General features: G+C 59.1%; 48 protein-coding genes and 1 other annotated feature (2 of these 49 running past the window's edge). Of the genes, 32 read left to right on the plus strand and 16 right to left on the minus strand.

What is annotated here, in order from left to right:
* The 3 genes from rlmD to AC3YUO_RS05745 all read left to right on the plus strand — a co-directional run.
* A protein-coding gene (gene rlmD / locus AC3YUO_RS05735; protein ID WP_489962075.1) for a 23S rRNA (uracil(1939)-C(5))-methyltransferase RlmD crosses the window boundary here: on the plus strand, positions 1-1,049 show its 3' portion. The gene continues 325 nt to the left of window position 1, outside the view; 1,049 of the gene's 1,374 nt are visible here — the last part of the coding sequence; its start codon lies beyond the left edge, outside the window; the stop codon is at positions 1,047-1,049.
* A 201-nt stretch (positions 1,050-1,250) separates the two neighbouring features.
* Positions 1,251-2,579 (plus strand): sodium-dependent transporter, encoded by a 1,329-nt coding sequence (locus AC3YUO_RS05740; RefSeq protein ID WP_489962076.1) that lies wholly within the window; start codon positions 1,251-1,253, stop codon positions 2,577-2,579.
* A 71-nt stretch (positions 2,580-2,650) separates the two neighbouring features.
* Complete coding sequence (locus AC3YUO_RS05745) at positions 2,651-4,069, plus strand: MATE family efflux transporter (RefSeq protein ID WP_489962077.1); 1,419 nt, start codon at positions 2,651-2,653, stop codon at positions 4,067-4,069.
* Positions 4,070-4,118: 49 nt separating this feature from the next.
* Here the strand turns inward: AC3YUO_RS05745 and AC3YUO_RS05750 are convergent, their stop codons facing one another.
* Together AC3YUO_RS05750 and AC3YUO_RS05755 are read right to left on the minus strand one after the other, a co-directional pair.
* Positions 4,119-5,054, minus strand: a complete 936-nt coding sequence (locus AC3YUO_RS05750; protein WP_489962078.1) for a C40 family peptidase — start codon at positions 5,052-5,054, stop codon at positions 4,119-4,121.
* A 76-nt stretch (positions 5,055-5,130) separates the two neighbouring features.
* Complete coding sequence (locus AC3YUO_RS05755; RefSeq protein ID WP_489962079.1) at positions 5,131-5,421, minus strand: hypothetical protein; 291 nt, start codon at positions 5,419-5,421, stop codon at positions 5,131-5,133.
* Between the two features lie 477 nt (positions 5,422-5,898).
* Here AC3YUO_RS05755 and rpoB point away from each other — a divergent pair, with 477 nt between their 5' ends.
* Together rpoB and rpoC are read left to right on the plus strand one after the other, a co-directional pair.
* Complete coding sequence (gene rpoB / locus AC3YUO_RS05760) at positions 5,899-9,747, plus strand: DNA-directed RNA polymerase subunit beta (RefSeq protein WP_489962080.1); 3,849 nt, start codon at positions 5,899-5,901, stop codon at positions 9,745-9,747.
* A gap of 21 nt (positions 9,748-9,768) precedes the next feature.
* The gene (rpoC, locus tag AC3YUO_RS05765) at positions 9,769-13,449 is read left to right on the plus strand and encodes a DNA-directed RNA polymerase subunit beta' (protein ID WP_489962081.1); all 3,681 of its coding nucleotides are present in this window, start codon (positions 9,769-9,771) and stop codon (positions 13,447-13,449) included.
* Between the two features lie 68 nt (positions 13,450-13,517).
* Here rpoC and AC3YUO_RS05770 read toward each other — a convergent pair whose 3' ends face one another.
* Positions 13,518-13,703 carry a ferredoxin gene (locus tag AC3YUO_RS05770; RefSeq protein ID WP_489962082.1) on the minus strand — a complete coding sequence of 62 codons (186 nt, stop codon included), beginning with the start codon at positions 13,701-13,703 and terminating at the stop codon, positions 13,518-13,520.
* Positions 13,704-13,798: 95 nt separating this feature from the next.
* Positions 13,799-15,043 (minus strand): serpin family protein, encoded by a 1,245-nt coding sequence (locus AC3YUO_RS05775; protein ID WP_489962083.1) that lies wholly within the window; start codon positions 15,041-15,043, stop codon positions 13,799-13,801.
* Between the two features lie 275 nt (positions 15,044-15,318).
* On the opposite strand from AC3YUO_RS05775, the gene AC3YUO_RS05780 reads away from it, so the two are divergent.
* The 16 genes from AC3YUO_RS05780 (at position 15,319) to AC3YUO_RS05855 (ending at position 32,535) form a co-directional block, all read left to right on the plus strand.
* Positions 15,319-15,561 carry a ribosomal L7Ae/L30e/S12e/Gadd45 family protein gene (locus AC3YUO_RS05780; protein ID WP_489962084.1) on the plus strand — a complete coding sequence of 81 codons (243 nt, stop codon included), beginning with the start codon at positions 15,319-15,321 and terminating at the stop codon, positions 15,559-15,561.
* 111 nt (positions 15,562-15,672) lie between these two features.
* Positions 15,673-16,095, plus strand: a complete 423-nt coding sequence (gene rpsL / locus AC3YUO_RS05785) for a 30S ribosomal protein S12 (RefSeq protein WP_118641346.1) — start codon at positions 15,673-15,675, stop codon at positions 16,093-16,095.
* 199 nt (positions 16,096-16,294) lie between these two features.
* The gene (gene rpsG / locus AC3YUO_RS05790) at positions 16,295-16,765 is read left to right on the plus strand and encodes a 30S ribosomal protein S7 (protein WP_118641347.1); all 471 of its coding nucleotides are present in this window, start codon (positions 16,295-16,297) and stop codon (positions 16,763-16,765) included.
* A gap of 18 nt (positions 16,766-16,783) precedes the next feature.
* Entirely contained in the window at positions 16,784-18,889 is a 2,106-nt protein-coding gene (gene fusA, locus AC3YUO_RS05795; protein WP_489962085.1) for an elongation factor G, read from the plus strand.
* Between the two features lie 115 nt (positions 18,890-19,004).
* Positions 19,005-20,207 carry an elongation factor Tu gene (gene tuf / locus AC3YUO_RS05800; RefSeq protein ID WP_489962086.1) on the plus strand — a complete coding sequence of 401 codons (1,203 nt, stop codon included), beginning with the start codon at positions 19,005-19,007 and terminating at the stop codon, positions 20,205-20,207.
* Between the two features lie 358 nt (positions 20,208-20,565).
* The gene (locus AC3YUO_RS05805) at positions 20,566-21,204 is read left to right on the plus strand and encodes a hypothetical protein (protein ID WP_489962087.1); all 639 of its coding nucleotides are present in this window, start codon (positions 20,566-20,568) and stop codon (positions 21,202-21,204) included.
* A 115-nt stretch (positions 21,205-21,319) separates the two neighbouring features.
* Positions 21,320-21,562: a binding site (T-box leader), on the plus strand.
* Between the two features lie 112 nt (positions 21,563-21,674).
* Positions 21,675-22,718, plus strand: coding sequence for an ABC transporter substrate-binding protein (locus AC3YUO_RS05810; protein WP_489962088.1), 1,044 nt, complete (start codon positions 21,675-21,677; stop codon positions 22,716-22,718).
* A gap of 83 nt (positions 22,719-22,801) precedes the next feature.
* Positions 22,802-23,710, plus strand: a complete 909-nt coding sequence (locus tag AC3YUO_RS05815; RefSeq protein WP_489962089.1) for an ABC transporter permease — start codon at positions 22,802-22,804, stop codon at positions 23,708-23,710.
* A gap of 7 nt (positions 23,711-23,717) precedes the next feature.
* Positions 23,718-24,518: an ABC transporter ATP-binding protein gene (locus tag AC3YUO_RS05820; protein ID WP_489962230.1), complete on the plus strand. Its 801-nt coding sequence runs from the start codon at positions 23,718-23,720 to the stop codon at positions 24,516-24,518.
* 68 nt (positions 24,519-24,586) lie between these two features.
* Positions 24,587-25,312: a pseudouridine synthase gene (locus AC3YUO_RS05825; protein WP_489962090.1), complete on the plus strand. Its 726-nt coding sequence runs from the start codon at positions 24,587-24,589 to the stop codon at positions 25,310-25,312.
* Positions 25,313-25,417: 105 nt separating this feature from the next.
* Positions 25,418-26,509: a PucR family transcriptional regulator gene (locus AC3YUO_RS05830; RefSeq protein WP_489962091.1), complete on the plus strand. Its 1,092-nt coding sequence runs from the start codon at positions 25,418-25,420 to the stop codon at positions 26,507-26,509.
* Positions 26,510-26,771: 262 nt separating this feature from the next.
* A complete protein-coding gene (gene ftsE / locus AC3YUO_RS05835) occupies positions 26,772-27,461 on the plus strand; it encodes a cell division ATP-binding protein FtsE (RefSeq protein WP_489962092.1) in 690 nt (229 codons plus the stop codon).
* Positions 27,445-28,335 carry a permease-like cell division protein FtsX gene (gene ftsX, locus AC3YUO_RS05840; RefSeq protein WP_489962093.1) on the plus strand — a complete coding sequence of 297 codons (891 nt, stop codon included), beginning with the start codon at positions 27,445-27,447 and terminating at the stop codon, positions 28,333-28,335. The genes ftsE and ftsX overlap by 17 nt, the downstream gene beginning before the upstream one ends.
* Positions 28,336-28,481: 146 nt before the next feature.
* Entirely contained in the window at positions 28,482-29,720 is a 1,239-nt protein-coding gene (locus AC3YUO_RS05845; protein ID WP_489962094.1) for a murein hydrolase activator EnvC family protein, read from the plus strand.
* 177 nt (positions 29,721-29,897) lie between these two features.
* A complete protein-coding gene (locus AC3YUO_RS05850; protein ID WP_489962095.1) occupies positions 29,898-31,136 on the plus strand; it encodes a murein hydrolase activator EnvC family protein in 1,239 nt (412 codons plus the stop codon).
* Between the two features lie 70 nt (positions 31,137-31,206).
* Positions 31,207-32,535, plus strand: coding sequence for a redoxin domain-containing protein (locus tag AC3YUO_RS05855; RefSeq protein WP_489962096.1), 1,329 nt, complete (start codon positions 31,207-31,209; stop codon positions 32,533-32,535).
* 38 nt (positions 32,536-32,573) lie between these two features.
* Here the strand turns inward: AC3YUO_RS05855 and AC3YUO_RS05860 are convergent, their stop codons facing one another.
* From AC3YUO_RS05860 to glyA, 3 genes are all read right to left on the minus strand, one after another.
* On the minus strand, positions 32,574-33,362 hold the full coding sequence (locus tag AC3YUO_RS05860) for a ZIP family metal transporter (protein WP_489962097.1): 789 nt from the start codon (positions 33,360-33,362) through the stop codon (positions 32,574-32,576).
* 8 nt (positions 33,363-33,370) lie between these two features.
* Complete coding sequence (locus AC3YUO_RS05865; protein ID WP_489962098.1) at positions 33,371-34,186, minus strand: putative RNA methyltransferase; 816 nt, start codon at positions 34,184-34,186, stop codon at positions 33,371-33,373.
* A 112-nt stretch (positions 34,187-34,298) separates the two neighbouring features.
* Positions 34,299-35,549, minus strand: a complete 1,251-nt coding sequence (glyA, locus tag AC3YUO_RS05870) for a serine hydroxymethyltransferase (RefSeq protein WP_489962099.1) — start codon at positions 35,547-35,549, stop codon at positions 34,299-34,301.
* Positions 35,550-35,762: 213 nt separating this feature from the next.
* Here glyA and nth point away from each other — a divergent pair, with 213 nt between their 5' ends.
* From nth to era, 5 genes are all read left to right on the plus strand, one after another.
* Complete coding sequence (nth, locus tag AC3YUO_RS05875; protein ID WP_489962100.1) at positions 35,763-36,419, plus strand: endonuclease III; 657 nt, start codon at positions 35,763-35,765, stop codon at positions 36,417-36,419.
* Positions 36,420-36,495: 76 nt separating this feature from the next.
* A complete protein-coding gene (locus tag AC3YUO_RS05880) occupies positions 36,496-37,134 on the plus strand; it encodes a DUF6198 family protein (RefSeq protein WP_489962101.1) in 639 nt (212 codons plus the stop codon).
* Between the two features lie 29 nt (positions 37,135-37,163).
* Positions 37,164-38,441: a replication-associated recombination protein A gene (locus tag AC3YUO_RS05885; RefSeq protein ID WP_489962102.1), complete on the plus strand. Its 1,278-nt coding sequence runs from the start codon at positions 37,164-37,166 to the stop codon at positions 38,439-38,441.
* 6 nt (positions 38,442-38,447) lie between these two features.
* Positions 38,448-38,948: an rRNA maturation RNase YbeY gene (ybeY, locus tag AC3YUO_RS05890; protein WP_489962103.1), complete on the plus strand. Its 501-nt coding sequence runs from the start codon at positions 38,448-38,450 to the stop codon at positions 38,946-38,948.
* 68 nt (positions 38,949-39,016) lie between these two features.
* Positions 39,017-39,922, plus strand: coding sequence for a GTPase Era (gene era, locus AC3YUO_RS05895; RefSeq protein WP_489962104.1), 906 nt, complete (start codon positions 39,017-39,019; stop codon positions 39,920-39,922).
* Positions 39,923-40,004: 82 nt separating this feature from the next.
* On the opposite strand, the gene bilS is transcribed toward era, so the two are convergent.
* The 3 genes from bilS to bilQ are packed head-to-tail and all read right to left on the minus strand — an operon-like array spanning position 40,005 to position 42,015.
* On the minus strand, positions 40,005-40,490 hold the full coding sequence (gene bilS / locus AC3YUO_RS05900) for a flavodoxin family protein BilS (protein WP_489962105.1): 486 nt from the start codon (positions 40,488-40,490) through the stop codon (positions 40,005-40,007).
* On the minus strand, positions 40,487-41,602 hold the full coding sequence (bilR, locus tag AC3YUO_RS05905) for a bilirubin reductase (RefSeq protein ID WP_489962106.1): 1,116 nt from the start codon (positions 41,600-41,602) through the stop codon (positions 40,487-40,489). The genes bilS and bilR overlap by 4 nt, the downstream gene beginning before the upstream one ends.
* Positions 41,560-42,015 (minus strand): bilirubin utilization transcriptional regulator BilQ, encoded by a 456-nt coding sequence (bilQ, locus tag AC3YUO_RS05910; RefSeq protein WP_489962107.1) that lies wholly within the window; start codon positions 42,013-42,015, stop codon positions 41,560-41,562. Before bilQ ends, bilR begins: the two co-directional genes overlap by 43 nt.
* A gap of 279 nt (positions 42,016-42,294) precedes the next feature.
* On the opposite strand from bilQ, the gene AC3YUO_RS05915 reads away from it, so the two are divergent.
* From AC3YUO_RS05915 to AC3YUO_RS05925, 3 genes are read left to right on the plus strand one after another with little or no spacing between them, the layout of a single operon-like run.
* Entirely contained in the window at positions 42,295-43,089 is a 795-nt protein-coding gene (locus AC3YUO_RS05915; RefSeq protein WP_489962108.1) for an FAD binding domain-containing protein, read from the plus strand.
* On the plus strand, positions 43,086-43,553 hold the full coding sequence (locus AC3YUO_RS05920; RefSeq protein WP_489962109.1) for a (2Fe-2S)-binding protein: 468 nt from the start codon (positions 43,086-43,088) through the stop codon (positions 43,551-43,553). The genes AC3YUO_RS05915 and AC3YUO_RS05920 overlap by 4 nt, the downstream gene beginning before the upstream one ends.
* Positions 43,550-45,832, plus strand: coding sequence for a xanthine dehydrogenase family protein molybdopterin-binding subunit (locus AC3YUO_RS05925; protein ID WP_489962110.1), 2,283 nt, complete (start codon positions 43,550-43,552; stop codon positions 45,830-45,832). Before AC3YUO_RS05920 ends, AC3YUO_RS05925 begins: the two co-directional genes overlap by 4 nt.
* Before the next feature lie 98 nt (positions 45,833-45,930).
* Here AC3YUO_RS05925 and AC3YUO_RS05930 read toward each other — a convergent pair whose 3' ends face one another.
* The 5 genes from AC3YUO_RS05930 to AC3YUO_RS05950 form a co-directional block, all read right to left on the minus strand.
* Positions 45,931-46,257, minus strand: coding sequence for a sporulation initiation factor Spo0A C-terminal domain-containing protein (locus AC3YUO_RS05930; RefSeq protein WP_489962111.1), 327 nt, complete (start codon positions 46,255-46,257; stop codon positions 45,931-45,933).
* A 323-nt stretch (positions 46,258-46,580) separates the two neighbouring features.
* Complete coding sequence (locus AC3YUO_RS05935; RefSeq protein ID WP_489962112.1) at positions 46,581-48,683, minus strand: sodium-translocating pyrophosphatase; 2,103 nt, start codon at positions 48,681-48,683, stop codon at positions 46,581-46,583.
* A gap of 203 nt (positions 48,684-48,886) precedes the next feature.
* Positions 48,887-50,323 carry a TrkH family potassium uptake protein gene (locus AC3YUO_RS05940; RefSeq protein WP_489962113.1) on the minus strand — a complete coding sequence of 479 codons (1,437 nt, stop codon included), beginning with the start codon at positions 50,321-50,323 and terminating at the stop codon, positions 48,887-48,889.
* Positions 50,320-51,732 (minus strand): Trk system potassium transporter TrkA, encoded by a 1,413-nt coding sequence (trkA, locus tag AC3YUO_RS05945; RefSeq protein WP_489962114.1) that lies wholly within the window; start codon positions 51,730-51,732, stop codon positions 50,320-50,322. Before trkA ends, AC3YUO_RS05940 begins: the two co-directional genes overlap by 4 nt.
* 92 nt (positions 51,733-51,824) lie before the next feature.
* Positions 51,825-52,529 (minus strand): hypothetical protein, encoded by a 705-nt coding sequence (locus AC3YUO_RS05950; protein ID WP_489962115.1) that lies wholly within the window; start codon positions 52,527-52,529, stop codon positions 51,825-51,827.
* Between the two features lie 316 nt (positions 52,530-52,845).
* Between AC3YUO_RS05950 and udp the strand changes: the two genes are divergently transcribed.
* Entirely contained in the window at positions 52,846-53,619 is a 774-nt protein-coding gene (udp, locus tag AC3YUO_RS05955) for a uridine phosphorylase (RefSeq protein WP_489962231.1), read from the plus strand.
* Between the two features lie 51 nt (positions 53,620-53,670).
* Here udp and AC3YUO_RS05960 read toward each other — a convergent pair whose 3' ends face one another.
* Positions 53,671-55,449, minus strand: a complete 1,779-nt coding sequence (locus tag AC3YUO_RS05960; RefSeq protein ID WP_489962116.1) for a Na/Pi cotransporter family protein — start codon at positions 55,447-55,449, stop codon at positions 53,671-53,673.
* Positions 55,450-55,797: 348 nt separating this feature from the next.
* Between AC3YUO_RS05960 and AC3YUO_RS05965 the strand changes: the two genes are divergently transcribed.
* Together AC3YUO_RS05965 and speD are read left to right on the plus strand one after the other, a co-directional pair.
* Entirely contained in the window at positions 55,798-56,979 is a 1,182-nt protein-coding gene (locus AC3YUO_RS05965) for a GGDEF domain-containing protein (protein ID WP_489962117.1), read from the plus strand.
* A 546-nt stretch (positions 56,980-57,525) separates the two neighbouring features.
* On the plus strand, positions 57,526-57,671 hold the 5' portion of the coding sequence (speD, locus tag AC3YUO_RS05970) for an adenosylmethionine decarboxylase (protein WP_118642594.1). Its footprint extends 613 nt past the window's final position; only the first 146 of its 759 coding nucleotides appear in the window; it begins with the start codon at positions 57,526-57,528; its stop codon lies off the right edge, out of view.

The raw sequence follows: 57,671 nt of genomic DNA on the forward strand, positions 1-57,671 counted from the left end.
GCGGCGTTCACCTGGAGCTGCCTCCGGTGCTGGGGGCAGAGGAGCCGGAGCGCTACCGCAATAAGGTGCAGTTCCCCATTGCGCCCTCCCGTGAGGGAAATGTTGCGGTGGGCTACTACCGCTCCAGAAGCCATCAGGTCTTTCCCGTGGAGGACTGCCTCCTTCAGCCCGAGACGGTGACCCGGCTGCGCCGGGCCTTTGTCCGGGCAGCAGAGGAGCTGGGGCTGACCGCCTATGACGAGGGGACGGGAAATGGCCTTCTGCGTCATTTTTATGTCCGCACCAACCACAGGGGAGGGGCCCTGTGCTGCATTGTGGCCAACGGGACGGACCTGCCCGGGGCGGAGCGGATGGTGGAGGCTCTGCGGGCCTGCGAGCCCAAGTTGATGGGCGTGGTGCTGAATGTGAACACCCGGGATACCAATGTGATCCTTGGGTCGGACTATAAGCTGCTGTGGGGGCAGGACTATTTGGAGGAGGAGCTGTGCGGACATACCTTCCGGCTGTCCATTCCTTCCTTTTTCCAGGTGAACCGGGCCCAGACGGAGCGGCTTTACGGCCTTGCTCTGGATTTTGCCGGCCTCACTGGCCGGGAGACCGTGCTGGATTTGTACTGCGGCATCGGAACCATCTCCCTGTGCCTGGCCCGACGGGCGGGACGGGTGATTGGGGCGGAAATTGTGCCCCAGGCGGTGGAGGATGCCCGGGCCAACGCTGCACGCAGCGGCGTGGAGAACGCGGAGTTTTTCTGCGGAGACGCTGGGGCGGTGGCTGCACGCCTGGCGGAGGAGGGCATCCGGCCGGACGTCATCTGTGTGGACCCGCCCCGGAAGGGATTGGGTCCGGAGGTGCCTGCTATCCTGGCCGGGATGGCGCCGGAGCGGATTGTCTATGTCTCCTGTGACCCGGCTACCCTGGCCCGGGATGTGAAGCGGCTGGAGGAGCTGGGCTATCACGCCCGGAGGGCCCAGAGCGTGGATCTCTTTCCCCGCACCGCCCATGTGGAGACGGTAGTGCTGCTGGAACGGCAGGAAAGCAGACGGGACTGATTGAGCGGATAAGGAAAATACCCTGGGGAAATCCTGGGTTTGTGCTTGTATTTAAAGGTAAGAATGTTATAATAAACTCTGCCCTTTTTGCGGTCGCTATTTCTAGGAGAGGGGGGACCGCTGAGAGAGAAAAAACTGGGCGGCATGCTTTGCGGGAGCGAAGCATAGTGTATTGTTTGTTTTGGAAAGGAGCGCGACAATATGCCGGGAGATAACGGCCACCGCAATGGAGGGTTCAGTTCTTCATTGGGTTTTGTAATTGCCTGCGTAGGATCTGCGGTAGGACTGGGAAATATTTGGCTGTTTCCATACCGTTTGGGACAGTATGGAGGAGCCGCCTTTTTGATCCCGTACCTTATTTTTGTTTTGCTGTTTGGATGGGTGGGCCTGTCCGCCGAGTTCGGCATCGGACGTCTGGCGGGGACGGGTACCATCGGTGCTTATGAGTATTGTTTCCGCACCCGGGAGAAGGGGACCCTGGGCAAGGTTCTGGGCTGGATTCCCCTGATGGGCTCTCTGGGCATCGCCATTGGCTACGCGGTCATTATGGGCTGGGTGCTCAACAGCCTGTTCGGCTCCCTCACCGGTACCCTGATGACCGCCCAGCCTGCGGAATTCTTCCAGCAGGCTGCCGTGGACTTCGGCAACCCCCTGTGGCACACCGTGGTGGTAGTCGTGGCCTGCCTGGTGCTGCTGTTCGGAGTGACTACGGGTATCGAGCGGGTGAGCCGGGTGCTCATGCCTCTCTTCTACGTTCTGTTCCTGGCTCTGGCCATTTGGGTTGCCATGCAGCCCGGCGCGGGGGAGGGCTACCGCTTCCTCTTCGTCCCTGACTGGTCCAAGCTGCTGGAGCGGGACACCTGGGTCATGGCCATGGGACAGGCATTCTTCTCACTGTCCATCACCGGTTCCGGCATGATTGTGTACGGTGCCTATCTGGACAAGAAGGCAGATATTCCCAAGGCGTCTCTGCGTACGGCCCTCTTTGATACCATGGCGGCGCTGCTGTCCGCCCTGGCCATTATGCCCGCGGTGTTTGCCTACGGCCTGGATGTGGCCAGCGGCCCCTCTCTGATGTTTATCACGGTGCCCACGGTGTTCCAGAAGATGCCCATGGGCCAGCTGTTTGCAGTATTCTTCTTTGTGTCGGTCTTCTTTGCGGGCATCACCTCCCTCATCAACATGTTCGAGGCCGTGACCGAGAGCTGGCAGCGCTACTTCAAGCTCAGCCGCAAGGCGGCGGTGCTGATCTGCTCCGCGCTGACTCTGGGCGTGGGCCTGTTTATGGAGAGCGAGGCCCGGGTGGGCAAGTGGATGGACTTTATTACCATCGACGTGGTGCCCATCGGCGCGGTGCTGGGTGCCATCTCTATTTACTATGTTCTGGGCTGGCCCAAGCTGAAGCAGGAGCTGCAGCTTGGCCGGGAGAAGCCGGTTTCGGAGATTTTCGGCGTGGTAGGCCGCTATATCTATGTGCCTCTGACCATCCTGGTGGTGGTGCTTGGCATCGCGTATGGCGGAATTGGCTGAGCGGACAGAGGTAAGCTGTACCCGGACTGTGGAGACGGGAAAAGAAAAATGGGAAGGGGCGGTGTTTTAACGTGCAGAAACGGCAGTATCAAATCGACATGTGCAACGGACCTCTGTGGAGTAAGATCCTGTTGTTTGCTCTGCCTCTGATGGCCTCCAGCATTCTGCAGCTGCTGTTCAATGCGGCAGATGTGGTGGTGGTGGGACAGTTTGTGGGCAAGGAGGCGTTGGCAGCCGTGGGCTCCAACACCTCGCTCATCAACCTGATGGTCAACCTGTTTGTAGGCTTGTCCGTAGGTACCAATGTGGTGGTGGCCCGGGATTTGGGCGCCGGACGGCATGACAACGTCAGCCGGAGCATCCACACCTCTGTAGCCCTTTCCTTGGTCAGTGGTGTGGTCATGCTGGTCTTCGGTGTGGTCATGGCCCGACAGCTGCTGATATGGATGTCATCGCCCACAGATGTCATTGACCTGGCCACCGTTTATCTGCGCATCTACTTCCTGGGCATGCCCGCGAACCTTCTCTATAACTTCAGCGCGGCCATTCTGAGAGCTCAGGGAGACACCCAGCGTCCTCTGTATTACCTCACGGCAGCCGGCGTGGTCAATGTCATTTTGAACCTGGTGCTGGTTATCGTGTTCGGCCTGGGCGTGGCCGGCGTGGCGCTGGCCACCATCACCGCGCAGTATATCTCTGCGGCGCTGGTAATACGCTGCCTCATGAAGGAGGAGGGCGCGCTGCGTCTGGAGCTGAAAAAGCTGCGGATGGAGTGGAGCGTCGTCAAGCGCATCCTGCAGGTGGGTCTGCCTGCCGGCTTCCAGGGTGTGGTGTTTGCCCTGTCCAACGTGGTGATCCAGTCCTCGCTGAATTCCTTTAACGATTCGGTGATTGTGGCCGGCTCCTCGGCCTCCGCTAATATCGAGGGCTTTGTGTACGCCGGTATGAACTCCTTCTACCAGACGGCCATGACCTTTACCGGGCAGAACTACGGTGCCGGCAAGTGTCACCGGGTGGACCGGGTAATGCTCTGGTGTGAAACCTTCTCGGTGGTGACCGGCCTGGTGCTGGGTAATCTGGCCTACTTCTTCGGCCAGCCGCTGGCCAGCATATATGCGCCGGGAGAGCCGGACGTCATAGCACAGGCTCTGGTCCGAATGCAGCTGATCTGCTGCCCCTATTTCCTGTGCGGCATCATGGATGTAACAGTGGGTATGCTCCGCGGCATTGGCTATTCGGTGATTCCCATGATTGTTTCTCTGGTGGGCGTCTGCGGCCTGCGTCTTGTATGGGTGGCCACCATATTCCCGCTCTATCGTACGCCGGCGACGCTGTACCTCTCTTATCCGGTTACCTGGACCATTACCGGTGCGGTACATATTATTTTCTTCTTCGTGGTAAGGAAACGGGCCTACGCCAGAGTGCAGGGAAGCGATTACCTGAGAAAGTCGGAAGGACGCCATCCTCCGGTGGAATCAAAAACGGCATGAAAAAATCCCGGACCGAAAGGTCCGGGATTTTTTATGTAATCAAGTTCACTTACACGATGCGGCGGCCGCCCACAAAACCGGTGGTGTAGTAGGCCTCGCTCAGGCTGCTGACGATCACGCCAACGGTGGAGGTGGAGGCATGCACGAACTGGTTGTTGCCGATGTAGATGCCCACGTGGGAAGCGGCCTTGCTGCCGGTGCCGGACTTCTTGAAGAGGACCAGGTCGCCGGGCTGCAGCTCGTTCATGGAAACGGGGGTGCCGTTGCTCAGCTGGCTGGCAGCGGAGCGGTTGAGGGAGTAGCCGAACTGGCGGTAGACATAGCTGGTGAAGCCGGAGCAGTCAAACCCGCTGGGGGAGCTGCCGCCGTACACGTAGGGATAACCCACGAACTGCAGCGCGTAGTCGGCAATCTCCTGGCCCTTGCTGGACTTCTGAGCCTCGGCGGCGTCCACCAGAACCACGTACTCGGCGCTGATGTAGCCGTTCTCAATTTGATACCAGCCGCTCTGGGTCTGACCCAGAATCTGCACGATCTTGCCGGACTTCAGGCTGCCCACCTTGGCGCTGTCGGTGTTGGGCTCGGAGCGAACGTTGAGGGAGCTGGCGGTCACCTTGCCGTAGGTGGTCTCAGCCATGGGCTGAGGGGTGGACTGCGCAGCCACGGCGTCAGCGGGGGAGCTGGCGGAGACGGCGGAGACGGCGTCCTGGGCGTCATCCAGAATCAGGTAGTCGCTGGAGACGTAGCCGGTGAGATCCTCATAGCTGATTTTGTACCAGCCATTGGTGGTGGAGATGACATCAACCTTGGTGCCGTTGGAGAGCTTATCCAGCACAGTGCTGCTGGTGTTGGCCTCGGAGCGGACACGCAACGTACTGCTGCCGGTATTGACGGTGCCGGTAACGGCCAATGCGGGAACGACGCAGGTGCTGACCAGCAGAAGGCCGGCGGTGAGTCGAACGGCAACTTGGTTTCTGAAGTGCATGGCTGATGTCCTCCTATGTTCTATTTCTGTAATTGTAAGCGGATAGGAACGGAAAAGCAAAAATCAGGCGGGCTGCTTACTTGGTGTTCAGCGCCCGCTCCAGCCATACGCTGGCCACGTCCATGGCGGCGTACAGGCTGTCCTTTTCGCTCTTTTTGACCACGCGGTCCCGGCTTTTCAGGTCGGGGTCAGTGAGCTGAAGCTGGACGGATACCCGGTCCGCCATCTCCAGACCATCCACATTTTTGGTGGAGAGAATCTGAAGCATGATGATATACTTTTCTGCCATGGTTCCGTAATAGATTAAATTGTCTTTCCGACGCAGGGGATGGCCCTTATAGGAAAGAGGAATGGAGTGCTGTTCCATGAAAATCCTCCTGAATTAAAACTTGTAACCGAATTGTAACATATTTGTTACCGTCTGTCAAATCCTTTCCCGGGCTTTTTTCAGGAAAATTGCGGCCAAAAAAGAAAATGTCAAAAAACGTGGCAAAAGCTGGAAGAGAAGTGAGACGCGGACCGATGTGGGAAAGGGGAGGAAAAGAAACAAAAAAAGGAAGCAGGGCTTGACAGCCTTGCTTCCTTCATGGTACAATAAAATGCTTCTATATCCCAAAATAAAGAGAGCCTGGTTCCCCATGCTCTGACCGTAGTGTACCACACAGCGGGAGAAAAGACAAGGGAGAGGGGCTGGAAACAAACAACGCATCCGGGTGCGCGGAAAAGCGGTGCGGGGTCGAAATTGTGCATAATGACGGCGAAACAACCGTTTTTCCCTGCATCCGGGGCAGAAACCCGTGAGAACCAACCGTTGAGTCAAAAGAAAGCGAGTTGATTTTTTAGAATGGTTAAGGACGTGCAATACGGCAAGACCCTGCGCAAGAGCTTTGCCCGGTACCAGGAGATCCTGGAGATGCCCAACCTGTTGGAGGTGCAGAAGACCTCCTATCAGTGGTTCCTGGACACCGGCCTGCGGGAAGTGTTCAAGGACGTGGGTGCCATTACCGACTACGCCGGTAACCTGGAGCTGAGCTTCGTGGACTACTCCATGGACGAGCCCCCCAAGTACGACGTGGAGGAGTGTAAGGCCCGGGACGCCACCTATGCCGCCCCCATCAAGGTGAAGGTTCACCTGCGCAACACCCAGAACAATCAGATCAACGAGCAGGAGATTTTCATGGGGGACTTCCCCATCATGACCCAGGCCGGTACCTTTGTTATCAATGGTGCTGAGCGTGTCATTGTCTCCCAGATCGTCCGTTCCCCCGGTATGTACTACACCCGCACCGCGGACAAGGCCGACAACCTGACCTTCACCACCACGGTGATTCCTTACCGGGGCGCCTGGCTGGAGTACGAGACCGATCTCAGCGACATTTTCTATGTCCGCATCGATAAGAACCGCAAGTTGCCCATCACCTGCCTCATCCGCGCTCTGGGCGTCAAGACGGACGCGGAGATCATCGAGCTGTTCGGCGAGGACGAGCGCATCAAGGCCACGCTGGAGAAGGATGCCTGCAAGACCTATGAGGAGGCCATGCTGGAGATCTACCGCAAGCTGCGTCCCGGCGAGCCCCCCACGCTGGACTCCGCCGAGAGCCTGCTCTCCGCCACCTTCTTTGATCCCCGGCGCTATGACCTGTCCGCCGTGGGCCGCTACAAGTTCAACAAGAAGATGGCCCTGTGGACCCGTCTGTCCGGCCACAAGCTGGCCATGCCCGTGGCCGATCCCCGCACCGGCGAGATCATTGCCGATGCCGGTGAGGTGCTCACCCGTGAGCGCGCCAAGGAGCTGGACAACCGCGGCGTGAACGAGGCCGTTCTGGACATGGACGGCAAGCTGGTCAAGGTGTTCTCCAACAACATGGTCCACCTGGAGGACTTCGTGGACTTCGATCCCGCCGAGGTTGGCGTGGACGAGATGGTGTTCTTCCCCGCTCTGTGCCAGCTGCTGGATCAGTTCTCCGGCGAGGACCTGAAGGACGCCATCCGGGAGCACCTGGATGACCTCATTCCCAAGCACATCACCGTGGAGGACATCATGGCCTCCATCAACTACCTCAACTGCCTGGCTCACGGCGCCGGCACTCCCGATGACATCGACCATCTGGGCAACCGCCGCCTGCGCTGCGTGGGCGAGCTGATTCAGAACCAGTTCCGCATCGGCTTCAGCCGCATGGAGCGCGTCATCCGGGAGCGTATGACCACCCAGGACCTGGATGTGGTCACCCCTCAGTCCCTCATTAATATCCGGCCGGTTACCGCCGCCATCAAGGAGTTCTTCGGCAGCAGCCCCCTGAGCCAGTTCATGGACCAGACCAACCCTCTGGCCGAGCTGACCCACAAGCGCCGTCTGTCCGCTCTGGGCCCCGGCGGTCTGTCCCGTGACCGCGCCTCTTTCGACGTCCGTGATGTTCACTACTCCCACTACGGCCGTCTGTGTCCCATTGAGACCCCCGAAGGTCCCAACATCGGCCTGATTTCCTACCTGGCCTCCTACGCCCGCATCAACCGCTTCGGCTTCATCGAGGCCCCCTACCGCAAGGTGGATAAGGAGAGCGGCCGCGTCACCGACGAGATCGAGTATATGACCGCCGATGTGGAGGACGAGTACACCGTCGGCCAGGCCACCGAGCCTCTGGACGAGAACGGCTGCTTTATCAACGAGCGTATCACCTGCCGCCACCGCAACGAGACCATCTCCGTGGATAAGCACCAGGTGGACTACGTGGACGTGTCGCCCAAGATGATGGTGTCCGTGGCTACCGCCATGATCCCCTTCCTCCAGAACGACGACGCCAACCGCGCCCTGATGGGCGCCAACATGCAGCGGCAGGCCGTGCCTCTGCTGCGGCCCGAGGCCCCCATTGTGGCCACCGGCCAGGAGCACAAGAACTGCATCGACTCCGAGGTGGCCATCCTGGCGGAGGGCCCCGGTACCGTCACCCGCGTGTCCGCCCGGTACATCACCGTGGCCTACGACAACGGTCAGACCAAGGAGTACCGCCTGACCAAGTACCTGCGCTCCAACCACACCACCTGTATCAACCAGCGGCCCATCGTGGACGCCGGCCAGCGGGTGGAGTACCACGACGTGCTGGCCGACGGCCCCTCCACCGACCACGGCGAGATCGCCCTGGGCCGGAACATTCTCATGGGCTTCATGACCTGGGAAGGTTACAACTACGAGGACGCCATCCTGCTCAACGAGCGCATGGTGAAGGACGATGTGTTCACCTCTATCCACATCGAGGAGTATGAGACCGAGGCCCGCGACACCAAGCTGGGTCCCGAGACCATCACCCGTGATATCCCCAACGTGGGCGAGGACGCCCTGAAGGACCTGGACGAGCACGGCATCATCCGCGTGGGCGCGGAGATCCGGGCCGGCGACTATCTGGTGGGTAAGGTTACCCCCAAGGGCGAGGCCGAGGCCACCGCGGAGGAGAAGCTGCTGCGGGCCATCTTCGGCGAGAAGGCACGTGAGGTCCGTGACACCTCCCTGAAGGTGCCCCACGGCGAGGCCGGTATCGTGGTGGACGTGAAGATCTTCACCCGCGAGAACGGCGACGAGCTGTCCCCCGGCGTCAACCAGGTGGTCCGTGTCTACATCGCCCAGAAGCGTAAGATCTCCGTGGGCGACAAGATGGCCGGCCGTCACGGTAACAAGGGTGTTGTGTCCCGTATTCTGCCCCAGGAGGATATGCCCTTCCTGCCCGACGGCACTCCCCTGGACATCGTGCTGAATCCCCTGGGCGTGCCTTCCCGTATGAACATCGGTCAGGTGCTGGAGGTCCATCTGGGCTATGCCGCCAAGACCCTGGGCTGGAAGGTCGCCACCCCCATCTTCAACGGCGCCACCGAGGCGGACATCCAGGAGTGCCTGAAAATGGCTGGCCTGGCCCGCGAGGTGGGCTACGACGAGCCCCTCATCGGCAAGCAGCTCTACCTGGCTGACGAGGAGGGCGACGGCATGCGGGAGCTCACCGCCGAGGAGATGGCCAACGCCGAGCAGGTGCGCATCTGGCAGAAGGCCGGTAAGCTACGCCTGGTGGACGGCAAGAACTGGCTCTATGACGGCCGTACCGGCCGGCGCTTTGATAACCCGGTCACCGTGGGCTACGTCTACTTCCTGAAGCTGCACCACCTGGTGGACGATAAGATTCACGCCCGTGCCACCGGCCCCTACTCCCTGGTCACCCAGCAGCCTCTGGGCGGCAAGGCCCAGTTCGGCGGCCAGCGCTTCGGCGAGATGGAGGTGTGGGCTCTGGAGGCTTACGGTGCCGCCTACACCCTGCAGGAAATTCTGACCGTCAAGTCCGACGACGTCACCGGCCGTGTGAAGACCTACGAGGCCATTGTCAAGGGTATGAACGTGCCCAAGCCCGGCGTGCCCGAGTCCTTCAAGGTTCTGATCAAGGAGCTGCAGTCCCTGTGTCTCGATATGCGGGTACTGGATGCTGACGGCAACGAGATTGAGCTCAAGGACGACGACGAGGATAACTACCAGCCTGTCCGGGACGACTACTATGATCGGGACGACGACTTCGGCTACCAGAAGGACGCCGACTTCGCCTCCGCCGGCGGCTTCACCTTCAAGGGTGACAGCGACGACGACGATCTGACCCTGGAAGCCGCTGACAGCGAGGAGGAGGGTTCCGACGAGGGCCTGTTCTCCGACGAGGAATTTTAAGGAACGGGAGGAGATTGAAACATGAGTTACGCTGAATTTGACGCCATCCGCATTGGCATCGCCTCCCCCGAGCAGATCCGTGAGTGGTCCTACGGCGAGGTCAAGCGCCCTGAGACCATCAACTACCGCACCCTGAAGCCGGAGAAGGACGGACTGTTCTGCGAGAAGATTTTTGGCCCCACCAAGGACTGGGAGTGTAACTGCGGCAAGTATAAGAAGATCCGCTACAAGGGCAAGATCTGCGACCGCTGCGGCGTGGAGATCACCAAGGCCAAGGTCCGCCGTGAGCGCATGGGCCACATTGAGCTGGCCGCCCCTGTCTCCCACATCTGGTATTTCAAGGGCATTCCCTCCCGGATGGGTCTGTTGCTGGACATCAGCCCCCGTATCCTGGAGAAGGTGCTGTACTTCGCCGCCTATATTGTCATTGATCCCGGTTTCTCCCCCCTGTCCAAGAACCAGATTCTCTCCGAGAAGGAATACCGGGATATGCGGGAGAAGTATGAGGACGATTTTGATGCCGGCATGGGCGCAGAGGCCGTGAAGAAGCTGCTGCAGCAGATCGACCTGGAGGAACTCTCCGTCCAGCTGCGTGCCGAGCTGAAGGACGCCTCCGGCCAGAAGAAGGCCCGCATCGTCAAGCGTCTGGAGGTTGTGGACGCCTTCCGTCTCTCCGGCAACAAGCCTGAGTGGATGATCATCGACGTCCTGCCTGTCATTCCCCCCGAGATCCGGCCCATGGTTCCCCTGGACGGCGGCCGTTACGCCTCCTCCGACCTGAACGACCTCTATCGCCGGGTCATCAACCGCAATAACCGCCTGAAGCGGCTCATCCAGCTCAACGCCCCTGACATCATTGTCCGCAATGAGAAGCGCATGCTCCAGGAGGCAGTGGATGCCCTCATCGACAACGGCCGCCGCGGCCGCGCCGTCACCGGCGCCAACAACCGCGCCCTGAAGTCTCTGTCCGACATGCTGAAGGGTAAGCAGGGCCGTTTCCGTCAGAACCTGCTGGGCAAGCGTGTCGACTACTCCGGCCGTTCCGTTATCGTGGTCGGCCCCAGCCTGAAGATCTATCAGTGCGGCCTGCCCAAGGAGATGGCTATCGAGCTGTTCCGCCCCTTCGTCATGAAGAAGCTGGTGGACGACGGCCTGGCCAACAACATCAAGGCCGCCAAGAAGATGGTGGAGAAGGGCGAGGGCGCCGTTTGGGACGCTCTGGAGTTCGTCATCAAGGACCACCCCGTCATGCTGAACCGTGCACCTACGCTGCACCGTCTGGGCATCCAGGCCTTCGAGCCCGTGCTGGTGGAGGGCCGCGCCATCAAGCTGCACCCCCTGGTGTGTACCGCCTTTAACGCCGACTTCGACGGCGACCAGATGGCCGTTCACGTTCCCCTGTCCGCCGAGGCTCAGACCGAGGCCCGCATCCTGATGCTCTCCGCCAACAACCTGCTCCGTCCTCAGGACGGCGGCCCCGTCACCATCCCCACTCAGGACATGGTGCTGGGATCCTACTACCTGACCTACACCCGGGACGAGGAGGGCACCGGCCACATCTTCGCCGACAAGGACGAGGCCATGCTGGCCTACGACGCCGGCGTGGTTACCCTCCACTCTCCCATCAAGGTGCGTATGTACCGGGAGATCGACGGTGAGATGCGCCACAAGCTGGTGGAGACCACCGTGGGCCGCCTCATCTACAACGAGGCCGTGCCCCAGGACCTGGGCTTTGTGGACCGCAGCAACCCCGAGAACATGTTCGAGCCCGAGATCAACTTCGTGGTTGGCAAGAAGCAGCTGGGCAAGATTATCGACAAGTGCATCACCAAGCACGGCTTCACCGTCTCCGCCGGCGTTCTGGACGCCATCAAGGACCTGGGCTATCACTACTCCACCGTGGGATCTCTGACCGTAGCCATTGCGGACATGACCGTCCCCCAGAAGAAGTATGAGCTCATTGCCGAGACCGAGAAGGAGATCGTGAAGATCGACCGGCAGTACCGCCGCGGTCTTATCACCAACGACGAGCGCTACCGCCTCACCGTGGCCGCCTGGGAGAAGACCACTGCCGACGTGACCCAGGCCCTCCAGGCCTCCATGGACCGCTACAACCCCATCTTCATGATGGCCGACTCCGGCGCCCGTGGTTCTATGGCTCAGATCCGTCAGCTGGCCGGTATGCGTGGCCTGATGGCCGATACCGCCGGCCGTACCATCGAAATCCCCATCAAGGCCAACTTCCGTGAAGGCCTTTCCGTATTGGAGTACTTCATCTCCTCCAGAGGCGCTCGAAAGGGCATGGCCGATACCGCTCTGCGTACCGCCGACTCTGGTTACCTGACTCGTCGTCTGGTGGACGTGTCCCAGGAGGTTATCATCCGCGAGGACGACTGCGGCACCACCGACGGCATCGAGGTCAGCGAGATCGAGGAGTACGGCCAGGTCATCGAGACCTTCGCCGAGCGTGTCCACGGCCGCTATCCTGCCGAGGACATTGTGGATCCCGCCACCGGCGAGCTGCTCTTCACCCGGGATACCATGCTGCGCAAGGATGACGCGGCGGTCCTGGAGGAGCACGGCATCCACTCCGTCAAGATCCGCTCCGTCCTTACCTGCCGCGCCCGCAGCGGCGTGTGCGCCAAGTGCTACGGCATTAACCTGGCCATCGGCGAGCCCGTTGGCATGGGCGAGGCGGTTGGTATTATCGCCGCTCAGTCCATCGGCGAGCCTGGTACCCAGCTGACCATGCGTACCTTCCACACCGGCGGCGTAGCCGGCGGCGATATCACCCAGGGTCTTCCCCGAGTTGAGGAATTGTTCGAGGCCCGCAAGCCCAAGAAGATGGCCCAGCTGGCTGAGATTGGCGGCCGCGTGACCATCGAGGAGACCAAGCGCAACGTCATGTGCAACCTGACCATCACCGCCGACGACGGCGAGGTCGTGACCTACGCCCTGCCTTACTCCGCTGGTATCAAGGTGAAGGACGGCGACATCGTGCCCAAGGGCCTTGAGCTCACCGAGGGCGCCCTGTCTCCCCACGAGGTTTTACGCATCCGCGGCCTGTCCGACTGTCACAACTACCTCATCCGCGAGGTGCAGAAGGTGTACCGTCAGCAGGGCGTTGACACCAACGATAAGCACATCGAGGTTATTGTCCGCCAGATGATGCGGAAGGTCCGTGTGGAGGACGCTGGCGATTCCGACCTGCTGTCCGGTTCCACCATCGACATCGTGGAGTTCCTGGACGCCGAGGAGGCCGTGAAGGCCCGCATCGACGCCGGGGAGAAGAACGAGATGGGCGAGGACCTGCGCCTGCCCACCTGCACTCGCCTGCTCATGGGTATCACCAAGGCCTCTCTGGCCACCGAGTCCTTCCTGTCCGCCGCCTCCTTCCAGGAGACCACCAAGGTGCTTACCGAGGCGGCCATCAAGGGTAAGGTGGACCACCTGCTGGGCCTGAAGGAGAACGTCATCATCGGTAAGCTGATCCCCGCCGGTTCCGGCCTGGCTCAGTACCGCAAGGAGGACCCCATCGATGACGAGGGCAATATGCCCACTGCCAATGAGGGCGGAGCCATTGTGGCCGATGCCCTGGCTGAGCCTGAGGAGAGTGTGGAGGAGGACGATCTCTTCCTGGAGACCGGCACCATTGAGCTGGATACTCCTGCCCAGGCTTCCACGGAGGATGCTCCTCTGTAAGGAAATCCCCTTCAACCATCTGAATAAAAAACGGCCGTCCCATCGGGACGGCCGTCTTTTTTGTACGGTTAAGAGGTAAGTTCAATGGCGCTGGCCGGGCAGCTTTCCGCCGCCTCCCGGGCCTGGGCCTCCTGCTCGGGAAAAATTTCGTCCCGGGCGGCGGCCACCCCCTCGTCGGTCATGGTAAAGACTCCGGGACACATGCTGGTGCACAGGCCGCAGCCCACGCAGGCCTCATTGACATGAATGGTCATGAACGCTTCTCCTCCTTCTATGGATGGAGGTAGCATGGTCCCTTTTGGCCAATTTATACGCTTTCCTGAGTTGTTCGCAGCGGCTCGGACACCATTTATTCAAACGTACCCAGAAACAAGGGAATACCCGTCTCCAGGTCCACAATGCCGTAGAGGAAGGGCCGATCAAACACCAGGGTGATGCCCTCCTCAAGCGGAGCGCTGGACTCACCGCTGCCGGCTGCCACTGTGGCGGCGGCAGCCTCGGTGCCCTTCTCATTGACTTTGATCTTGGCCGCGTGGATGACCTGGGAGAGGTAGTAGCCCTCCGGATTGTCCCCCAGCCGAGAGAAGTCGGCCACCCCTGTAGCAAAGGCATCCTCCAGACCCAGAGCAGACAGAATATCCTTCAATTCCCCCTTCCACTCCGCCTCGAACTTAGGCAGAGCCAGACAGAGAAACCGCGTATCCTCCCGCCTGGCCAGAAGTTCAGACAGTTCGCGTCCTTCCAATCCGGCCAGCCAACTGTCCAGATCTCCATCGGGGAGGAGGGCAAAGAAGCCCAAGCGACCGTCGTCGTAGGGCAGCACCACGCCCTGCACCCCGTCACCCTGAAGGTAGGGGAGAGTGCAGGAGCCTTTGTTCAGAAAATCCATGGATTTCGTGTCGCCACCTGTGTGAGTGAACTCACGCGCATAAGTGTTGTTGGGGTCAAATTTGCTGGCCCAGGTATTTTTCAGGTACAGGGCGTTGACCAGCAGTGAGGCGGTGTTCTCCGAAAAGGGCTCCGAGATGATGGTTGGGATCATTTTATTGGTGTGTTTCGACACCCAGCCGTTGAGATCCCTCACAATCCCGGGGGCGGAAAGATCTCCCTGGAACACTTGGGCATCGAAGATGCCGGCGCATTTGCCGATGAAGTTCTCCCGGATCTGCCCATCCGGGTCCACCCAGATGCTGTTGGCGATGGAGCACTGGGTGGAACCGTCCAGGCTTTGGTATTCTTCCATCAGTTGGGCGCACCGGGCGTTGAGCACATCCAGACCGCTCCCGCCGGAAAGCAGGGCCTCAAACTGGGCCAGCGTTTCGCCCTCCGACCCATTGGCCGCCATGGACAGGGCCAGAGCCACAGACAGGGGAGAGAGGAGAACACTTCCTTCCTGAGCCTCCCGGGCGTTCCGAAGCAGCTCCAGTCCAAAGGTGGACAGAGCGGTGTCCACGTTCTCGGCTAGCTCCGGCGGGCCGTCATAGTTGACGGCATAGACCTTCTGGGCGGTGAGCTCTTTGGCTGCGGAGGCGGCGGTGCAGCCGGGAAGAAGGGACAGACAGACACAAAGCAGCAGCGCAAGCATACGTTTCATAAAGCAGTCCTCCTTTATATAAAGCGTGGAGCAACATCAAGGGGTGCGTCTCTACTCATCCAGACGCAAAGACGGGTGTCCGGTTGCGCGCCGTTCGGATTTTCTGTTTTTGTGGAAAGGGGAGAGGAGAACGTGGAAAACTTTGTGGATTTCTGAGTGATTCATGCTTGACGAGGGCTTGACAAAATGATATAATTCCAAATTGCGGTGGTAGGGGCAAGTCTGTCCTTTTACCCGATGAAACACCCCGGAACCGGGGAGAGGAGGGCACCGAAATGCTTTCAGAACTGAACACGTCCAGCAAAGTAGTTGGGGCGAAGCAAACCAAACGTGCCCTTGGCGACGGCCGCGCGACGAAAGTCTTCCTGGCTGCCGACGCCGACCCCCGTGTGACCGAACCCCTGGCCCGGCTGGCCCAGGAGGCAGCGGTGGCCGTGGAGGAGGTTCCCTCCATGAAGGAGCTGGGTGCGGCCTGCGGGATCGCCGTGGGCAGCGCAGTGGCCGCTCTGGTGGGATAAGCGCCCCCATTCGTTTCCCAAATTTGGTTTTAGCAGAATAAGGTACGCCTGATTCTGTTAAAATATATATCATGCCCCACCTGGGGCAGCTTTTCGGAAAGGAGGAAAACCATGCCTACTTTTAATCAGCTGGTCCGCAAAGGTCGTCAGCAGGTGACCTACAAGTCCACCTCTCCCGCCCTCCAGCACGGTCTGAACACCCTGAAGAACAAGAACACCGATCTGCCCTCTCCCCAGAAGAGAGGTGTGTGCACCGCCGTTCGTACTTCCACTCCTAAGAAGCCGAACTCCGCTCTGCGTAAGATCGCCCGTGTTCGTCTGACCAACGGCTATGAGGTCACCGCCTACATTCCCGGTGTTGGACACAACCTGCAGGAGCACTCTGTGGTCATGATTCGTGGCGGCCGTGTTAAGGACCTGCCCGGCGTTCGTTACCACATCATCCGCGGCACTCTGGATACCCAGGGCGTCAACGGCCGTATGCAGGCTCGTTCCAAGTACGGCGCCAAGCGGCCCAAGGCTGGCAAGAAGTAATTTTTCCAAATTATTTCTCCCGGCACTCAGACAAAACGTCTGAACCCTGAATTGCATTGTGCGTTTGCGCAAGGCAGCCCCGCCTTGCCGAGCGTTTATTCCATATATATATGGGTAAACCTCGGACAGGCATTACACGGAGCAAGCAGTTGCTTCGAGTACCTATGATTTCTAATTTTATAAGAAGGAGGGAAGCAAAGTGCCCAGAAGAGGAAATGTACCCAAGCGGGAGGTTCTGCCCGATCCGCTTTACAACTCCGTCCTGGTTACCAAGCTCACCAACAGCATCATGCTGGATGGCAAGAAGGGCGTGGCGCAGAAGGTTGTCTACGGCGCCTTTGACATCATCAAGGAGAAGACCGGCAAGGAGCCCATGGAGGTTTACACCCAGGCTCTTGAGAACATCATGCCCTCCCTGGAGGTTAAGGCCCGCCGTGTGGGCGGCGCCACCTATCAGGTGCCTATCGAGGTTCGCCCCGAGCGGCGTCAGACCCTGGGTCTGCGCTGGCTGACCACTTATGCCCGCAGCCGCGGTGAGAAGACCATGAAGGAGCGTCTGGCCGGCGAGATTATGGACGCCGCCAACAACACCGGTTCCGCCGTGAAGAAGCGCGAGGATACCCATAAGATGGCTGAGTCCAACAAGGCCTTCGCTCACTACCGCTGGTAATCCAAAAGGAGACGAAGTATGGCAAGAAAAGTTTCTTTGGAGAATACGCGCAACATTGGTATCATGGCCCACATCGACGCGGGTAAGACCACCACTACCGAGCGTATCCTCTATTATACCGGCGTCAACTACAAGATCGGCGAGACCCACGAGGGTACCGCCACCATGGACTGGATGGCTCAGGAGCAGGAGCGTGGTATCACCATCACCTCCGCTGCTACCACCTGTTACTGGAAGGGAACTAAGAATCAGTTCCCCCAGACCCGTCTGAACATCATCGACACTCCGGGCCACGTGGACTTCACCGTTGAGGTCCAGCGTTCCCTGCGCGTGCTGGACGGCTCTGTGACCGTCATGTGCGCCAAGGGCGGCGTGGAGCCCCAGTCCGAGACCGTCTGGCGTCAGGCTGATGACTACAAGGTCCCCCGCATGATTTACGTCAATAAGATGGACATCATGGGTGCTGACTTCTACAATGTTCTGAACATGATCCATGACCGTCTGAAGTGTAATGCGGTGCCCATCCAGCTGCCCATCGGCAAGGAAGAGACCTTCAAGGGTATTATCGACCTGGTGGAGATGGACGCGGACATCTACTACGATGACTTGGGCAAGGACATGCGCGTGGAAGCGATTCCCGAGGACATGATGGAGCTGGCTCAGGAGTACCGCACTAAGCTGCTGGACGCCTGCGCTGACATCGACGAGGAGATCATGATGCTGGTTCTGGAGGAGCAGGAAGTTCCCCAGGATATGATCCGCCGCGCCATCCGTAAGGCTACCATCGAGAACCTGATGGTTCCCGTGACCTGCGGCACCTCTTACAAGAACAAGGGTGTGCAGAAGCTGCTGGATGCCATCGTGGACTATATGCCCTCTCCCATTGATATTCCCGCCATCAAGGGTGTAAATCCCGATACCGAGGAAGAGGAGGAGCGTCACTCTGAGGATGAGGGCCCCTTCTCCGCTCTGGCCTTCAAGATTGCCACCGACCCCTTCGTGGGCCGTCTGTCCTTCGTGCGTGTGTATTCCGGTGTTCTGAACACCGGCACTTCCGTGCTCAACTCCACCAAGAGACAGAAGGAGCGCATCGGCCGTATTCTGCAGATGCACGCCAACCACCGCGAGGACATCGAGTGCTGCTATTCCGGTGATATCTGTGCCGTCATCGGCCTGAAGAACACCACCACCGGTGATACTCTGTGTGATGAGAAGCATCCCATCATTCTGGAGTCCATGGACTTCCCCGAGCCCGTAATCCGCGTGGCCATTGAGCCCAAGACCAAGGCCGGCCAGGAGAAGATGGGCATCGCCCTGATGAAGCTGGCTGAGGAGGACCCGACCTTCAAGACCTACACCGATGAGGAGACTGGTCAGACCATCATCGCCGGCATGGGCGAGCTGCACCTGGAGATCATCGTGGACCGTCTGCTCCGTGAGTACAAGGTGGAGGCCAACGTGGGCGCTCCCCAGGTCGCCTACAAGGAGACCATTAAGAAGTCCGTCGAGCAGGATACCAAGTATGCCCGTCAGTCCGGCGGTAAGGGCCAGTACGGCCACGTCCGCATCACCGTTGAGCCCAACGAGTCCGGCAAGGGCTACGAGTTCCTCAACGAGATCACCGGCGGTGTCATTCCCAAGGAATATATTCCTGCTGTTGACGCTGGTATTCAGGGTGCCATGCAGGCCGGTGTTCTGGCTGGCTACCCCGTTGTGGACGTGAAGGTCCATCTGACCTTCGGTTCCTACCACGAGGTTGACTCCTCTGAGATGGCCTTTAAGATTGCCGGTTCCATGGCCTTCAAGGAGGCTATGCGCAAGGCGGATCCCGTCCTGCTGGAGCCCATGATGAAGGTGTCTGTCATTGCTCCCGACGAGTACCTTGGCAACGTCATCGGCGATCTGAACAGCCGCCGCGGACAGATCCAGGGCCAGGAGAGCCGTCCTGGTGCCACTCAGATCGACGCGCTGGTGCCTCTGGCCAACATGTTTGGCTATGCCACCGACCTGCGTTCCAGCACCCAGGGCCGCGGCCAGTACTCCATGGAGCCCCACAGCTATGTGGAGATTCCCAAGAGCATTGCTGAGAAGATCATTGCCCAGCGCGGCCGCAGCCAGGAGTAAGACTCCCTGCGGGAAAAATAGGGTTGCAATTCCATCAGGAATAGGATAAAATGTCCCTGATACGACGCAGCCCGGCAAATATGGATTACAATTGTAATATAAGGAGGAAATCCCAATGGCTAAGGCAAAATTCGAGCGTACTAAGCCCCATGTTAACATCGGCACCATCGGTCACGTCGACCACGGCAAGACCACTCTGACTGCTGCCATCACCAAGTACCTGGCTATGCAGGGCGGTGCTGACTACACCGATTACAGCTCCATCGACAAGGCTCCCGAGGAGCGCGAGCGCGGCATCACCATCAACACCGCTCACGTTGAGTACGAGACCGCTGCCCGTCACTATGCCCACGTTGACTGCCCGGGCCACGCCGACTATATCAAGAACATGATCACCGGTGCTGCTCAGATGGACGGCGCCATCCTGGTTATCGCTGCTACCGACGGCCCCATGGCTCAGACCAAGGAGCACATCCTGCTGGCCCGTCAGGTGGGCGTGCCCGCCATCGTTGTCTTCCTGAACAAGTGCGATCAGGTTGACGACGAGGAGCTGCTGGAGCTGGTTGAGATGGAGGTTCGTGAGACCCTGTCCAACTACGAGTTCCCCGGCGACGACATCCCCATCATCAAGGGTTCCGCTCTGAACGCCCTGGTGTCCGAGTCCAACGATCCCAACGCTCCCGAGTTTGCTTGCATCAAGGAGCTGATGGACGCTGTTGACAACTATATCCCCACTCCCGCCCGTAACGACGACCTGCCCTTCCTGATGCCCGTCGAGGACGTGTTCACCATCTCCGGCCGTGGCACCGTGGCTACCGGCCGTGTGGAGCGTGGTATGGTTAAGACTGGTGAGACCGTGGAGATCGTTGGTCTGTCCGACGAGAAGAAGTCCACCGTCGTGACCGGTCTGGAGATGTTCCGCAAGACCCTGGACTTCGCTGAGGCTGGCGACAACATCGGTGCTCTGCTCCGTGGTATTGCCAAGACCGACGTGGAGCGCGGCCAGGTTCTGTGCAAGCCCGGCTCCATTCACCCCCACACCAAGTTCAAGGGCCAGGTGTACGTGCTGACCAAGGAAGAGGGCGGCCGTCACACTCCCTTCTTCAACAACTATCGTCCTCAGTTCTACTTCCGTACCACCGACGTGACCGGCATCATCTCCCTGCCCGAGGGCACTGAGATGTGCATGCCCGGCGATAACGTCGACATGGACGTTGAGCTGATCACCCCCATCGCCATTGAGAAGGGCCTGCGTTTCGCTATCCGTGAGGGTGGCCGTACCGTGGGTTCCGGCGTTGTCATCGAGATCAACGAGTAATTTTACGTTACCGTCTCTCAAAGAGCGGGCTTCCTTGGAAGCCCGCTCTTTTTTCATTACAGTTTTCTCTGGACTATTCGTATTTTCCTTGACAGTATAGGTTTATTATGATAAACTTAAGACAGACTAAAGGTTTAATTGAATAAACTGAAAGAGCTTTTGGCGGTGGACCGGAAAGAAAAATGGGAGACAGCTTGTTGCGAGGAGCAAATTTTTGAATGAAACTGAACATTCTGATGAGCAGAATTGGCAGAATAGATTAAGAATGTTACCATAAAATTATAAAGGACGAAAGGTTGGGATGAGTATGTCACTAGATCGTGAAACGGCGATGCTTTCCGCACAGAAGCTCCGACTGATGCAAAAAGGCAACATTGTGGTTCTGATTTCTCTGGCAGCGATTTTGGTAAATGCAATTCTCTCCCTGGTCCTTGCATTGAACGACCCGTTTGCACTTATGCAGGGAGGCATAGGTACGATGGTGGTCTTTATGCTCATCGGCGTGGTTGCCATGGTGGTAGGCAGCATCATGTATTTGGTAGGACTGTATGGAATGGGCCGGGTCCGTCCGGAGTATCAAAAGGCGTTCCTGATTGAAATTGTTTTACTTATCTTGGGGATTGTTTACAATATGCTGGGCAAGGAGGGATTCCTGGCTGAGACAGTGGATGTAATCCGGAATCTGGGGGTGCTGGTGGTCCTCTGGCTGGTGCTCCAGGGCACGCGGTGCCTGTTGGACGGCATGGAGCAGGAGGCTGTCCTGCGGCGGGGCCAGAGAGTGTGGAAGCTATATGTTCTGTCAGAGCTGATCAGTGTAATCCTGATTTTTATCCCTGTGCCAGTGGGATTTGGTACCGCAACCATTGCCCTTCTGGTTTTTGCGGTGGTGATTGGTATTCTGGGTATTGTGGCCGCAATCGACTATATAGGATACCTGGGACAGGCTGCGAGGGCCTTGGAGCAGATGGTATTCTCTGTGGATCACGAGCAGGCGTAATGCTGGTGCATGGTCAGGGAGCAGCGGAGTTCCGCTGCTCCCTTTTTGTAGGATGTGAAAAAAGGGGTTGACAAGTGGGAATGGGATGCATATAATAACACCAACAAGTAAATCCCAAAAACCTATGAAGAAGATTAGTAGCCGGTGCAGCAAACCTTCAGAGAGCCCTGGGTGGTGGAATCAGGGCGGGGAGCGGCTGAGTGAATGGACTTTTGAGGGCGGCTTGAACGGGCAACCAAGTAGATGCCGACGGGGACCCACCCGTTATCCATCGGGCACGCGTGATGGCGCGTGAAGCGAGCGGACGTATTTACGTCAATTTGGGTGGTATCGCAGGAGTTAGGCTCTTGTCCCATGTGGGGGACAGGGGCGTTTTTTTATACTCCGAAGCCAAGGCCGCCGGCACCGGCCCCTCCATCACCCACCCAAACAAATTTCGGCCGAAAGGCCAACAAATGGAGGTATTTCTCATGAAAAAGCACAACATCGTAAAGAAGCTCACGGCGCTGACCCTGTCCCTTGCCATGGCCCTGGCATTGGCTGCCTGCTCCAGCGGAACCACGTCCTCCGGGACGTCCTCTTCCGGTACTACCGGTTCGGAGAACTCCTCCGGCAGCGGCGAGGGGTATAAGATTGCCGTGGTTCGCCAGCTGGATCATCCTTCCATGAATGAGATTCGGGACGCCATTACCGCAGAGCTGGACGCCAAGGCGGAAGAGCTGGGCGTGAGCATCGAATACCGGGACTTCAGCGGCAACAATGAAACGTCTGCTCTCCAGCAGATTGGCGCGGAGATTATTGCCGGCGGTTATGACGCTATCATCCCTATCGGCACCCTGGCAGCCCAGCAGATGGCCGTCTCCGCTCAGCAGACCCAGACCCCTGTAATCTACGGTACCGTCAGCTACCCCGAGGTAGCCAAGCTCACCGGAATCCCCTATGTCACCGGCACCAGCGATGCCCTGAACGTGGAGCTCGTTCTGGATATGATGCTGGCCCAGAACCCCGACGTGAAGACCGTTGGCCTTCTGTACTCCACTTCAGAACTGAACAGCGCCCCTGCCATTGAGGACGCCAAGGCTTACCTGGACAGCAAGAACATCTCCTATGTTGAAAAGACCGGCAACACCTCTGATGAGATTATCGCCGCCGTCAGCTCTCTGGTGGGCCAGGTAGACGCGGTGTTTACCCCCACCGACAATGTGGTCCAGGCCGCCGAGCTGGCCATTGCCCCCACTCTGGCCCAGGCGGGCATTCCCCACTACGCCGGCGCCGACTCCTTCGTCCGCAACGGTGCCTTCGCCACTTGTGGTGTCAACTACACCGACCTGGGTACCCAGACCGCTGACCTGGCGCTCCAGGTGCTCCAGACCGGCGAGTTCCCCGACTATATCACCGTCTCCGGCGACATTATCACCGTGAACACCGAGACCGCCGCCGCACTGGGGGCCGACTACTCCATGTTTGCTGATATGGGCGCCCAGCTTGTGGAGGTCCAGACGACTGAGGACTAACCCGGAAGCAACAGACCGGTATTACAGCCATCCCTCCGCTTGAGCGGAGGGATGGCCTGTCCATTGAGAGGAGCGATTTTTCCGTGGTTTATGTAATTCAGACCGCCCTGGAGACAGGTTTTCTCTATGCACCTGTGGCCCTGGCGCTCTTTCTGAGCTTTTCTATCTTGAATATCGCCGACATGACCACCGACGGAGCCTTCGTACTGGGCGGCGCGGTGTCCGCCATGATGTGCTTGTCCGGTCACCCCATTCTGGCACTGCCTGCGGGCATGCTGGCCGCTGCGGCCGCCGGCTTTATTACGGCTTTTCTTCAGACCAAGCTGTCTGTGCCCTCCATTCTGGCAGGCATTATCACAAACATCGGCCTTTACAGTATCAATCTGATGGTGATGGGCAAGAGCAACCAGTCCCTCTTCATGGTGCCCACCATCTATACCCTGGCTCAGGAGGCCGGAATCGGGGGGAGCTGGAGCAAGGTAATCGTGGCTGCCCTCATTGTGCTGGCGTTGTGCGTACTGCTGGTGCTGTTTCTGGGTACCCGGCTGGGACTGTCCATCCGGGCCACCGGCGATAACGCGGATATGGTCCGGGCCTCCTCCATCAATCCCACCTTTACCATCACCGTGGGCCTGTGCCTGTCCAACGCGATGACTGGTCTGTCGGGCGCTATGGCGGCCCAGTCCACCACCGTTGCCGACGTGAACAACGGCACCGGCATGGTGGTGCTGGCCCTGGCCGCCCTGGTAATTGGCGAGACCCTCATCGGCAAGGGCTCCATGGTCCGGCGGGTGCTGGGCGTGGTGGTGGGCAGCATCATCTACCGCTGCATCTATGCCGCTGCCCTGCGCTTCAACATCCCGGCCGACTACATGAAGCTGGTCTCCGCCGTCATTGTGGGCGTGGCCATCGCCGCCCCGGCGGTCCGTCGCTGGGCTGCCTTCCAGGTCAAGAAGCGCCGTGCGATCGCGGCCAGAAGGGAGGAACGGTGAGATGGCAATGCTGGAATTAAGAAACCTTTCCAAAACCTTCAATCCCGGGACGGTGAATGAGAAAACCGCCCTGTCTCATCTGGACCTGACGGTGGAGGATGGAGATTTCATTACCATTGTGGGCTCCAACGGAGCGGGCAAATCTACCCTCTTCAACGCCATTGCCGGGGTCTTCTATGTAGACGAAGGATCCATTGTGCTGGCCGGGGAGGACATTACCTACAAGCCTGAGTACCGGCGCAGCCGGGAGATGGGCCGCCTGTTTCAGGACCCCATGCGGGGTACGGCTCCCAATATGACCATCGAGGAGAACCTGGCCCTGGCTTATCTCCGTACGGCCAAGCACCAGCACGCCTTCTTCAGCCGCACCAGCAAGGCGGACCGGGCGTTTTTCCGGGAGCAGCTGGCACGGCTGGATATGGGGCTGGAGGACCGGATGCGCCAGCCAGTGGGGCTGCTGTCCGGCGGCCAGCGTCAGGCTCTGACCCTGCTCATGTCCACCCTGGTTCCTCCAAAGGTGCTGCTGCTGGATGAGCACACCGCGGCCCTGGACCCGGGCACGGCGGAGAAGGTGCTGAAGCTGACTCGGGAGATTGTAGCGGAGCACCATATCACCACCCTGATGGTGACCCACAACATGCACCAGGCCCTGGGACTGGGCAACCGGACTCTGATGATGGACGGGGGAAGCGTAGTGCTGGACATCCGGGGAGAGGAGCGAGCCGGCATGACGGTGGAGGATCTGCTGGAGCGGTTCCGCACCGGAGCGGGGAAAGCGCTGGACAACGACCGGATTCTACTGTCCTGAACCAAAGAATCCACATGGGCCGCCGCGGCACAGTGCGCGGCGGTCCTTTTTCTGAGGAGGCATGCCATATGGCACAGGAGCGTTTGGATAAGCTGCTCTCCTCCACGGGGCGTTGGTCCCGGAAGGAGGTCAAGGAGCTGGTGCGCCAGGGGCGGGTATGGGTGAATGACCGGCCCGCCGCCCGGCCGGAGGACAAATTTGACCTGGAGAGTGCGGTTATTCTGGTGGATGGGGAGCTGGTGGACTGTGCCCCCTTTGTCTATATTATGCTCCATAAACCGGAGGGACTGCTGTCTGCCACCGAGGATAAGCGGCAGAAGACCGTACTGGATTTGCTGCCGGAGTACTTGCGCCGCAGGGGGCTGTTCCCCGTGGGGCGGCTGGATAAGGATACCACGGGGCTGCTGCTCATCACTGACGACGGAGCCCTGGCCCATGAGCTGCTCTCTCCTAAAAAGCATGTGGACAAGGTGTACCTGGCCCAGGTGGAGGGACAAGTGAACCAGGAGGATGTGGCTGCGCTGGCCGAGGGAATGGTGCTGGGGGATGGAACAAAGTGCCTGCCCGCCGGCCTGGAGCCCCTGGAGGATGGGCGGCGCTGCTTGGTTACCCTGCGGGAGGGGAAGTACCACCAGGTGAAGCGAATGCTGGCCGCACGAGGAAAACCGGTCCTGACATTAAAGCGGCTTTCTATGGGCCCATTGTTGCTGGATGAGGGCCTAAATCCCGGAAATTGGCGTTTTTTGACAGAGAAAGAGCGGACCTCCCTTCAAAGGGCTGTGTCGGGGACCTGAGCTTTTTGGGCGTTTTCCACAAAAAAATAACGAAAACCTCTTGCCAAAGGCAGGGGGGACCCGTTATAATAGGGATATGCTTTGAGCGTATTAGGAGGGATGGATGTGTCTAGCAGGATGTTCCAGGGAGTCGTCCTTCAGATGAAGGACAGCGTCAACCGCATGGTGGGCGTGATTGACTCTGACGGTATTGTAGTTGCCTGTAGTGAGCTGACCTGTATTGGGGAGCATTGGGCCGGTGCAGTTGCCGCGATCAACGCGGCAGAGGACAGCGAGGCCTATTTTGAGGGGAAAGTGTTCAAGCCCCTGGCCGGCTGGGGTGCCCAGTTTGACTATGCCGCCTTTGTCAAGGGCGAGGATGAAATGGCCGTCTCTCTGTGCGCTATGGCTGTGGTTGCCTTCAACGGCGCCAAGACCTACTATGAGGAGAAGCACGACAAGGCTACCTTTGTGAAGAATATTATTTCGGATAATATTCTGCTGGGCGATATTTATACCCAGGCCAAGGAGCTCCACTTTGTCTCCGAAGCGCCCCGGGCCGCTTTCCTGGTGCGCCAGCTGGGTCCTGCCGATGTGAGCACCATCGACGTCATCCGCAGCCTGTTCCCCGATGAGCAGACGGATTTTGTCATCTCCATCAACGAGACTGACGTGGCCCTCATCAAACAGCTGCCCGAGGGTGCGGACGTCAAGGAGTTGCAGAAGATTGCCAAGCAGATCTCCACCGCGGTTTCCCAGGAGCTGGGCATCAAGGTGGTCATCGGTATCGGTACTGTGGTCAACCACATCCGCGATCTGGCCCGGGCCTATAAGGAGGCCGGCGTGGCCATCGATGTGGGCAAGGTGTTTGAGACGGAAAAGACCGTCATCAACTATGAAAATCTGGGTATCGGCCGTCTGATTTATCAGCTGCCTACCATCCTCTGCCAGATGTTCCTCCAGGAGGTTTTCAAGAAGAATCCCATCGATGCCCTGGATCAGGAGACTCTGCTGACCATCAACAAGTTCTTCGAGAACAATCTGAACGTGTCCGAGACCGCCCGGAAGCTCTTTGTCCACCGGAACACCCTGGTGTACCGCCTGGAGAAGATCAAGAAGCTCACCGGCTTGGATCTGCGGGAGTTTGATGACGCCATCACCTTCAAGGTGGCTCTGATGGTAAAGAAGTACCTGATTTCCCGGGGAATTGAGTCCTGAGTACAATCAAAACACCGCCTGCATTCGCAGGCGGTGTTTTTTTATGCAGCATCGGGAAAAGGGCTTGCAATGTGTCTGGTTATGGGTTACAATAAAGTAACAAAAATGACAAAATAATTACAACCGCTTGCTCGGACTCTGCCGGAAAAGCGGGGAGAAGGGATGATTTTGTCATTTACATAACACAGGATCTGTGGTACACTTTCCATAAGCGCCCTATGGGGCAGAGGGATGAAATCAAGAGAAATCTACGGAGGAGCACATGATACGGCTCATAGATGTATATAAGGAATATGATAATGGGACCAAGGCCCTGAAAGGGGTCAATATGCGCATTGATGACGGGGAGTTTGTCTTTCTGGTGGGTCCTTCCGGGTCGGGCAAATCCACCATCATCAAGCTGATTACGGGTGAGATTGCGGCGACCGAAGGAAAACTGATGGTCAACGGGTACAGTCTGAGCAATATTGCGCCCCGGCAGATCCCCTACATGCGGAGAACTCTGGGGATTATTTTCCAGGACTTCCGACTCATTGAGAAAAAGACGGTGTATGAGAACCTGTCCTTTGCCATGCGGGCCATCGGAGCATCGCCCCGTGAGGTGCGCCGGCGCATTCCCTATGTGCTGCAGCTGGTAGGCCTGGAGCAGAAGGCGGACCGGTATCCCGGACAGCTGTCCGGCGGCGAGCAGCAGCGTGTGGCCATTGCCCGGGCGCTGGTGAATAACCCCAGCATGATCATCGCCGACGAGCCCACGGGTAACCTGGACCCCCAGCGTTCCCTGGAAATTATGATGCTGCTGGAGCGTATCAACGAGCTGGGCACCACCATGCTGGTGGTTACCCATGAAAAGAATCTGGTCAACCGCTTCTCCAAGCGGGTTGTGGCCATTGAAAACGGACGGATCATCAGCGACGAGACAGGTGGGTACTACAATGGCGAGAAAATTTGATGCGGGATATTATGTCAGCGAGGGCTTCCACTCTATTTTTACCCACGGCTTCATGTCGTTTGCCGCTGTGTGTATGATTGTGGCCTGCCTTCTGATTATGGGTTCGTTCTCTCTGCTGGCGGTGAACCTGGACAACATGCTGGGGGATCTGGAGGCGGAGAATGAGTTTTTGGCGTACATCGATGATACATATACCGAGGAGGAGGCCCGGGCCATTCAGCCGGAAATCGAGGCCATCCCCAACGTGTCCCAGGTAACCTTCGTCACCCGCGCTGAGGCGCTGGATGACTGGAAGGAGGGCCGCGCGGAGAACGATCTGTTCAACTCTCTCCAGCCTGAGGTGCTGCGGGACCGCTACCGTATCCATGTGACCGATATTGAGCAGATGGCCCAGACGGTCTCAGCTGTGGAGCAGGTGAGCGGCGTGGCCAAGGTTCGGGCTGCCGTGGACATTGCCCAGGGCTTTGTGCTGGTGCGCAACATTGCCACCGGTGTGGCGGCCGTCCTGATTGGCATTCTGCTGGTGGTGTCCCTGTTTATTATTGCCAACACCATTAAGCTTGCCACCTTCTACCGCCGGGAGGAGATAGCCATCATGAAGATGTGCGGTGCCACAAACGCCTTTGTTCGCTGGCCCTTTGTGGTGGAAGGCATGCTGCTGGGACTGACCGGCGCATTGATTGCCTTCTTTGCCCAGTGGGGCATTTACGAGCTGGTGGCTAAGCTGGTTGTCCAGGGCAACGGCCTGTCCCTGGTTACCATCACCAGCTATCTCTCCATGGCCCCTACCATTCTGGCTGTGTTCTGCATTACGGGTGCGCTCATCGGTGTGGGAGGTTCCACGCTGGCCATCCGGAAATTCCTTCAGGTTTGATTGCGGGAGGGAGACACAATGAAGCGTCAGAAGAGACAGCGCATGATGATGGCAATTCTGGCAGGATTGATGGTAGTGGTGCTGCTGCTGCCCATCCTGGCCAATATTATGGTTCACTAACCCTCTGAGCAGACGAGGAGCATGCAATGAAACAAACAGCAAAAGGAGTCCGAAAAGTAATTTCCCTGTTGGTGGTGCTGGCCCTGTTGGTGCCGCTGACCGGTCAGGTAACGGTGATGCCGTCCTCGGCCGTTACCCAGGCAGAAATTGACGATTTGAAGGATGAGGCGGCAGAGCTGGACGGCCAGCGGGCTGAGCTTCAGGCCCAGCTGAAGGCCATTCAGGCGGACAAGAGCAAGGCTCTGGAGCAGAAAAGCCTGTTGGAGCAGCAAATTGACGCCACCCAGTCGGAAATTAACAACATCCAGGCTCAAATCCAGAAGTACAGCGAACTGATCACGCAGAAGGAAGGCGAGCTGGCTGAGGCGGAGGAGCAGGAGCAGGAGCTCTATGAGCTCTTCTGCGAGCGGGTGCGGTACATGGAAGAGGAGGGCGAGGTTTCGTACTGGTCCATTCTCTTCTCCTCCAGTGATTTTTCCGACCTGCTAGATAACTTCATGATGGTGGAAGAGGTCATCGACTACGACAACAGCGTCATGGAGGAGCTTCTGGCCCTTCAGGAGCAGATTGAGGCAGACAAGGCGGCCCTGGAAACCTCGAAGGAGGAGCAGGAGGCGGCTAAGGCCAAGCAGGAGGCTGCCAAGGCCGACCTGAAGGACCAGGAAGCCCAGGTGGACGCTCTGATCCAGGAGATCAGCGGCCAGGAGGACCAGCTGGAAGCCGCCGAGGCCCAGCTGAAAGCAGCGGCCAACGCCATGGACGCGGAGATTAAGCGTCTGGAGAAGGAGATGGCCGAGCAGATTGCCAACGTGCCCAGCGAGTCGGGCTTCCTCTGGCCTCTGCCCAGCAGCTGGAACACTCTGTCCTCCCTCTTTGGAAGCCGGATTCACCCCATTACGGGCAGGCCCAACAACCATACGGGCATTGACATTCCCGCCTCCAAAAATACCAACATCTATGCGGCCAAGAGCGGTGTGGTGACCACGTCCACCTACAACAGCTCTTACGGCAACTATGTGGTGGTCTCCCACAGCGACGGAACCTCCACCCTCTACGCCCACATGAATAAGCGGGCAGTGTCCAAGGGGGAGACGGTGTCTCAGGGCCAGGTCATCGGCTATGTGGGCACCACCGGTTCCTCCACCGGCAACCACCTCCACTTCGAAGTCCGAGTCAACGGCAGCCGGGTGGATCCGGTGAACTACTTCAAGGACAAGACCTTGTACGTCCGTTCGGGCGGACAAACCGTATTGCTTCCCCACTAAGTAAATTGAAAAAACCGACACGGCGCCCGCTGTGCCGGTTTTTTTAAAAGCATGGCCGCTCCGAGGTGTAAGCCTGTGCATCCACGGCAGGGATGGGGACATACCTTTGAGGGGCGTTCGGATGAGCGTTGATCCATTTGGTCTGAGAATGAGAGGGCAGTTTGGATGAAAACAGGGATGAAATCGGTGAAAAAAGTGGTTTCCCTTCTGGTAGTGCTGGCTCTGATGATCCCACTGACGGGGGAGGTGGCGGTGATGCCGGCCTCGGCCGTGACTCAGGCAGAGATTGATGATTTGAAGGACCAGGCGGCGGATCTGGACAGCCAGCGGGCCCAGCTTCAGCAGCAGCTGAAGGCCATCCAGGCGGACAAGAGTAAGGCGCTGGAGCAGAAGAGCCTGCTGGAGCAGCAGATCAATGCCACCCAGGCGGAGATCAACAACATCCAGGCCCAAATCCAGAAGTATGGCGAGCTCATTACCGAGAAAGAAGGCGAGCTGGCCCAGGCGGAGGAGCAGGAGCAGGAACTCTATAAGCTCTTCTGTGAGCGGGTGCGGTATATGGAGGAGGATGGGGAGATATCCTACTGGTCCATCCTGTTCTCCTCCGGCAGCTTCTCCGACCTGTTGGACAACTTCATGATGGTGGAAGAGGTTATTGATTACGATAACAGCGTCATGGAGGAGCTTCTGGCGCTCCAGGAGCAGATTAAGGCGGATAAGGCGGACCTGGAGAGCTCCAAAGCGGAGCAGGAGGCGGCCAAGGCCAAGCAGGTAACCGCCCAGCAGGCGCTGAAGGACCAGGAAGCCCAGGTGGATGCCCTTTTGGAAGAGATTAGCGGCCAGGAGGAACTGGTGAAGGAGGCGGAGGCAGAGCTAAGGGCAGCGGCCAACGCTGTGGACAACGAGATCAAGCGGCTGGAGAAAGAGATGGCTGACCAGATCAGCAGTGTCCCCAGTGAATCAGGCTTTCTCTGGCCCCTGGCCTCCAGCCGGAACACCCTGTCCTCCCTGTTCGGAACCCGCAAGGACCCGTTCACCGGCAGGCCGGGCAACCACACCGGAATTGACGTCCCCGCTCCCAAGAATACCCCCATCTACGCCGCTAAAAGCGGCGTGGTCACTACCTCCGTTTACGGCTCAGGCTCCTCCTGGTCCTATGGCAACTATGTGGTGGTCTCCCACAGCGACGGCACCTCCACCCTCTACGCCCACATGAACAGCCGGGCGGTGTCCAAGGGGGAGACGGTGTCTCAGGGCCAGGTCATCGGCTATGTGGGCACCACAGGCCGTTCCACCGGCTATCACCTCCATTTTGAGGTGCGGGTGAACGGCACCCGGAAGGATCCGGTGAATTACTACAAGGACAAGACCCTCTACTATCGCTCGGGAGGCAAGACCGTCCTGCTTCCCCACTGAGTAAAAGTTTATAAAACCGACACGGCTTTGCCGTGCCGGTTTTTTGTCCCAGGAAAGGAGAACAATCAATATGGGATTTTCCCTGGAAACCAGTGTCCCGGTCCTCACCGTCTTTGTGCAGGGCCTGCTCAGCTTCTTTTCCCCCTGCGTCCTGCCGCTGGTGCCGCTCTATGTCAGCTACCTGGCAGGAGGCGCCCGCACCGTAGGAGAGGACGGAACCATCCACTATCCCCGGGGCCGGGTGATGGTGAACACCCTCTTTTTCGTCCTGGGCGTCAGCTTCACCTTTGTGGCGCTGGGCTTCGGCTTTACCGCCCTCGGCCGGTTCTTCAGCGGCAACCGGGTGTGGTTTGCCCGGGTCAGCGGCGCCATTATGATCCTCTTTGGTCTCTATCAGCTGGGTATCTTTGGCAAATCCAAGGCAGTGGAACAGGAGCATCGCCTGCCCCTGCGCCTGGATAAATGGGCCATGAACCCCATCACCGCCCTGGTGTTGGGCTTTACCTTCAGCTTCGCCTGGACCCCCTGTGTGGGCCCCACCCTGGGCAGCGTGCTGCTCATGGCCTCCTCGGCAGGTACCGCCGGAGCGGGATTCCTCCTGATCGGGGTGTATACCCTGGGCTTCGTCATCCCCTTCCTGGCGGTGGGCCTCTTCACCGGGGCGGTGCTGGACTTCTTCAAGCGCCATCAGAAGGTGGTGCGCTACACCGTGAAGGTGGGGGCCGTACTGCTGATCCTCATGGGTGTCATGACCATCACGGGCTATATGAACGGCATTACCAGCTACCTCTCCACCGTGGGAGGCAGCACCTCCCAGAGCCAGACAGACGCTTCGGGTCAGAGCGGAAGCCAGAGTCAGCAGGACAAGGAGGAGCAAAGTGCCGGCTCCTCCCAGACCGAGGGGAGCGCCTCCTCCAGCGGGGAGGAGACCACCCTGGTCCCCGCCCCGGACTTCACCCTCACTGACCAGTACGGCAATACCCATACCCTCTCGGACTACAAGGGCAAGACCGTCTTCCTGAACTTCTGGGCCACCTGGTGCAAGCCCTGCCAGAGCGAGATGCCGGAAATCCAGGCCATGTATGAGGATTACGGGGAGAACCAGGGGGACCTGGTGGTGCTGGGAGTGGCTAACCCCAAGTCGGCGGACTATCCCACCAGCCAGGACGTGAGCCAGGAGGAAGTGGAGCAGTTTTTGACCGACAACGGCTACACGTTCCCGGTACTTATGGACTCTGCGGGCGAGGTATTCGCCATGTACGGCATCTGGGCCTTCCCCACCACGTTCATGATTGATACAGACGGCAACGTCTTCGGCTATGTGGCCAGTGCCCTCACCCGGGATATGATGGAGAGCATTGTTCACCAGACCATGACCGGCGAGCGGGTGAACGGATAAAAAAGAGACCGGATCTCGGAAAGAGATCCGGTCTTCTTTTATCCCAGAGCCACGTCCAGAATCATCATAATCACAAAGCCTGCCATGACGCTGAGGGTGCCCACGTTGGAGTGCTCCCCCAGATGGGCCTCAGGGATGAGCTCCTCGGTGACTACATACAGCATGGTGCCTGCGGCGAAGGATAAAAGCCAGGGCATGAAGGGCTCAATGGCTCCGGCGGCCAGTACTACCAGAATGCCGAAGATGGGCTCCACCAGCCCGGACAGGGCGCCGTACAGGAAGGAGCGGCCGGTGCTCACCCCCTCCTGCCGCAGGGGCAGGGAGATGGCGGCACCTTCAGGGAAATTCTGAAGGCCGATGCCGATGGCCAGAGCCAGGGCAGCGGACAGGCCGCCGCCGCTGTGCTGGGCAGCCAGGGCGAAGGAGAGGCCAACGGCCATTCCCTCGGGGATGTTGTGCAGGGTGACGGCCAGCACCATCAGGGTGGTGCGCCGCCAGGAGGAGGGCAGGCCCTCCGGGGCTTCGGCCTCGGGGTGCAGGTGGGGCAGCAGGTTGTCCAGCCCCCACAGGAAGAGTACGCCCAGCAGAAAGCCTCCCGCGGCGGGCAGCCAGCCAATACCCCCCAGAGCTTCCGTCTCCTCAATGGCGGGGAGCAGCAGGCTGAATACCGAGGCGGCCACCATCACGCCGGCGGCAAAGCCCAGAAAGATGCGCTGCAGGGAGGGGGTGGTGCGGCCACGGAACACCAGCACGGTGGCCGCCCCCAGGGCGGTCATGAGAAAGGTAAAGCCGGTGCCTACTGCGGCCCAAAGAATAGGGTGATTCATAAAACCTCCTAGAGTTTTCGATAGAGGTGCAGGTCAAAGCCAATCTGGCAGTCCAGGGAGGACAGTGCCTCCAGCCGGGCGATTCCCTCTTTTGGGGTCTTCCAGGCGTAGGGGGTCATGTGGAAGAGCGCCATAATATCAGCGCGTTCCGTGAGGGAGAGGGTGTAGCGCACCGACCGGGCTTCCTGCCACGCAAAGCCGGGGTAGTCCTCCCGCTTCACCGGGTTTTCGTAGGGCTGAGGGTACAGGACCTCCTTCATCTCCCACAGATGCCGGGCGGAGGGCACCACATAGAGAAACAGCCCGCCCGGACGCAATACCCGGGCAAATTCCTCCACAGCCAGGGGGGAGAAGACGTTGGTCAGTACATCGGCGCTGCCGTCTCCCAACGGGAGATGGTACACCGAGGCCACGGCAAACTCACCCTGGGGCAGCCGCTTGGACGCCCGGCGCAGGGCAAACTTGGAGAGATCTACCCCTGCCGCCCGGGGCTGGTGCCCGGCCTCCTCCAGGGCGCGGAAGAGCCCCTGGGTGTAATAACCCTCGCCACAGCCGCTGTCCAGCAGGACAGGCTGGGGCAGGTGGGACACAGATTCCGTGACCTCCAGCAGGGGGGCATAGTGCCCCTTATCCAGGAATGCGGAGCGGGCAGCCACCATCTCCTTGTCATCACCGGGGTTTTTGGAGTGCTTCCGGTTGGCGGGCAGCAGATGGACATAGCCCGCCGCGGCCCGGTCAAAGCTGTGGCCGGCGGGACATACGTAGCGGCCCTCCTGAACCTCCAGGGGGGCGGCACACAGAGGACAGCAGAATAAGCTGGACAAAACGGTTCACCTCAACTCCCATTATGCCGAAGGGGAGGGAAAATAGCAAGGCAAATTTTCACGGAAAAAAACGGAGGCCGCATCTGCGGCCTCCGGAGAGAAAAAAGACAGCTCAGCCCTCGTACAGGGGGAAGCGTCCGGTGAGCTCCTTCACCTGGGCGCGCAGCTCCTCCACGTGCTGGGCGTAGTCGTCCCGGGCCACCTGGCAGATGAGCTTGCCCACCTGCTGGGCCTCTGCCTCCCGGAAGCCCCGGGCGGTGATGGCGGGAGTGCCCACCCGGATGCCCGAGGTGACGAAGGGCTTTTCCGGGTCGTTGGGAATGGCATTCTTGTTGACGGTGATATACACCTCGTCCAGCCGGTGCTCCATCTCCTTGCCGGTGAGGTGGGCGGGGCGGAGGTCCACCAGCATCAGGTGATTGTCCGTGCCGCCGGACACCAGGTCCAGGCCGCCCTCCAGGATGAACTGGGCCAGCACCTTGGCGTTTTTCACGATCTGATGCTGATATTCCTTGAATTCCGGCTTCAGGGCCTCGCCCAGAGCCACCGCCTTGGCGGCGATGATGTGCTCCAGAGGACCGCCCTGGGAGCCGGGGAAGATGGCGGAGTTGAGCTTTTTGGCGATCTCCGGGTCGTTGCACAGCAGCATGCCGCCCCGGGGCCCGCGGAGGGTCTTGTGGGTGGTGGTGGACACCACGTCGGCGTAGGGAACGGGGGAGGGGTGTTCCCCGGCGGCCACCAGACCGGCGATGTGGGCCATGTCCACAAAGAGGTAGGCCCCCACCTCGTGGGCAATGTCAGCAAAGGCCTTGAAATCGATGACCCGGGGATAGGCGGAGGCACCGGCCAGAATCATGCGGGGCTTGCACTTGCGGGCCAGATCCCGCACCTGGTCGTAGTCAATGTAGCCCTTTTCGTCCACCCCGTAGGGCACCATGTGGTAGTTGCGGCCGGAGAAGTTCACCGGGGAGCCGTGAGTCAGGTGGCCGCCGTTGTCCAGGCTCATGCCCATGACCGTGTCCCCCAGCTGGCACAGGGCCTGGTAGACGGCGTAGTTGGCCTGAGCGCCCGAGTGGGGCTGGACATTGGCGTAGGCGGCGCCGAAGAGTTTCTTGGCCCGCTCGATGGCGATGTTCTCCACCACATCCACACACTGACAGCCGCCGTAGTAGCGTTTGCCGGGATAGCCCTCGGCGTACTTATTGGTGAGGACGGTCCCGGCTGCGGCCAGCACAGCGGGACTGACGATGTTTTCCGAGGCAATCAGCTCAATGTTCTGCTGTTGCCGGTCATATTCTGCCCGGACGGCGCTGCCCACCTCCGGGTCGTAGGACTGAAGAAAATCCATGCACTCTTTGACCATTCAAAAGCTCCTTTCCGCATTTGGATGCGGTGTTTTATAATTTTGCGGTTTAGCGCGCTGCACCACAAGAAAAAAGATTGCTCACATTATAACAGATTTTTTTGAAAAAACAATGTGTGTACCGGAAAAAGTCGTCGAAAATTTATGCCGGATATGTTATAATATAAAAGTTACGTACCGGAACAGAACATCACATGCAAGAGGTGAGCGGATATGGCAAAACAGAAAAAGGCCGTGCTGGCCATTGTGGAGGAGCTCAAGCGGCTCTACCCGGAGGGAATCTGCTCTCTGGAATATCAGAAGGACTACGAGCTGCTCTTTTCCGTACGGCTGGCGGCGCAGTGCACCGACGAGCGAGTCAACCAGGTAACGCCTGCCCTCTTTGCCCGGTTCCCCACCCTGGAGTCTCTGGCCCAGGCGGATGTGTCGGAGGTGGAGCAGTACATCCATTCCACCGGATTTTTCCGGGCCAAGGCCCGTGACATTGTTCTGGCCTCTCAGATGCTGCTGCAGGAGTACGGCGGCAAGGTGCCCGACACCATGGAGGACCTGCTCAAGCTTCCCGGCGTGGGCCGGAAGACGGCCAACCTGATTTTGGGCGATGTGTACCACACCCCCGGCGTGGTGGTGGCGGATACCCACTGCATCCGCATCTCCGGTCTGCTGGGCCTGACTGACGGCACCAAGGATCCGGGGAAAGTGGAGCAGCAGCTCCGCGCCATTCTGCCCCCGGAGGAGTCCAATGACTTCTGCCACCGGCTGGTCCTCCACGGGCGGGCAGTGTGCATTGCCCGCCGGCCTCAGTGCCAGAGCTGTACCCTGCGTCCCTGGTGCGACTACTTTACCAAGCAGCAGAAAGCGGCCAAGTAAAATGAATTGAAATTAAATTTGGATGATGTTGTAACGAAGGTGTCTTAGATTGAGCGCGGAAACAAGAAATCGTTGGGTGTGTTATCTCGTTGGAATGCTGCTTCTGGCCCTGGGGCTGACTCTGAATACCAAGACCGGACTGGGCGTATCGCCCATTGTCTCGGTGGCCTTCTGCGCGTCCCAGCTGCTGGAGCTGAACTTCGGCGATATGACCTTTTTGCTGTATGTGGTGTTTGTGGCGGCCCAGTTTTGGATCCGGGGTAAGGATCGCCGGATGTCCGACCTGCTGCAGATTCCGCTGAGTCTGGTGTTCAGCCGTGTTCTGAATTTCTATGACGCACTGATCCCCTATGACAGCACCCAGGCCGGTTTTCTGAGTAATCTTGTGCTCCTGCTGGCGGCGGTGCTGATCACCGGGATCGGGGTGTCCATGACGGTCAATATGCGCCTGGTGCCCAATCCGGGGGACGGCATTGTGGCGGCTCTGGCCCAGCGGCTGGGCTGGGAGCAGGGGTTTGGCAAAAACGTATTTGATGTGGGCTGCGTCATCCTCACCTGCGGAATCGGCCTGCTGGCCTCCGGCCATGTCATCGGGATTGGAATTGGAACCCTCATCGCCATGCTGGGCGTGGGGCGCTCCATTTCTCTGGTCAACCACCTGTTCCGGGAGAAAATGTGCCGCAGTGCCGGCCTGGAGCAGGCGGCCCACACGTGAAAACCATTTGAACCGGGAGGGTGAGCAACATGGCATACCGGCCGCTGGCCGATGAAATCCGGCCGCAGACCCTGGATGAGGTGGTGGGGCAGAAGCACATTCTGGGTCCCAACGGCCTACTGCGCCGGATTATCGAAGGGGGAACCATCCCCAATCTGATTTTCTATGGGCCGTCAGGCACCGGAAAGACCACCGTCGCCAACATTATCGCAAAACGCACCAATCGGCCGCTCCATCGGCTCAACGCCACCACCGCCTCTATCTCCGACATCAAGGAGATTATGGCGGACATCGGAACGCTGATGGCTCCGGAGGGAGTGCTGCTGTACCTGGATGAGATCCAGTACTTTAATAAAAAGCAGCAGCAGTCTCTGCTGGAGTTTATGGAGGACGGCCGGATAACGCTGATTGCCTCCACCACGGAGAACCCCTTTTTCGCTGTGTTCGGGGCGGTGCTGTCCCGTTCCACCGTGTTTGAATTCAAGCAGATTACCGCCGAGGATGCCCTGCCCGCCATTGACCGGGGCATCGCCATTATGGAGAAGCGGCTGGCGGTCCGGGTGGAGTGCGAGGACGGGGTGCGGGAGCATCTGGCCTGGGCCTGCGGCGGAGATATCCGCAAGGCCATGAACGCCCTGGAGCTGCTGCTCAACGCGGGGCGGCGGGAGAACGGAACCCTGGTGGTGACCCTGGAGGATGCCCAGATGGTGGCCCAGAAATCGGCCATGCGCTATGACCGGGAGGGTGACGCCCACTTTGATATCGCCTCCGCCCTGATGAAATCCATGCGGGGCTCCGATCCGGATGCGGCGCTGCACTATTTGGCCCGGCTGCTGGAGGCGGGGGACATGATCACCGCCATCCGCCGGATCCTCTGCTCGGCCAGCGAGGATGTGGGGCTGGCCTATCCCCAGGCGGCTTTGATTGTGAAGGCCTGCGTGGACAGCGCACTCCAGCTGGGTTTGCCCGAGGCCAAGCTGCCTCTGGCCCAGGCGGTCCTGCTTTTGGCCACCTCTCCCAAGTCCAATTCCGCCTGCATGGGCATTGAACAGGCCATGGCCGACGTGCGTGCGGGAAAGGCGGGGAGCATTCCCCGGGAGCTGCAGAACGTCCACGCCGATTCCAAGGGGATGGAGCGGGAGCAGGGCTACAAGTACCCCCATAGCTTCCCCCACCACTGGGTGGAGCAGCAGTACCTGCCCGACGAGCTGAAGGGCGTACACTACTATCAGTATGGCGACAACAAAAACGAGCAGGCCGCCCGCCGCTATTGGGACGAGATCAAGGGCGGAGCAGGAAAGAGGTAAGGGCGTATGGAACACCAGATTATCGTGGAAACTGAGGTAGAGGCCGCGCCGGAGCTGACCGGACAGGTGACTCGGGTCATCGAGGCGGCGCTGAAGGCAGAGCAGGTGAAGGTCCCCTGCGAAATCAGCGTGCTGTTCACCGACAACGACGGCATCCAGGCGATCAACCGGGAGATGCGGGAGATTGACCGGCCCACTGACGTGCTGTCCTTTCCCATGTTTGAGTTGGAGCCGGGCGTCCCGCCGGAGGACGAGGACTACCTGGACCCGGAGACCGGAATGTGCCCCCTGGGGGATATGTGCATTTCCCTGGAGCGGGCGGAGGAGCAGGCCAAGGAGTACGGTCACTCCCTGGAGCGGGAGCTGTGCTACCTGGCGGTTCATTCGGTGCTCCACCTGCTGGGCTACGACCATCTGGATGAGGGCCCCATGAAGCGTCAGATGCGCGCCCGGGAGGAAGCTATTCTGGGCGAGTTGGGCATTACCCGGGAAGCCGAAGAAGTCTGACGATTGCAAAGACTATGGCCGAAGGGCCATAACATAAAAATGCTCAAAGAAAGTTGAGGATCATCTCTATGTCCATTGAAAAATCTGGAATTATTACCCTCTGCGGCCGCCCCAATGTGGGAAAATCCACCCTGATCAATGCCCTGGTGGGGGAGAAGGTGGCCATCGTCACCAATAAGCCCCAGACCACCCGCAACCGCATCTGCGGTGTGCTCACCCGGGGGGAGAGCCAGTTTGTCTTTGTGGATACCCCGGGCCTTCACAAGGCCCGCACCCGCCTGGGGGATTATATGGTCAACGTGGTGCGGGAGTCGGTGTCCGACGTGGATGCTGTGGTGCTGCTGGTGGAGCCCATTGCCCACATCGGGGAGCCGGAACGTCAGCTGATGGACCGCATCAAGACTCTGAAGTGTCCCGCGGTGCTGGTCATCAACAAGACGGACACCCTGGAGCATAAGGAGCAGCTGCTGGAGGTTATTTCTCTTTACAGTCAGGCCTGCCCCTTCGACGCCGTGGTTCCCATGTCCGCCCGGAACAAGGAAGGGGTGGAGGAGCTGCTGCAGGTGCTGGAGGGCTACCTGCCCGAAGGTCCCCAGCTCTTCCCGGAGGATATGACCTCCGACCAGCCGGAGCGGCAGATGATGGCGGAGATTTTGCGGGAAAAGCTGCTGCTGTGCCTGGACAAGGAGATTCCCCACGGCACCGCGGTGGAGATCACCCGTTTTGCCGAGCGGGACGACGAGGTCATCGAGGTGGAGGCCACTATCTACTGCGAGAAGAGCAGCCACAAGGGCATCATCATCGGTAAGGGCGGATCTATGCTCAAGAAGGTGTCCACCCTGGCCCGACAGGATATGGAGCGGTTCATGGGTACCAAGGTGTACCTCCAGACCTGGGTGAAGGTGAAGGAGAACTGGCGGGACAATCCGGCGGCCATCCAGAATTTCGGATACAGCGCCGACAAGGGTGTCTGAGCGCCGGACAAATCGTAGGGAAAAAGGCCGCGGTGCCGACCATTTGGTCGGCCCCGCGGCCTTTTTTGCCTTGATAAATGATTTACAGTGTCTGGACAGCTTTCTTGACCCCATCTAAATCCGCCTGATCCGGGTGGGAGAGGGCCCGGTCAAAGTTCTCCAGCATCGCCGTGCGGCGGGGGCTGTCCTCCATGGCCTCGTAGCGCTGGCGGACGGCCTGGGGCATTTTGCCCTGGCACATGTAGCGGCCCACAACATGGGCGGAGGCGGGCACATTGGCCTGCACGGAGGAGAGAATTTTTTCAAAGTAGGCCGGGGCACCGCCGAAGCCGGCGGTACCGAAGAGGAAGACCTCCTGGTCGGTGAGAGAGGCCAAAAAGGCCTGAACCTCTTCAGCGCAGGTGCCCTTGTCCGTCCAGAAGCCCACATAAATCCGCTGGGCCTTCAGAGCCTCCGGGCTGGGAGCGCCGAAGTAGAGGCAGTCCTCTGCGGGCAGGGCCTCTGAGATAGCCTGAGCCAGCTGCTTGGTGTTTCCGGTTTTGCTGCTGAATACAATGGCGTACTTCATGACATAGTCTCCTTCTTTTCGTAAATACAGTGGACACCCCGGTGGGCCATCATGCCGCCCAGGCATTCCTTGTTGCAGCGTACACAGCGGTGGAGCTCCGACACCCGGCCGGAGCGCACCTTTTCCGGCCAGTCGGGGTCGGCGATGAGCTGACGGCTCATGGCGGCGCATTGGATGCGGCCGGAGGCCAGCTGCTCTTCCACAAAGTCCGGGCGGGTCAGTCCGCCCACGCCGCAGATGGGGAGGGCGGTGTAATGCCGTACCTGGTCACAAAACTTTAAAAAGCAGCCCTCCTGTCCAAATTCCGGGTGATTGGCAGGGGGAATGGTATCGCTGAGGTCGGAGTGGTTGGCCAGGGTTACATGGAAGCTGGTCACCCCCGCCTGTTCCAGAAGCGGTACAAAGACGGACAGCTCCGACTCGGCCACACCCGCCTTGCCGTAAGCGGGGTCTTCCTGACGGACAGGCAGCTTGTAATCGATGGGAACATCGGGCAGACGGCGGCGCACTGCCTGCACGGCCTCCACAGCGAAGCGGGCCCGGTTCTCGGGGCTTCCGCCGTATGCGTCGGTGCGGTGATTAAAGAAGGCGGAGCTGAAGCTGCCGCACATCCGGTCCCCGTGGATCTGGATGAGGTCAAAGCCCGCCTGCCGGGCCAGCACAGCCGCCTGACCAAAGGCATCGGTGATGCGGTGGATTTTTTCCACGGGCAGGCCGGTGATGTAAGGGCCCACCTGCGCGTTGAGGAGGGGGCGCAGCTGCTGAGGGGTGATTTTCTTACTCAGTACGCCGGGAATGTATTTCACCATGGCCTTCAGGTTGGAGTCGGACTGGTGCAGCTGGGCGCACAGCTTGCAGTCATACTGGTGGACCGCCTCGGCCAGGGAGCGGTAAAATGCAAAGCCCTTTTTGGTGTAGAGGCTGGGGCCGAAGCCGTGCCGCCCCACCGGCACATCCCCCAAAATAATCATAGCGCAGCCGCCCTGGGCAATGCGTACCAGCCGCTGGGTCATCTCCTCCTGGGACACGCCCAGGGAAGTGGGGGCAAAGACAATGGGGTTTTTCAGAGTTACTCCGCCGTAGTTGACGGGGCTGTTGGTGTGTTCGTACATAGAAGCTCCTTTTCATGGTTCCGCGCAGCCTTGGCCAGAAGGGCCAGCAGCTGCTGGCGCTCCTCCTTTGTGAGAGGAGCAAGGACTTGTTCGTCCCAGTCAAAGAAGACCTGGTGGCTGACGGAGAAGGCCTGCTGCCCTTTCTCGCTCAGCTCCAGCCGGTAGGTCCGGCCCGCCTTTTCCTTGGTCATAAAGCCGTCTTCCACCAGCTTGGCAATGCTGCGCTGCGAATACCCCCAGTCCAATCCCAACGTCTGGGTTAGCTGGCTTGGACTGCAGCCCGGGTGCTTGCCCACATAGAGGACCAGGAACAGCGAGCCGAAGTTGAGACCCAGCGTTTGAAGCTGCCGGGTGGTATAGGCGGTAAAGCCACGGTAGAAGAGCGAGGAATAGTAGGAAAAGGTTCCGAACATACAGGCGCCTCCAATCACTTGACTTTGTCAAGCGTAGCAGATATACTTGACAAAGTCAAGTATAAAAATAAGCTGTTTCCCCTGAAAAATTTGGAATACAGGAACAGGAAACGGCACGAAACCGCAAAAAATAGGGAAAAGCTCTATACATGGGGAAGAAAGTTCGATATAATAAATTGATCATCCCCGCGGTGCATGCCGGAGGGGATTTTCGCTGATATGGAATGGAAAAGCAATGGGCTTGACCGCCCCTGTGGGCGCGGATAGGGAGGCGTTTTTTTGTATCGTGTAGAGGAGTACTGCATGCCATCTTCTCTGGAGGAGGCGTGCCAGCTGCTGAGCAGCGACCCGAAAAATCATGTGGCCCTGGGCGGCTGCTGCTGGCTGCGGCTGGGTAACCGGCGGATTCGGAAGGCCGTGGACCTGAGCCGGCTGGGCCTGGACTACATTCGGGAAGAGAAAGGCTGGCTGGTGCTGGGGGCAAGTGTCCCTCTGCGCCAGCTGGAGATCCATCCGGCGGTGACCGGGCGCTTTGACGGCCTGCTGGGCCGAGCGGTGTCCTCCATCGTGGGGGTGCAGTTCCGGAACCTGGCCACCGTGGGCGGGTCGGTGTATGCCCGGTTTGGATTTTCCGATGTGATTACCGCCCTGCTGGCCCTGGACGCCCGGGTGGTGTTCCATCGGGCGGGGGAGATGTCCCTGGAGGCGTTTTTGGCCTCGGACGGCTGCCCCGGAGATGTGCTTGTTGAGATTCGTATCCCGGACGATGGCCGGCGGGCGGCCTATGAGAGCGTGCGGCGCAGCAGCACCGATTTCCCGGTGCTGGCCGTGGCGGTGAGCCGTCTGGGAGATGACTGGCGGGTGTCTGTGGGCGCCCGGCCCTATGCGGCCCAGCGGTCCGCTGAGGCGGAAGCCTGCCTGGCCCGGGGCGAGGGAGCGCAGGCAGCGGGCGAAGCCGCGGCGGCTCAGCTGCGCTTTGGAAGCAACCTGCGTGGCAGCGAGGAATACCGCCGCCGCATGGCCGAGGTGCTGGTGCGCCGGGCGGCCCAGCAGCTGGAGGAGGAGCAAGGATGAAGGTTACCATAACACTGAACGGCATCCCCTATACCCGGGAGGTTGCCGGGGATTTGATGCTGCTGGATTTTGTGCGGGCGTGCGGCTGCCTCAGCGTGAAGCGGGGCTGTGGCACCAGCAACTGCGGTCTTTGTACCGTCTGGGTGGAGGGCACTCCGGTGCTGTCCTGCTCCTATCCCGCGGTCCGGGCGGACGGTAAGCGTGTGACCACCCTGGAGGGCGTGCAGGAGGAGGCAGAGGCCTTCGGCCAGTGCATGGCCCGGCAGGGTGCGGAGCAGTGCGGCTACTGCAGCCCCGGCTTTATCATGACTGTGCTGGCCATGGCCCGGGAGCTCACCGATCCCACTGAGGAGGAGATTGCCCATTATCTGGCGGGCAATCTGTGCCGCTGCACCGGCTATGTGAGCCAGATGCGGGCCATTCAGGCCTGGCTGAAGGAGAGACGGAGGGAGGAGCAGGCATGAAGCTGGTCAATGAGGCAATTCCCAAGCTGGACAGCGGGGCGCTGACCGGCGGCAAGGGAGTCTATACCGATGACATCGCCCCCGCCGACTGCCTGGTTGTGAAGGTGCTGCGCAGCCCCCATGCCCATGCCCGGATTCGGGAGATCAAAAAGACGGCGGCCAGTAAGGTGCCGGGTGTGGTGGCCGTGCTCACCTGGGAGGACGTGCCCAAAATCCGCTACACCCTGGCGGGACAGTCCTACCCCGAGCCCAGTCCCTACGACCGGTATATTCTGGAGCAGACTGTGCGCTATGTGGGCGACCCGGTGGCCATTGTGGCCGGCGTGGACGAGGCCTGCGTAGACAAGGCCATGCGGATCCTCAAGGTGGACTACGAGGTGCTGGAGCCGGTGCTGGACTTTGAGCAGGCCCTGGACAACCCGGTGCTGGTCCACCAGGGGGAGGACTACTTCAACAACTTTGACATCGGCGGCGACCCCGCCCGCAACCTGGTGGCCAGCGGCTGCGAGGGGGAGGGGGATGTTGAGGCGGAGCTTGCGAAGTGCGATGTGGTGCTGGACCGCACCTACTACACAAAGGCCAACGCCCAGGCCATGATGGAGACCTTCCGCACCTACACCTATCTGGATTGTAACGGCCGCCTCAATGTGGTGACCTCCACCCAGGTGCCCTTCCACTGCCGGCGTACCATCGCCCGGGCGCTGGACCTGCCCATGACTGCCGTGCGGGTGGTTAAGCCCCGGATTGGCGGCGGCTTCGGGGCCAAGCAGACCCTGGTCAGTGAGCTCTTCCCCGCCCTGGTCACCCTGCGTACCGGCCGTCCGGCCAAGATTGTCTATACCCGGGCGGAGTCCTTCCAGGCCTCCAACAGCCGCCACCAGATGCGGGTTCGGGTGCGGGTGGGCGCCATGAAGGACGGAACCGTGCGGGCCATTGACATGCACGCCCTGTCCAACGCCGGAGCCTACGGGGAGCACGCCTCCACCACCGTGGGCCTGGTGGGCCACAAGAGCATTCCCCTCTATGCCAAGGCCAAGGCATTCCGCTTCTCCTGGGACGTGGTGTATACCAATACCATGGCAGCGGGGGCATTCCGAGGCTACGGAGCCACTCAGGGCTGCTTTGCCCTGGAATCCGCCATCAACGAGCTGGCGGTGGAACTGGGGGTGGACCCTGCCCAGCTGCGGCTTCAGAACATTCCCCAGCCCGGGGAGACCATGCCCGCCTATTACAATGAGCCCCTCAGCAGTTCCAAGCTGGAGGAGTGTATCCGCACCGGCATGAAGCTCATCGGCTGGGAGGAGAAGTATCCCCGGGTCCAGGTCTCCGACCATAAGGTCCGGGGCCTGGGCATGGCCATCACCATGCAGGGCTCGGGCATCTCGGCGGTGGATACCGCCACCGCCACCATCAAGCTCAACGATGATGGCTATTACACCCTGATGATCGGGGCTACCGATATGGGTACGGGCTGCGACACCATCCTGGCTCAGATGGCGGCGGAGACACTGAACTGCTCCCTGGAGCGCATCACGGTGGACGGAGTGGACACCGACCACTCCCCCTTTGATACCGGATCCTACGCCTCCAGCACCACCTATGTCACCGGCAACGCGGTGGTGAAGGCCTGTACCCAGCTGATGGAGTCCATTACCGTCCAGGGAGCCAAGCGGCTGGGCATCCCGGTGGAGCAGGCGGAGTTTGACGGAGAGCGGGTCTTTGACTGTGCAGAGCCCTCCCGGGGCATTACCCTCAGCCAGCTGGCTCAGGCCCTGGTGGTGGGAGAGGGGACCCAGTGGCTCACCGCCACTGCCAGCCATTGCAGCCCCACCTCGCCCCCGCCGCTGATGGCGGGCTTTGCCCAGGTGGAGGTGGACCTGGAGACCGGCGAGGCCAAGGTGACGGACTACGTGGGCGTGGTGGACTGCGGCACCGTGGTCAACAAGAACCTGGCCCGGGTCCAGGCGGAGGGCGGCATCGCCCAGGGCATCGGTATGGCCCTCTACGAGGACATTCAGTACGACAGCCGGGGCCAGATGCTCAACCACTCCTTCATGCAGTATAAGATTCCCTGCCGCACTGACCTGCCTCAGATTCGGGTGGCCTTTGAGGAGAGCCATGAGCCCAGCGGGCCCTTTGGAGCCAAGTCCATCGGCGAGGTGGTCATCAATACCCCGGCCCCTGCGGTGGCCCAGGCCATCTTCAATGCCACAGGCGTGCGGGTGCGCAGCCTGCCCATTACGCCGGAGCATATCCTGCTGGGCGGGGAGAAGCATTGAGTCCGCTGTATTCGGCATATATCATGTAAAAAGAGAGGCCCGTTCCCCCGAGGGGGAACGGACCTTTTTTACAGCAAAATCTGGGTGCAAACCGGGATTCAGGAGAGGGAGGACACATCCGCCCGGGAAAGAATGGCAATAAACTGGGCAGCCTTGGGACGGTCGGCCAGGGGGTAACCAGCCAGGTGCGTCACCAGATCCGGATTACAGCGCCAGGCAATGTTGGCGGCAGAACGGATGTTGCGCTCCACAGCCTTCCAGTTGGTCCCAAACTCTTTGGCTACGTCAGGGTAGAGACACTTGGTCACCAGCTGCAGAGCGTCCGGATTGCCGCGGATCAGCTTTAATGCGCAGGCGGTCTGCGAAAAGGCCACATAGTTTGGCGTGATGCCCAGCCTCATCAGCAGCGTGTAGTAACCAGTCATGACAACCACTCCCAGTTTGTGTATTGTATAAAATAGGGCTCTTTTTACCTCCTTGCTGAATAAGAGACCCCTGAAAAAAGCATACCGAATAGTCCGTTAAAAGGGAAGGCCGAAAAATCGGAAATATGGGCCGATATTCCGGAAATTGGAGGAAAAATGGAAGAAAGGGCGGAAAAGACGGAGATAGGGCGTGATTTTTTGAAATGGTCAGTGGATAAAAGGCAGAGAGAAGCGAGGGGAAGGTAGCGGGCAGGAATGGATATATAAAGTATAAAAAGTGCCCCGCCGCATATTGTGCGGCGGGGCACTTCATAAAGCTGGGTTTACAGCAGATGGAAGTTCACAATCAGGCCGGAGAACACGATGGACACGGTGGACACCAGCTTGATGAGGATGTTCAGAGAGGGACCGGAGGTATCCTTGAAGGGGTCGCCCACGGTGTCACCGATGACGGCAGCCTTGTGCTGCTCGCCGCCCTTGCCGCCGTGGTGGCCGGCCTCAATGTACTTCTTGGCGTTGTCCCAGGCACCGCCGGCGTTGGACATGAACACGGCCATGGCAAAGCCGGTGACGGACACGCCGCCCAGCAGACCAACCACGCCCTCCACAGAGAGAATGAGGCCGGTGAGGATGGGAACGATAATGGCCAACAGGGAGGGCTTTACCATCTCACGAAGGGCGCCCTTGGTGCACAGGCCCACACAGGAGGCGTAGTCAGGGTCAGCAGTGCCGTCCATGATACCGGCAATCTCCTTGAACTGGCGGCGGACCTCCACCACGATGGACTGGGCGGCACGCTGCACCGCGCTCATGGTGAAGGCGGCGAAGACGAAGGTGAGCATAGCGCCGATGAACAGACCCACCAGAACGGCGGGATTGGTGAGGCTCAGGTCGATGGCGCCTCCGGTTTCCTCCAGCTTGGCGCTGACGATGTCCACGTAGGAGACCAGCAGGGCCAGAGCGGTGAGGGCGGCGGAGCCGATGGCAAAGCCCTTGCCGGTGGCGGCGGTGGTGTTGCCCAGGGAGTCCAGAGCGTCGGTGCGCTCACGGACCTCCTTGCCCAGACCGGACATCTCGGCGATGCCGCCGGCGTTGTCAGCCACGGGGCCGTAGGCGTCAGTGGCCAGGGTGATGCCCAGAGTGGACAGCATGCCCACGGCTGCGATGCCGATGCCGTAGAGACCCTGGGAGAAGTTGGCCGCGTAGTCAGCGGAGGCAGTGTTCAGGGAGCCGCCGGCAGCCAGGAAGGAGATGATAACGCCTGCACCCACAATGAGGATGGGGGCGATGGTGGACAGCATGCCCAGAGAGAGACCGCCGATGATGGTGGTGGCGGCGCCGGTCTCGGTGGCCGCGGCCAGGCCTTGAGTAGGCTTGTATGTATCGGAGGTGTAGTATTCGGTGAAGTAGCCGATGGCGCAGCCGCCGATGAGGCCGCACAGGATAGCCACATATACGCCCCAGTTGCCCAGAGTGAAGTAGGTGAGAGGGGCTGCAATGATGGCAGCCAGCACAGCAGCGGTGTAGGTGCCCTTGCGCAGGGTGCCCAGCAGCTCACGCTGGGAAGCGCCCTCCTTGGTGCGGATGAGGAAGGAGCCGAAGATGGAGCACAGGATGCCCACAACGGCCAGTGCGATGGGCAGCAGCATGGACTGCCAGGACTTCTCGGGGTAGGCGGCTACGCCCAGAGCGAAGGTGGCCAGGATGGAGCCTACATAGGACTCATACAGGTCGGCGCCCATGCCGGCCACGTCGCCCACGTTGTCGCCCACGTTGTCAGCGATAGTGGCGGGGTTGCGGGGGTCATCCTCGGGGATACCGGCTTCCACCTTACCAACCAGGTCGGCGCCCACATCGGCAGCCTTGGTGAAGATACCGCCGCCCACGCGGGCAAAGAGGGCCATGAAGGAGGCACCCATGCCGAACATAACCATGGTTTGGGCGATTTTAGCGGCCTCAAAGTGGGCAATGTAGCGGAGAATGTGGAACCACACGGAGATATCCAGCAGGCCCAGGCCCACCACAGTGAAGCCCATGACGGCGCCGGAGGAGAAGGCTACGTTCAGGCCCTTGTTCAGGCTTTCGCTGGCCGCCTGAGCCGTGCGGGCGTTGGCGGAGGTAGCGATCTTCATGCCCACAAAGCCGGCCAGGGCGGAATAGATGCCGCCGGTGAGGAAAGCAAAGGGGATGAACCAGTTATCCAGAAGCCCCCGCCAAGCCAGCAGGAGCAGAACCAAAAACACCACGAAAAAGACCTTGGCCACGGTGGCATACTGGTGCTTTAAGTAGGCGTTAGCACCCTGCCGAATGGCGGCGGCGATCTTTTTCATGGTGTCGTTGCCTTCGGAGAAGGCGAGAACCTTTCGGCGCTGAAACCAGGCAAAGAAAAGCGCGGCAGCAGCGCCTGCAAGTCCGATCCAAAACATATTGTCCAAGTCTAGCACTCCCCTTTTTCATCTCAAGCGGCTCTTTGAATCTCTTTGAAGCGGCTTAAGCGAAATGTTATAGTGCTATTTTAGCATATGGACACAAAAAAGCAAGTGGATTATCAAAGTGAGTTTTACATTTTGACGTAAAAAATAAAGCAAGAAAAAACTTAGGCTGCATGGAAAACGGATAAGTCCTGCGTTCAGGACTTCTGCCAGGCATGACGGCTGAGCAAAATCAGGATGGGCATGATCTCTAAGCGGCCGATTACCATACATGCAGACATCACAAGCTTGGACAAAGGAGAAAACGCGGCAAAGTTGCCCATGGGACCCACAACCTCCAGGCCAGGTCCTACGTTGCTGATACAGGTAAGAGCGGAGCTGAAGGAGGTAGCGAAGGAGAAGTCGTCCAGGGAGATTACCAAAGTGGCGCCCAGCAGAATAAGCACATAGCAGCCCACGAAGGTGAGCACGGAATGGATGGTATCCTCATCCAGGACCTTGCCGTCCAGCTTGACCACTTCCACGGAGCGGGGGTGAGAGATGCGGTGGAGCTCACGGCGGATGGAGCGCAGCAGGATCAGTACCCGGGAGCACTTCATACCGCCGCCGGTGGAGCCGGCACAGGCGCCGCAGAACATGAGCAGAATCAGAATGGCCTGAGAGAACTGGGGCCACTGGACAAAGTCGGCGGTGGAGAAGCCGGTGGTAGAGATGATAGAGGCCACCTGGAACACGGAGTAGCGCAGGCTCTGCCAGATGCTTTCGTACAGGGGCAGGATGTCCACAGCAATCAAAACTGTGGCGCCGGCCACCACCAGCAGGAAGAAGCGCAGCTCGTCGCTGCACAGTACCTCCTTGAAGCGGCGGGTGAGCAGCAGATAAAAGAGGGCGAAGTTCAGAGAGAAGAGCAGAATAAAGACCGTGATGATAAGGTCAATGGCTACGCTTCCGTAGGCGCCCACGCTGATATTGCGGTTGGAAAAACCGCCGGTGCCGGCGGAGGAAAAGGCGTGGATAAAGCAGTCGTAGAGGGGCATTCCGGCCAGCTTCAGGCACAGGACTTCCGCCAGAGTAAGGGCGCAGTAAATCTCATAGAGGATCTTGGAGGTCTGAGACTGCTTGGGAACCAGCTTGGAAAAGACGGGACCGGGAGTCTCGGCCTGGGTAAGATAGTGGGAGCGGATACCCATGGAGGGAACAATGGCGGTGGCCAGGACCAGCACGCCCATACCGCCCATCCAGTGGGTGAAGGAACGCCAGAAGAGAATCCCGCGGGAGTGGGATTCAATGTCCGTGAGGATGGAGGCACCGGTGGTGGTGAAGCCGGAGAAGGACTCAAACAGGCAGTCCACAAAGGAGGGAAACTCTCCGGAGAAATAGAAGGGCAGAGCCCCGGCCACACCGGTCAAAATCCAGATGAGACCCACGGCAAAGAAGCCTTCCCGGGTATAAAAGTGCTTTTTGGAGGGAATGCGGGAGAGGGCAAACCCCACCACCAGCAAAATGGCAGAGGCCAGGGCGAAGGGGGCGGGGGACTCTCCATACAGCAGGGCGACCACCAGAGGCAGCAGAATGGCAGCCGCCTCCAGAATCATGACCCGGCCTACAACCCGTAATACTAACTTATAGTTCATCGGGCGCCCCCCGCCTGTTCGGACAGGTCGCTTCCACCGAAGGCGTCGCCGCCTTTATAAATGTCGTTCAGGTCCAGAATGCCGCTTCCGCGGGAGATAATGATCACATTGTCCCCGGCGCGAAGGGAAGTGGAGCCCTCCGGAATGATGATTTCACCCTCCCGAACAATGACCGAAATCAGAATGCCCGGCTTCAGCCGCAGATCCTTTAGGGGAACACCCAGGTACCGGGTGGAGGGACTGACGGTAAATTCCATGGCCTCCGCTGCTCCGTCGGCGATGCGGTAGAGGGCGTTCATCACGCTGCCCTGGGAATTTTCCATACCCCGGACCACCTGGAGAATGTGCTGGGCGGTAATCAGCTTGGGGGAGATGACGCTGTCCAGACCGATAGCCCGGGCAATGCTGGCATAATTCTGACGGTTGGACTTGGCAATGACCTTGGAAAGTCCCTGCTGCATGGCGTACAGGGAGATAATCAGGTTGTCCTCGTCCCGGTCGGTGAGGGCCACAAAGGCGTCGGAATCCGGTAACCGCTCCGACTCCAGCAGCTCCTGGTCCGTGCCGTCTCCGCACAGTACGGTGGTGTGGGGCAGCTGCTCACTGATAAGGCGGCAGCGCTCCGGATTCATTTCCACCAGCTTGACCTTGATTCTCATTTTTTCCAGGATGGCGGCCAGATACAAAGAAATCTTTCCGCCGCCTACGATGAAGACGTTCTTCACCTTGGGCGTATAGCGTCCCAGGGTATGGAAGAACTGGTCCAGGCTGGTGGGGCGGCCGATGAGGTAGAGCTTGTCCCCTGCCTGGGGGACGAAGGCACCGTTGGGGATGATAACCTCTTCCCCACGCTCCACCGCACAGAACAGCAGGGAGAGCTTTTTCACCTGGTCGGACAGGTCGCGCAGAGGCTTGCCCACCATAAAGTCGTCCTCCAGCAGACGGAAGCCCATTAGCTCCACACGGCCCCGGCAGAAGGTCTCAATGTTGGCCGCGGAGGGGAATCGGAGCAGACGGGAGATTTCCACGGCGGTGGCGTTCTCCGGGTTGATGATCATATCAATGCCCAGAATATGCCGCAGTTCATTCATGCCAGCGGCATATTCCCGGTTGCGGATACGGGCGATGGTGTACTTGGTCCCCAGGTTTTTGGCCGTGAGGCAGCAGACCATGTTGACCTCGTCTGAGTTTGTGGCAGCGATCAACAGATCCGCAGTATCGGCACCGGCATCCCGGAGCGTGGCAACCGACACACCGTTGCCGCGGATCCCCATGATGTCCAGCGCATCCGCGGCTTTGTGCAGAGCACTGTCATTGGAGTCCACGACAACCACATCGTGTTCCTCCCGTACCAGCTGTTCCGCCAGTGTAAAACCCACTTTTCCGTTGCCCACAATGACTATTTTCATTCAGAGCATCCTTTCCAACAAATCAATGTTTCCTCGCTGTGATGAAAAGCCGGCACAAAGGGCCGGCAGAAGGGACACAGATTTTGTTCCGGTCAGATGGTCCACTCTCCATGGACCACGCCCACCAGACGCCAGTGGGCGTCCACCGGCTCAAAGACAAGCTTCAGGGAGCACCAGTCCAACCCCTCGCTGGCCTCGTCCATCTGCGGATAGCAGAAGTCCACGAAGCGGCCCTGGGGGTAGGCCTCTTTCAAATTTTCCAGGGCGTTGCCGTGCATGAGAATGCGGTCCACGCCGATTTGAGGCGCTTGAGTATAGTCGGCGTTGAAGACGTAGCGGGAGAAGTAGTCCTCCATGGTCAGCTCGATGGAGGAGCCTCTTCCGTCCACAGTACCCCAGGTATAGACGGTGGAGTCCTGGGTGAGATTCATGATTTCATCCCGGGAGAAGACCCGGTCAGAGCCGGGTTCTACCGTGGAATAGGGAGTAAAGGTGACACCCTTGGTGGGATGGACAAAGGAAGCCACAGTGCTGTAATCCTCCTGGCGCAGTGCCCGTACCACGGCGCAGGCGGCGTTCAGCAGGGGGGAATTGTCGCTGGTGTCCAGAGAAATCTCGTCCGGAGTAGTCTGAGTGCCCACTGAGTTGGACACAGAGGGGGCCGAGGTGGAAAAACCGTTGGACAGAACCGGCACCGAAGGGACCGAGGGCTTATCCCAGGGAGCGGGCAGCAGACTGCCAATCAGCAGTCCCAGCAACAAGCAAAGAACAGAGGAAAAAAGAATGGACCGCTTCATGAGATAAAAAACCTCCTGGGAAGTTGAAATCGGAAGTGCAGCTTCTGTAAGCAGGGGGTGGACAAGAACGCTTTAAATGTACTTGTAGCAGATACAAGCAGGAACCCTCAACAGCCCGACAGGGGCCGGAGGCTAAAATCCGACAATTTTATAATGAGTACCAAACATTATAGTATAAAAGGACAAACTGGTCAAGGGAAAGGCACAGGGAGAGAAGGCCGGACGCCTTGCGCCGGAGAACGGGGCTGTGCTAAAATAAAGGAACAAATCTGCCCGCCGGCCAGGGGCTGCGGCGGAGGAAAGGATGGCGACAGAGATGAACGAACAGGAGCGCAGCGTACAGTTTCACATCCAGTGTGCCCAGGGCGAGGTGGGGCACTATTGCATTCTGCCCGGGGACCCCGGCCGCTGCAAGGCCATTGCGCAGTATTTTGACAATCCGGTGTATCTGAGGACCAACCGGGAATATGAAATTTGGAACGGCACGCTTCTGGGCGAGCCGGTAAGTGTGGTTTCCACAGGCATCGGCGGTCCCTCTGCGGCCATTGCCATGGAGGAACTGGCCAATTTGGGAACCCATACCTTTGTGCGGGTGGGAACCTGCGGGGGCATTGCCCTGAAGGTGTGCAGCGGTGACGTGGTGGTGGCCACGGGAGCGGTGCGCATGGAGGGAACCAGCCGGGAGTATGCACCGCTGGAGTGGCCCGCTGTCCCCGATTTTCAGGTGGCCAGCGCCCTGACCCAGGCGGCCGGAAGCCTGGGAAAAAAGTGGCACGCCGGCGTGGTGCAGTGCAAGGATTCCTTCTACGGACAGCATTCCCCGGGGCGGATGCCCGTGTCCTATGAGCTGGAGCAGAAATGGGAGGCCTGGAAACGGCTGGGCGTGCTGGCTTCGGAGATGGAATCGGCGGCGCTGTTTGCCGTAGCCGCCAGCCGGGGCGTGCGGTGCGGGTCGGTGTTCCATGTCATCTGGAACCAGGAGCGGGAGGCCGCCGGTCTCGATCAGGAGGAGTCCCACGACACCAGCGCCGCCATCCAGGTTGGGGTGGAGGCTCTGAAGCTGCTCATTGCCCAGGATAAGAACAAATAAAAAAACAGCCGCGGAAGCGGCTGTTTTTTCTTATTACAGGGCTGGGCGCACTCACACGGAATCGAAGGCCGGCAGGGCGTATTTTTCCTTATCCTCCTGAAACAGGCGGTTGAAGTCGTCGGAGCCGCCCTGGTGCAGGTTGTGGAGGTAGGAGTGGATGTCTTCCCGGACCAGGGTGTCCCGCTGGGCATACTGATGGAGGATGCGCACAGCGGCGTTGGAGCAGTGGTCGGAGATGCGCTCCAGATTGATGAGCAGCTCCAGAAATTGGGTGCCCACCTCCACAGTGCAGGTGCCCGCTTTTAGACGCTCCACGTGACGATCCCGCAGAGTGGCCGTGAGGAGATCCACCACCTCCTCCAGCGGCTCTACCTGGAAGGCGGCCCGGGAGTCGTGGAAGCGATAGGCGTTCATCGTCAGATCCAGGGCCTCGCTGATGGCGGAGCACACGGTCTCCAGCTCTTTTTGGGCGATGGGGGAGAATATGAGGTTCTTTTCCTGCACAATGGCAGCAGATTCGGAGAGGTTCACCGCATAGTCGCCGATTCGCTCAAAATCGGACAGGGCATGGAGCAGGTCGGAGACCAAATCGCTGTCCTTGCTGTCCAGGGAATGGCCGGAGAGCTGCACCAGGTACTGGTCCAGCGCCCCCTCCATGTGGTCGATCATGTCCTCCTGTTCGTTGAGCTTTTCCAGCTGCTTTTCGTCGTAGTGGGAGAGAAGTCCCACGGCCAGATGGTAGTTTTCCCGGGCCAGATCGCCCATCTTCACCACCATGGTGCGGGCGCGTTCCAGTGCCACCGAGGGGGTGGACAGGAAACGGGGGTCCAGAACGGTGGACACGGAGTCGGAGCCGGAGTCGGGGATGGTCAGCTCCACCAGCTTAACCAACTGACGATTAAAGGGCAGGAGAAGCAGGGTGCAGGCAATGTTGAACAGGGAATGAAGGTTGGCAATGGAGCCGTAGTCCATGGTGGCATTCCAGAAGGGGAGGGGGAAAACGGAATTGACTCCGTAGAGAACGACCAGGAAAAACACGGTACCGATGACGTTGAAGTACAGGTGGACCGCGGCGGTGCGCTTGGCGTTTTTGGTGGCACCGATGCTGGACAGGATGGCAGTGACGCAGGTGCCGATGTTCTGGCCCATGATGATGGGCATAGCGGTGGCGAAGGTCACCACGCCGGAGGCGGACAGTGCCTGGAGAATGGCCACCGAGGCCGTGGAGCTTTGAATGAGGGCGGTGATGGCGGCGCCAACCGCGATCCCCAGAACGGGGTTGGAGAACCGCAGGAACAGCTGCTGGAAGGACTCCAGCTCTGTGAGAGGAGCCAGGGCGCTTTCCATGGATTTGATGCCGATGAACAAAAGACCCAGGCCGATGAGAATCTGCCCCACGGTTTTTTTCATGCCCTTATTGAAAAAGGAGAAGAGCAGAATGCCCACGAAGGCCAGAATGGGGCCAAGCATTTCCGGTTTGAGCAGGGAGAGAAAAAGGTTTTCGTCCGACAGTCCGCCCAGCCGGAGAATCTGAGCCGTGATGGTGGTGCCGATGTTGGCGCCCATGATGACACCCACCGCCTGCCGGAGCTTCAAGATACCAGCGTTGACAAAGCCAATGCACATGACGGTGGTCGCGGCGGAGGAGTGGACCATGCCGGCCACCACCGCACCCAGCAGCACACCCTTTAAGATGTTGTCGGTCAACCGCTCCAGCATGGATGCCAGCTTTCCGCTGGTCAGCTTTTCCAGACCTGTGGTCATGGTGGACATTCCGAATAAAAAGGTTGCCAGTGCACCCAGCAGGGTGATGACGTCCCGGATATTCAATGCAGCTTCCTCCCTTGGGCCTTCGGACCAGGCGCCTTAACAAAATCTTAATGTGTTAATGAAATTATATAATGAAACAGACGGCGGGGAAAGGCCCATTTGCCCTTTTTGTAAAAAATTTCCGAAAAAAGGATTTTTTTCGGAGTGAATTAAGGAAAAGTGTAAAAGGAAGGGTGAAAAACAGTACTTTTGACAGAAAAAGGAGAAAAATAGTTCTTGTGTTTCCCGGCTGTTGTGGTAAAATGATGTAAATTTACGGCGATTTTTCTGTGTGGTTCCCTGTCTGATGCGCAGCCGGCCCGGCCGTGGATGCGCCAATCAGGATTAAAACAAAAAGGGTGTTGTAATTTGGTTGACTTGTCCGCCGTGCTGGTGGCAAATGGGTTGGGAGCAGCGCTTATGGTGACCCTGCTGCTGAGCGATCGGGAGGTACCCCACAACGTATTTCTGGATGATAAAATCTTTTCGGCCATGTGCCAGCTGACGCTGTGCCTGTGTGTCATCGAAACGGCGGCGTTTTGGGTGGATGGAAAGACCTTTGCCGGTGCGATTGCCTGCTCCAGAATATTGAATGTGCTGCTGTTTGTGGCCAACAGCGCCTTTGCGTTTCTGTGGACGGTCTATGTGGACTACAAGCTGTTTGGCCAGGAGGCCCGTCTGCGCCGCTTTGGTCCGCTTCTGGCCCTTCCCGCGGTTGTGGTACTGGTGATGTCGGTACTCAATTTGTGGATGGATGTGTTTTTTACCATCTCGGCGGAAAACATTTACACCAGGACAACGCTGATGATCCTGCCTTATATCGTTACTTATGGATATCTGATCTATGGTGCGGTCATGGTTCTGCGCTATCAGAACAAGGTAGGAAAGTATCTGTTTATGCCCGTGATGGTTTTCCTGCTGCCGGTTTTTGTGGGCAGTCTGCTGCAGATGCTTTTTTACGGCATTGCCCTTATCTGGGTGTCGGTGGCCTTTGGACTGACGGCGCTTTACATCAATTTACAAAATGAGGTTTCGCTGCTGGACCCCCTGACCAAGCTGTATAACCGCACCTATCTCAACCGCTACCTGAATTCTACGATGCAGCGGAGCGGGACAGAGCGAAAGACCGCGGGGATTATGCTGGACATCAATTCCTTCAAGGAAATCAACGATACCTACGGCCATTCTGAGGGAGATACTGCTCTTCAGCTGGTGGGTCAGTGCCTGATGGATACCGTATCCGGGGCAAATGTGGCAGTGCGGTATGGAGGGGATGAGTTTATTATTATTCTCCGCGTCCGGGAGGAGCGGGAAGTCGAGCAAATGATGGAACGGATTCGGATGCGTATGGCTCAGATCAGCGGAGAGAGTGCACGTCCCTATACCATTACCCTGTCCATGGGAACGGCGCTTTACGATCCTGCCACGGACAACCTGGACCGTTTTCTGGGCCGGATGGACCAGCGCATGTATGAGGCGAAGCGGAGCTATTATTCCGGGACCAAGAACCGCCGGAGACGCGGGGAGTACCGGGAAGAGAGCGCAACCTGAGGGCAGGGGGCGCACTGGATGGAGCCGGGAAGAATCCTAGAAGGGCATTGACAAATTCCGATCCTTTCGGTATACTGAACTGGACATGTGATATGAGTTTTGTACAGAGTATCCATGCAAATATTTCTTCTGACCACCCTTTGGGTTAAAGGCCATACGGACAGCCGGGTCAACTGCCGAAGGCAACTGAGATGTTGCCATTATTGATTGAGTTAAAAGCTCAATTTTATAAGTTGGTTCTTTACACTGTGGGGGGCGCGGCCCTCTGTGGAACCATGCATCAACTTGTAAAACGGTCAATAAAGAGTAGTAAAAGTAAGTATTTGCTATATAGACTCTGTATAAAGCGGAAGAGCGCGCAGGGCCATGACCTGGGGGCGCAAGAGGGGAATTGTCCCCTTGTATGCGTCGAAAAAGGGAGGTGGCACGGGAACGATGCGCGGCTTTCAAGGGAACGTTTTACAGGTAATGTGTGGACCACACATTACCTGTTTTTTTGATCCGGCCGCCGGGGAATGGTCCGGGGCTGTGGGAGGAATGGTGGAAATGGGAGACAAACTGAGACTGTACGGCTTCAATAACCTGACCAAGGCACTGAGCTTCAACATTTACGACGTATGCTACGCAAAGTCTGCCCGGGAGCAGCGGGACTACATCGCCTATATTGACGAGCAGTATAACTCTGAGCGTCT

It is taken from the genome of Pseudoflavonifractor sp. HNCC25GI2 (assembly GCF_058136395.1).

Coding starts and splice junctions, on each gene's coding strand:
- AC3YUO_RS05755 (WP_489962079.1), bottom strand. CDS start 5,421: ATGGAACAGCACTCCATTCCTCTTTCCTATAAGGGCCATCCCCTGCGT.
- AC3YUO_RS05740 (WP_489962076.1), top strand. CDS start 1,251: ATGCCGGGAGATAACGGCCACCGCAATGGAGGGTTCAGTTCTTCATTG.
- AC3YUO_RS05775 (WP_489962083.1), bottom strand. CDS start 15,043: ATGAAACGTATGCTTGCGCTGCTGCTTTGTGTCTGTCTGTCCCTTCTT.
- AC3YUO_RS05845 (WP_489962094.1), top strand. CDS start 28,482: ATGAAACAAACAGCAAAAGGAGTCCGAAAAGTAATTTCCCTGTTGGTG.
- era (WP_489962104.1), top strand. CDS start 39,017: ATGTCCATTGAAAAATCTGGAATTATTACCCTCTGCGGCCGCCCCAAT.
- AC3YUO_RS05935 (WP_489962112.1), bottom strand. CDS start 48,683: ATGTTTTGGATCGGACTTGCAGGCGCTGCTGCCGCGCTTTTCTTTGCC.
- rpoC (WP_489962081.1), top strand. CDS start 9,769: ATGAGTTACGCTGAATTTGACGCCATCCGCATTGGCATCGCCTCCCCC.
- AC3YUO_RS05920 (WP_489962109.1), top strand. CDS start 43,086: ATGAAGGTTACCATAACACTGAACGGCATCCCCTATACCCGGGAGGTT.
- tuf (WP_489962086.1), top strand. CDS start 19,005: ATGGCTAAGGCAAAATTCGAGCGTACTAAGCCCCATGTTAACATCGGC.
- ybeY (WP_489962103.1), top strand. CDS start 38,448: ATGGAACACCAGATTATCGTGGAAACTGAGGTAGAGGCCGCGCCGGAG.
- AC3YUO_RS05780 (WP_489962084.1), top strand. CDS start 15,319: ATGCTTTCAGAACTGAACACGTCCAGCAAAGTAGTTGGGGCGAAGCAA.
- AC3YUO_RS05940 (WP_489962113.1), bottom strand. CDS start 50,323: ATGAACTATAAGTTAGTATTACGGGTTGTAGGCCGGGTCATGATTCTG.
- AC3YUO_RS05805 (WP_489962087.1), top strand. CDS start 20,566: ATGCAAAAAGGCAACATTGTGGTTCTGATTTCTCTGGCAGCGATTTTG.
- bilS (WP_489962105.1), bottom strand. CDS start 40,490: ATGAAGTACGCCATTGTATTCAGCAGCAAAACCGGAAACACCAAGCAG.
- AC3YUO_RS05850 (WP_489962095.1), top strand. CDS start 29,898: ATGAAATCGGTGAAAAAAGTGGTTTCCCTTCTGGTAGTGCTGGCTCTG.
- trkA (WP_489962114.1), bottom strand. CDS start 51,732: ATGAAAATAGTCATTGTGGGCAACGGAAAAGTGGGTTTTACACTGGCG.
- AC3YUO_RS05860 (WP_489962097.1), bottom strand. CDS start 33,362: ATGAATCACCCTATTCTTTGGGCCGCAGTAGGCACCGGCTTTACCTTT.
- AC3YUO_RS05770 (WP_489962082.1), bottom strand. CDS start 13,703: ATGACCATTCATGTCAATGAGGCCTGCGTGGGCTGCGGCCTGTGCACC.
- AC3YUO_RS05930 (WP_489962111.1), bottom strand. CDS start 46,257: ATGACTGGTTACTACACGCTGCTGATGAGGCTGGGCATCACGCCAAAC.
- AC3YUO_RS05855 (WP_489962096.1), top strand. CDS start 31,207: ATGGGATTTTCCCTGGAAACCAGTGTCCCGGTCCTCACCGTCTTTGTG.
- AC3YUO_RS05950 (WP_489962115.1), bottom strand. CDS start 52,529: ATGAAGCGGTCCATTCTTTTTTCCTCTGTTCTTTGCTTGTTGCTGGGA.
- AC3YUO_RS05885 (WP_489962102.1), top strand. CDS start 37,164: ATGGCATACCGGCCGCTGGCCGATGAAATCCGGCCGCAGACCCTGGAT.
- fusA (WP_489962085.1), top strand. CDS start 16,784: ATGGCAAGAAAAGTTTCTTTGGAGAATACGCGCAACATTGGTATCATG.
- AC3YUO_RS05820 (WP_489962230.1), top strand. CDS start 23,718: ATGCTGGAATTAAGAAACCTTTCCAAAACCTTCAATCCCGGGACGGTG.
- nth (WP_489962100.1), top strand. CDS start 35,763: ATGGCAAAACAGAAAAAGGCCGTGCTGGCCATTGTGGAGGAGCTCAAG.
- AC3YUO_RS05825 (WP_489962090.1), top strand. CDS start 24,587: ATGGCACAGGAGCGTTTGGATAAGCTGCTCTCCTCCACGGGGCGTTGG.
- rpoB (WP_489962080.1), top strand. CDS start 5,899: ATGGTTAAGGACGTGCAATACGGCAAGACCCTGCGCAAGAGCTTTGCC.
- AC3YUO_RS05810 (WP_489962088.1), top strand. CDS start 21,675: ATGAAAAAGCACAACATCGTAAAGAAGCTCACGGCGCTGACCCTGTCC.
- bilQ (WP_489962107.1), bottom strand. CDS start 42,015: ATGTTCGGAACCTTTTCCTACTATTCCTCGCTCTTCTACCGTGGCTTT.
- udp (WP_489962231.1), top strand. CDS start 52,846: ATGAACGAACAGGAGCGCAGCGTACAGTTTCACATCCAGTGTGCCCAG.
- rpsL (WP_118641346.1), top strand. CDS start 15,673: ATGCCTACTTTTAATCAGCTGGTCCGCAAAGGTCGTCAGCAGGTGACC.
- glyA (WP_489962099.1), bottom strand. CDS start 35,549: ATGGTCAAAGAGTGCATGGATTTTCTTCAGTCCTACGACCCGGAGGTG.
- bilR (WP_489962106.1), bottom strand. CDS start 41,602: ATGTACGAACACACCAACAGCCCCGTCAACTACGGCGGAGTAACTCTG.
- AC3YUO_RS05925 (WP_489962110.1), top strand. CDS start 43,550: ATGAAGCTGGTCAATGAGGCAATTCCCAAGCTGGACAGCGGGGCGCTG.
- ftsX (WP_489962093.1), top strand. CDS start 27,445: ATGGCGAGAAAATTTGATGCGGGATATTATGTCAGCGAGGGCTTCCAC.
- AC3YUO_RS05750 (WP_489962078.1), bottom strand. CDS start 5,054: ATGCACTTCAGAAACCAAGTTGCCGTTCGACTCACCGCCGGCCTTCTG.
- ftsE (WP_489962092.1), top strand. CDS start 26,772: ATGATACGGCTCATAGATGTATATAAGGAATATGATAATGGGACCAAG.